The following is a 44,623-nucleotide window of genomic DNA, read 5'->3' on the forward strand; positions in this document are numbered from 1 at the left end:
CCCTCTAAAATACCGGGAGGAGCCTTGGAATTTGATGTAAGTGGCCTAGGAGAAGTGGAATCGGTAAAATTGAATTTGGATACGGCAATTTGTGAGATTAAATGGACGAGTGGAGCCCTTCTAAAAACTTTTGTTCATGCTACAGAACCGATAGGCTGGTATTCCTTTGAAAATATAACGGGAGATCTAGACCCCTCCATAATTCCACCTGCCTACGTTTCCGTAAAGCAGGCCGGCGCAGATAATCCGGTTACCGGGCAGGACCTTCGAAGACTGAATTATGACGGCGGTAAGGTTACCCAAAAAGACCATTTTATTACCTATGATCAGCAAGGTTGGTCCAACTTTAAATTTCAGGCACATACCCAGTGGAAACCTACCCCTTCAGGTTTGCAAGGTAGTTGGAGCATCAGCTCCCAAACCTCAGAAAAGGAAACTAAAGAAACCGCTGAACAACTTGTAACAAAATCGCTTCAACAGGGAATTGCATCCTCCCTGGAAAGCCATATTGGTTGGTGGAATTCCTTCTGGAATAAGTCAACCATTAAGGTTCCGGATCCTGTTTTGCAAAACCAATGGTATATGGAAATGTACAAATTGGGATCGGCGGCCAGACAAGGAGCACCACCAATATCACTACAAAGTGTATGGACCGCGGATAATGGAAAATTACCGCCTTGGAAAGGCGATTTCCACCATGATCTAAACACACAATTGAGCTATTGGCCTACCTATTCTGGTAATCATTTGGATTTGGAACAAGGATTCATCGATTGGCTTATCCAATACAAACCCACTTTTAAAAAGTATACCAAAGATTTCTATGGCACTAACGGACTTAATGTCCCTGGGGTTACCACTTTGACCGGAGACCCTATGGGCGGTTGGATCCAATATTCCTTTGGGCCTACGGTCGGAGCTTGGCTTGGACAGCATTTTTACCTGCATTGGCGCTATTCCATGGATCGCGATTTTCTAAAAAATGAGGCCTATCCTTGGATCAAAGACGTAGCTATTCATTTTGACGAATTGTCGGTTTTGGGTGAAGATGGAAAAAGAAAACTACCCCTTAGTTCCAGTCCCGAAATCCATAATAATTCACGTGAAGCCTGGTTTGGTGATATGACCAATTTTGACCTTGCATTGATTAAATGGACTTATTCCCATGCTGCAGAATTAGCTCTGGAGCTAGGGCTAAAAGAGGAATCTGAAAAATGGAAAGCCAGCCTTAAAGAATGGCCGGATTATGCTGTGGATGAAACAGGCCTTATGTTTTCTCCAAGTTTATCTTTTAATGAATCGCATCGTCACTTCTCCCATTTAATGGCCATACATCCACTTGGATTAATAGATGCGGCAAACGGCTCCAAGGACAAAGAAATTATAGAAAAGACCATTGCCAATTTAGACGCAACCGGTACTAGCGAATGGGTTGGCTATTCCTTTAGTTGGATGGGCAACCTAAAGGCAAGGGCCTATGATGGAGAAGGTGCTGCAAGAGCCTTAAAAGACTTTGCTACTTCCTTTGTGCTGCCCAATAGCTTTCACGTAAATGGCGATCAATCGGGTACCGGAAAATCCAATTTCACATACAGACCATTTACTTTGGAAGGCAACTTTGCCTATGCGGCAGGACTTCAAGAAATGTTGATACAAAGTCACACAGGAACGGTTCGCCTATTCCCTGCCATTCCCCAAGATTGGAAAAATCTAAGCTTTAGCAAATTACGAACAGAAGGTGCCTTTTTGGTTTCCGCACAAATGGAATCCGGGGCCGTGAAATGGGTAAAAATCGTTTCCGAAAAAGGAGGGGAACTTCGTCTAATAAACCCCTTTCAGAAAAAAGAAATTTCCATTGATGATGAAGTAACCCATACTTGGGATGGCGAGACCCTAATCATTCAAACCGATCCAGGGCAAGAAATATGGTTAAAACCATAGGGATAAGGTGCTAGTATAGAATTATTAAAGGTAATCTGAGGATTATCAATAATTAGTAAAAATGGTGACAAAAACGGCTATAAAGATGAATAGAGAAGTGAATATTAAAATACTTTTTTTCATTATCCTTATTTTCATGACCAAGCTTTCCTGGGCACAGGAAATTAAAGAAATCTTTGTTTCACCAACTGGCTCTGATTCCAGCTCAGGGACTTATGATAAACCGATCAAAACACTTCATAAGGCCACCGCACTATTGGAGACGTATGAATCCTATAATCCACAGAAAATTGTTGTTTGGCTTAATGATGGGCTCTATCGCATAAATAATCCGATTGTTATTGATTCTGCGGTTAAGAAAAGTGAAATTCCCATAGAATTTAAGGCGGCTGAAGGCTCAAGACCTATAATCTCAGGGGCATTGGCACTAGACGATTGGACATCTTCTGGAGATGGAATATGGGTATCGAAAATTTCCAAAAATCATGGTAGTTTTCGCGAATTGTTCGTTCAAGGAAAACGTGCTATGCGCGCCAAACATCCAAACAAAGAATACCTAAGGATGAAGGAAGTAGGGGCCGATAGACGAACCAATTTTACTTATCATACGGGCGACTTTCCACAACCAAAGAAACCTGGGGAAGTAGAACTGGTTGTATTACACGATTGGTCCATTACCAGGATTCCCATTAAAAACATTGATAAGAACCTTAATTCAATCATTGCGGCCGATTCTATCGGTGCCAAAGGCTTGGACTTTTTTAATCTAGATAATTGGGAGCCACACCCTCGGTATTTCCTAGAAAATGCTATTGAATTTTTGGATATGGAATACGAATGGTTTTTGGACAGTTCGGCCTCCAAAATTTACCTAAAATTACCAATAAACATGGATCCCTCCCAACTATCCATAGAGGTCCCAGTTGCAGAATCCCTATTGCTTTTGGAAGGTAGTGAACAGCTCCCCATGTCCAATGTTAGTTTTGAAGGGATTAGCTTCCAACATTGTAAATGGAATATCCCTAACCAGACCTATGCGGGAATTCAAGCCTGTCATTTTGATACCCAAAAAGGCTATAAAGAATGGGCGGTGGTGCCAGCAGCTGTCCGGACAACATGGGCCACCAATATTCGATTTATAAATTGTGAATTCGCTTCCTTGGGAGGAAGTGGCATCTGGTTGGGAACTGGAAGTAGCAATTGTACTATAAAAAACTGCATAATTCGCGATATTTCTGGAAATGGGGTTATGATTGGCGAAGGACAAGATAGACTGATTTCTGGTGAACCATGGTGGAAGGTATCCCCTCAACAGGCTGCCTTAGGCAATACCGTGGAGGACTGCGATATATCCGATTGCGGTGTACAATTCTATGGTGCGGTAGGAATATGGGGTGGACTAACGGCTGAGACAATGCTAAAGAACAACAACATATATGACCTACCCTATACCGGTATATCCGTTGGTTGGATGTGGAGCCCGGAAGCAACACCCTGTAGGGATAACACTATAGAACATAACCATATTCACCATGTAATGAAAAAACTTAGTGACGGGGGTGGAATTTACATGTTGGGTTTACAACCGGGAAGTAAATTGATTGACAATCACATTCATGATATTTCTGTCAACGCGGGGAGAGCCGAAAGTAATGGGATGTTTTTGGATGAAGGAACCAAAGATGTATTGGTTAAAAACAATCTAATTTATAATATTGCCAAATCTCCACTCCGCTTTCATAGGGCTTCGACCAACATTGTTAAAGACAACTATTTGTTTTCAAATGAAAAAACTCCAGGTATTTCCTATAACAATACCCCAACCGAAAATATTCACAAAGAGGGAAACCATGAAATTAGTACGGATAAGCCAAATTATAAAGTTTTGTTAAATGAAGCCATGTCCAAATACATTAGTTTGTCCCCAATCTTAAAAAATTCCCATTGAAACATTAATCATTCTAGGCCTTAACAAAATATTAACAATTAGATTTTCCTTTTTTATACTACTGGGATATCGAATAATTATATCTTAATTTGGAATTAAATGAACATTATAATAACGCACCCTATTATCCATTAAAAATTACTTCATGAAGCATTTGAAATCCCTGTTGATTATCGTTTTTGTCCTTTTATTTGGGATTAGCTCTTACGCACAACAATCTGAGAACCCCTATAACCCTGAGCCAAAAATGGATCAATTACGGGCTAGAAAAGGTAAAAAACCTACACAAATGCACTTCTTGGTGTTCGGGGATTCCAAGGGGTCGGAACATTTCCCGGGTGTCTTAAAAAGGGCGGATATGTTGCAACCTGATTTCTGTATTACTACTGCCGATCTAGTGAACCGAGGCGCTGGTGACCAAGGCAAGATAGATTATAAAACTTTGGACGAGGATGGGGGATGGTTTATGCGAAAATATCCTATGTGGCCAACCGTAGGTAACCATGAAGAATCTGGTGGGGAAGATGGCGTAGAAAATTTCAGCAATTTCTTTGGAATGAAAAAGGCCATGTATAGTTTTACTTATGGCAATGCCAAATTTATTGCCTTGCCCTGGCCCAAAGTAAAAGATGATCCCAAAAAATTAAAATGGCTTAAGAGAGAATTAAGGAAAGCTAAAGGAAAACACATTTTTGTATACAAACACCGTCCTCATTATACAATGGGCAGCAAATCCTATGAAGATGTGGAAGGAGCAGAAACGGAAACCACCAAACTATTTGACAAATACAATGTCACTGCAGTTTTTAGCGGACACGATCATATTTATTACCGCACTAAAAGAAATGGCACCAATTACATTATTTCTGCCGGTGCCGGTGCCAGTATATACTCGTTGAAAAGGGAAAAGGATGCTATTGAAGGAGATGCCTATTACGGTAAAAAGGTTGATAAAGAGCAAGGAGAGGGCATTGCCCCTTATAAATTCCACGCTGCCGATGGTACCGAAACCGATATCCCTGAATCTATGTTTTACGTATTGTCCGTTAAGATTGAAGGAGAAAAAGTATCTATTCAAATGATAGATGCAAAAACCGGTAAGGTTTGGGACGAGGCCGATATTAAGTGATAATTTACCTAAAAGGGACCTTACTATAGGACAGAAACACTGTGCCTATTGGAGACTTTCCATAATCCCTGAAGTATAGGACGTAATTGGCAACTGAATTTTAAGCTCACGAAATAGAAATAATAGTAGGTTATGAAAGCAATAAAAAATGGTGTCACCACCAATCCCGATCGAAGAAAATTTTTAGGCACAGCATTAATGGGCAGCAGCGCCCTGGCCTTAGTCCCTCATTTTGCTTTTGCAAACATACCCGCCGTAAATAAAAAGGTTAGAATTGGTATTGTCGGAGGAAGGTTTGGTGCCGGCTTTTATTTTCATGAACACCCCAATTGTATTGTAGAAGCAGTAAGTGATTTACGTGCAGATCGCCGCACCCGTCTTATGGAAGTATATTCCTGTAAAAAAAGTTATGAATCCTTGGCAAAATTGCTGCAGGATCCTAAAATCGAAGCCGTATTTATTGCTACCCCTGCTCCAGACCATGCAAAGCATGTTTTGGCCACCCTAAACGCGGGAAAGCATGTTTTGTGTGCAGTACCAGCCGCTTGGACCTTGGAAGAATGTTATGAATTAAAGGAAGCAGTGAAACGTACTGGACTTACCTATATGATGGCCGAAACCAGCGTTTATAGACAAGCTACCATATCGGCTAAAAAGTTTTATAAGGAAGGAACTTTCGGGAAGGTTTTCAGTGCCGCAGCCGAATATAATCATCCAGGACTGGAGGAACTATATTTTGAGGATGGTAAGGCCACTTGGAGACATGGGGTACCACCTATGTTATATCCTACACATTGTACTTCGTTCTTAATTTCTGTAACAGGGGAACGGCTAACCCAGGTTAGCGCTATGGGTTGGGGAGATGATAGTCCATTATTACAAAACAATCCATACAACAACCCTTTTTGGAACGAAACAGCCTTTTTCAAGACTAACAGAGGAACACCTTTTCGTGTAGAAGTGAACTGGAAGGGAGCATTACGCGAAGTTGAAAGAGGAGAGTGGCGGGGCGATAAAATGAGCTTTTACATGTCTGAGCATGGAGGAGGAGATTCCACCATGGTATGGGCATCAGATGTTATTGGAAAGGATGACGCAGGTTTTAAAAACAAAAAAAGTAGGGTAGAAAAATATGATCAACCTCTGTGGTGGGAGACGGATATGTTACCTGCAGAACTTAGACATGGTAGTGGGCATGATGGTTCCCATTCGTTTATAACCCATGAGTTTATTGATGCTATTGTAAACAACCGTGACCCAGAAATCAATATTCATGAAGCCCTAGCGTATACGGCACCAGGGATTGTTGCGCATTCATCAGCACTAAAGGGAGGTGAATCTATGAATATACCTAGTTTTGACTAGTATACACAAACATTAACCTCACCCCTGTTAAATAATTATTTTTATCCTCCTTTAAGGAATGGATTGAAAAACTTCAAGTCCTGGATACTAGATTGAGGACTTGAAGGTTCAATCCTGCGCCACATGAAAAATAGCATCGCCCTGATTTACTATTGGAGATTGGTTGATGCATATGATATGTCCATCGTTCAACGCATTTACTCTCCGTTCAAAGTTGCCAAACGGATCGGATATATTCCCTAGAAGATCTCCTTTTGATACTTTACTCCCTAAAGAAATAGAGGGGTGAAACATGCCAGAATATTTTGCCCTAATCCACTGGGATGACCCAATGGTCACTGGGTGTGGAGACCTTGCCTCCATTAGCTTTAACTCTCCGGTAAAATTCCTCATTCCCAAATGATCCATTACCCTAAGCGCACCTGCAATCCCCATCTTTGTAATCTGGTTATTTATATCCAAGGATTTTCCCCCTTCAAAAAGCAATACTTTTTTACCCATTTTGGCCAATGCTTCCCGAAACGACTTCTCCCTAGTTTTTGCCAATACAACAAATGGTGCGCCAAATACTTTTGCCAATTCCATACATTGTTCATCGTCATTATTTATCCTGGTCTGTGGTGCATTAAATCGGCTTTCAGCTCCTGTATGATAATCAATACAATAATCTACCTTTGGCGCAATTTCTTTCATAAGATGATAGGCAAACCTACTGGCCAAGGAGCCACGGGGACTCCCTGGAAACACTCTATTTAGATCTCGCCCATCAGGGAACTGCCTGGTTTGGTTCAAAAAACCGAATATATTGACCACTGGGATACATATGACCGTTCCACAATCCGGTCTGTTATATTTTTTGGAAATCAATTTGCGAATAATCTCTACTCCGTTAATTTCATTCCCATGAATGCCTCCCGTTATTAATAAAACAGGACCTGGATTTTTTCCTCGTTGAACAATGATAGGAACTTCAATTTTTGTCCCTGTATGCAATTTGGCTATATCCAGATTTAGCAACATCCCCTTTCCTGGCAAAATGGTTTGGCCCAATAATACATTTTTCTTATTCGGCATGTCTTTCCACATATTTTATCATAAGACCAGCAATATCTTTACCGGTCGCGGCCTCAATACCTTCCAAACCGGGAGACGAATTTACTTCTAAAATCAGTGGTCCCCTAGCAGATTGAAGCATATCTACCCCTGCCACTCCAAGTCCCATTACTCTAGCCGCTTTTATGGCTGCATTTTCCTCCTCATCTGTCAATTCAATAATATTGGCCGAACCGCCGCGGTGCAGGTTGGATCTGAACTCCCCTTCCTTTCCCTGCCTTTTCATGGCTCCTACCACTACCCCATCTATAACAAAGGCACGAATATCGGCTCCTTTAGCTTCTTTGATGAATTCCTGTACAATTACCCTTGCTTTTAACCCATTAAAGGCTTCCAATATGGATTCTGCGGAATTCCTGTTGTCCGCCAGTACCACCCCAAGACCTTGAGTACCCTCCAATAATTTAATGACCACTGGCGCACCACCTGCATTATCTATAATGGTACCTACGTCCCTGGAATAATTACTGAATACCGTCTTAGGAAGTCCTAAACCAGCACGGGATAAAATTTGTAGGCTTCGCAGTTTGTCCCTTGAACGGACCAAGGCCTGTGACTCAACGGCCGTAAAGACTTTCATCATTTCAAACTGTCTTACCACCGCGGTACCATAGAAGGTTATGGACGCCCCTATCCTAGGTATTACCCCTGAAACGTCGATGATTTCCTTCCCTTGATAAATAAGCCCGGGCTTTTTCTTTTCTATGACCAGATCGCACTTTCCATGATCTACTACCAACATTTCATGCCCTTTTTTTTCCCCTGCCTCAACAAGTCGCTTAGTAGAATACAAGTTGGGATTTTGGGATAGGATTACAAATTTCATATTTTGATTTAGTTATTGTTATTAAAGTAATTTTGCTGGGAACGAAATGAAGAACTGAAGTCCTATTGTCTTCCTTAATTTAAAAGATACATAAAATCCTTTTATCAAACTGCTTACGGAATATTATTTTAAACATATCCCATTAATATTTTATTGAAACAGTCTTTTCCCCTACCTAATCCAGTAATCTTAAAAGGCCAAGCCCTAATTTTTAGATTTTTAGAACTGCTAAACCTGTGATTTAGCGCATGACATTTCTATTTTATTGGTATTCGTGAACCTTCAGTTTCTCCGAAGTGGTGAGTATAACGAAATATGTAATGACAGAGCGTGTTGTGTGATTTAGCTCATGACATTTCTATTTTAGGGGTATTCATGAACCTCCGCTTAAGCTTCGGTTTCTCCTCCCTACCAGTCGTTCGAAATGAACTTGCAGTCACTTCGACAGAGTCCCTTTTTGGTACTCCCGATAGCTAACGGGAGAGAAGTCGCATATACTTGGTTGCTGTAGTCCGTTTAAACTAGTTAAGCCGAATCTTTGATTTGAGCTAGATGTGCGATTTAGCGCATGACATTTTTATTTTAGGGGTATTCGTGAACTTTCAGTTTATCCGAAGTGATGAGTATAACGAAATATGTAATGACAGAGCGTGTTGTGTGATTTAGCTCATGACATTTCTATTTTAGGGGTATTCGTGAACCTCCGCTTAAGCTTCGGTTTCTCATCCATACCAGTCGTTCGAAATGACTAAGGAAGTCACTTCGACAGAGTCCCTTTTCGGTACTCCCGATAGCTAACGGGAGAGAAGTCGCATATACTTGGTTGCTGTAGTCCGTTTAAACTAGTTAAGCCTAATCTTTGATTTGAGCAAGAAGTGTGATTTAGCGCATGACATTTCTATTTTACGGGTATTCGTGAACCTTCGGTTTCTCTCTATCGTTCGAAATGACCGCGGAGGGCACTTAGACAGACGATTATTTCTGAACTACAAAAAGTCTAAAAAGAGGCCTCATCGACGATTTTTCCTAGCATTTATATGCAAAAAAGAGAGAAAATGAATTAAAAATTAATTATCAATAACCAAAAGGCATCATTAATATAGGCTTTAACCAAGAAAAACTACACAAATAGTTCTATAACTTCTTTTATAGTTGCATAACTAAAAATATAGTTTTATGTTTGGCTTGCGTTAAGGATTGGAGTGAAAAGCCCACAGTTCTGGACACCAGAACGAGGACTTGCAACGTAAAGCCTGACGGCTTTTGCCGAAACGCCCAACAGATGATTAATAAAGCAGTGATGAAGAAATTGACCAACAAGGAGGAAGAGGTAATGAAAATTTTATGGGAATTGGAGAAGGCTTTTGTTAAGGACGTTCTTGCCAAATTCCCCGAAGACAAACCCCATTACAACACGCTATCCACCATTATTCGAAATTTAGAAGAGAAGGGATATGTATCCCATGAGGCCTACGGAAATACCCACCAATATTATCCTGTGGTTGCCAAAGAGGAATACAGAAAACAATTTATTAACGGGGCCATTGAAGACTATTTTAATAATTCCTATAAGAATCTGGTTTCACATTTTGCTTCCGAGGATAAGATCAGTGTGGAAGAATTGAAAGAAATTATAAAGCATATAGAAAAAAACAACTAATGGAAGATTTCTTTATTTACCTAGTAAAAAGCAGTGGTATTCTCGGTCTTTTTTGGTGCTGTTTTAAACTCTTTCTAGAAAAGGAGACCCTCTTCACCTTACATAGAGTTTTTCTAATTTCAGGGATTGTTATGGCCCTGTTATTTCCCTTATGGACACTTACCGAGATTGTCATGGTGGACCCCCTACCCATTACTTTGACCGAATCCCCGATTATGGAATCCGTTACTGTAAGAAATCCAACATTTGATTGGTGGAACCTCGTTGCCATCCTTTACGTCTGTGGAGTCCTCTTTTTCGTAGGTCGACTTGGGATGCAATTACTATCCTTAAAGCGATTGATAAAACAAGGAACTATTGTTAATAGCAAAGGCTTTAAATTTATAGAGTCCAAAGCCGATACTTCTCCCTTTTCCTTTTTCAATCTCATAGTATACAATCCGGCCCTTCACCAGCCAGATGAATTGGAAAAAATCATTGCCCATGAAAAAATACACTCACTTCAATGGCATTCCTTGGATATCTTATTGATCCATTTATTTTCTGCGTTTCAATGGGTAAATCCCCTCGTTTGGCTTTACAAAAAAACGCTATCACAGAATTTGGAATACATTGCAGACCAGTGTGTTACAAAAAACATGGAAAGCTCCAAGGAATATCAATACCTATTGCTAAAAAATGCCTCAGCAGACCAACAATATTCATCCATCATCAATCCATTTTTTACTTCATCAATCAAAAAACGAATCGTCATGTTAAACAAAAACAGATCAAACAATCTCAAAGCCTGGAAATTTTGTATTGTAATTCCCTTCCTTGCCTACTTTTTAGTGGCCTTTAATACCAAAACAGTAACACGGGTAAATACCTCCACTAACCTACAAGAATCATCATTGGAAAACAGTAGTACAGACACCACCAAAGTTGAATTTATCATTAACAAAACCAGTACACCAGAAGACTTGGAGAAAATCTCCAACACTCTAAAAAATGATTATAACGCTACCCAGTCGTTTACAAATATTGAACGAAATCCAATGGGCGAGATTATAAATATATCCTCTTCTATTACAATTTCCGAGACAGACAAGACAACGGTTACCGGTAAGAACGTATTTAAGGATTTGAAAGGGATCAATACCTTTTCTATTTATGTCGAAACCGATAAGAATAATAAAATTATATCAATGGGTCATGGGTCGGAGGAATCGGAAAAATATGACAACATGGAAGGCCTAAAGACCTACCAACAAAATCGAAAAACTAATCATGGTCCTGATACAATCCGTATTAAGGCATCATCCACGTCTAATGTTTATGGCCCTATAAACCCGATTTATGTTGTAGATGGAAAAGCCGTTGCAGTAGCCTCCGAAGCGACTGGTATGGATCCGTCCAAAATACATAGTGTTAATGTTTTAAAGGGAGCTGCTGCTACCAATAAATATGGTGAAAAAGCAAAAACTGGGGCGATAGAGATCACCACCAAAAGTTATCATAACGCGATAGCAGCCGACAAAACCCCCGCCAATACGCAAAACAATCCATACACCTACATTAAATCCGATAAGGAACCATTGTTCATTATTGATGGGGTGGAAAAAGAATCAGATTTTGACTTGGGTAGTATCCTACCAAGTTCTATTGAAAGCATAAACGTTTATAAAGATGAAGCAGCCTTGAATAAATACGGCAAAAAAGGAGAGAAAAATGGAGTAGTAGAAATCACTACTAAAAAAAGTGAATGGAAGGTCCAGTCTAGTAGCAACATCAATGCCTCACAACCCAACTCCAATTGGAATAGCCTTCCAGCGGGCTCCATTGAAAGTATTGAAGTCAAAAAGGGTGAAAATGGCACTACTCCAAATAGTAAATGGAAAGTGGGTTACGGCATCAATATGAACGACCCGAATGATATTTTAAATATAAGTTCATATAGAAAACAGGGAATGGAAAAAGCAGTGATCTTTGTAAACGGTGTAAACAAGGGAAAAAACTATGTGCCCACCATGAAATATTCGGAAGTTGAAGGCGTAGGCAGTTATGCACCGGGTGAGTCCACCTCCAATAAGTATGGAAAATTAGGAAAACACGGGGTTATAGAGATTATTACTAAGAAAGAATAGAATAAGTTAAGGCTTAAAGAACCGGCTCAGTCACATCCACGAGGTCCCTTTCCAGGTGGCGACTGGAAATCGCACGTACTAGGCTAAAGCCACTTGTGTGATTTCTCTCTAACGATCGAAATGACTGCAGGGGTTACTTCGACAGAGTCCCAGTTTTGGGACTCCCGATAATAATCGGGAGAGAAGTCGCACATAATTTACTCTCCTACAGGATTTAGCAAGGCCGTAGATTTGAGCGGAGCTACTTGTGTGATTTAGCCTCTTGAAACATTCATTTTAGGTATATTCGTGAATCTTTGATTCCTCCTCCCTGCCAGGCGTTACCAATGACGATAACAAAAAAGCTCCTCCCTTTAGCCAAAGGGAGGTGTCTTCGCCTTAGCGAAGACGGAGGGTTCTGAAAACCCAATAGTTGCGGATATATACAGAAGACAGGGAATAGGTGAAAGTTAGGACTTCAAACTCCCCTCCAGATAGTTACCTAAGCTTTGAGAGGAGCTACTTGTGTGATTTCTCTCTATCGATCGAAATGACTGCAGGGGTTACTTCGACAGAGTCCCTATTTTGGGACTCCCGATAATCATCGGGAGAGAAGTCGCACATATTGGGGGCACAGTGCTTGTGAGATTTAGCTCATGACATTTCCATTTTACGGGTATCGTGAACCTTTAGTTTCTCAAATTCTTGACCGATGACCAAAAAAAAGGCTCCTTCCCTTGGGTAAGCCTGTCCCGCGTTTTCCGCGGGAGGACAAGGTGGATCCTCCGCTAGCTGCGGAGGAGACGGAAGGGTTTGGAAGCACCGGTCTTTGCGAGCAGACAATAGATTGAGTATGAGTCTACGTCTCAGGATTTCAAACTCCCCTCCAGATAGTTACCTTAGCTTTGAGAGGAGCCACTTGTGTGATTTCTCTCTATCGATCGAAATGACTGCAGGGGTCACTTCGACAGAGTCCCTTTTTTGGGACTACCGTTAGTTTTTAAATCGTTTTCAACACCTTATTAAAACATAAAATCTCCTAGTTTAACCATATTTTCTATCTTTAGCCTTATCAACCTATTTTAAAGATATAATGAAATTATTCATTTTCCTTTTTAGCTGTTTAATTACTATGACCACTTTCGCTCAAAACACTATACTCCCGATTTGGCCCAACGATATTCCCAACTCTATAAAAACTGACGAAAAAGAGGAAGTCGTTAGTGCGGACATCATAAGAATAGCTAAGGTGCAGGTACCACAAATAGAAGTATATCTACCAGCTAAAAAAATAGCGACCGGACAGGCAGTTTTAATTTTTCCAGGAGGCGGCTATAGTAAACTGGCCTATGATTGGGAGGGTACCGATTTTGCAAAATTGCTGAACGCCAAGGGCATTGCCGGCATTGTAGTAAAATATCGTTTACCAAGTTCAAAATCACAAACAGAAATACACAAAGTACCCCTACAAGATGCGCAACGCGCTTTAAGGACGGTTCGTTCCAAAGCAGCAGAATGGAATATTGATCCAGATAAAATTGGTATTTTAGGTTTTTCCGCAGGAGGTCATTTAGCCTCTACTTTAGGCACCCACTATAATGAAGAAGTGTATCCCAAAAAAGATGCTATTGATAACCTAAGTGCGCGACCCGACTTTATGACTCTTGCCTATCCCGTAATTACTATGGGGGAACCAAATACACATGGTGGTTCCAGAAAGAAATTATTAGGGGAAAACCCATCCCAAAAAATGGTTGATCATTTTTCCAATGAATTACAAGTTACCGCAGATACCCCACCAACTTTTCTATTGCATGCCACTGACGACCCGGGAGTTCCCGTAGAAAACAGTCTTTTGTTCTATGCGGCACTAAGGAAAAATAAGGTTCCGACAGAAATGCATATCTATCCAACAGGGGGCCACGGTTTTGCCTTGGGCTTACAGGACCCACATTTGGCCACCTGGACAGATCAATGGGTCGGCTGGTTGAACAGTTTAAATAATTAATTCCATATACTTTTAAAATAAACTATTCCTAATTAAGTAGCGTCAGTATTTACGGCAAGAAACAGTCCAAAAGTTTGTAAGGAAATAACTTATACCCGACAATATCTAAGTACAGATATTATATCTTGACATGCCCATAAAACTATACCTTTATAACTAAAACATTCTGGAATGAAGAAGTGGACTTTAATTATGGCTCTTTTATTTTCTGGTCTTAGTACTGCCCAAAAATGGGAAAGCGATTGGTCGACAGCAGTTGCTATGGCTAAAGAAAATCACCAGAATGTGCTTTTGGTCTTTTCTGGTTCCGATTGGTGTGCCCCCTGTATTAAGCTAGATAAAAGTATTTGGCAGTCCGTAGAGTTTCAGGAATATGCCAAAGACCACTGGACAATGCTAAGGGCAGATTTCCCAAGAAAGAAAGCTAATCAACTCCCTGATGCGCAAAAGGATAAAAATGCCCAACTCGCAGAAAAATATAATAAAAATGGATATTTCCCATTGGTTTTGGTATTGGACTCAAATGGAAATATATTAGGTCAAACCGGATTCAAAAATATTTCTGTTAAGGAATATATTGCACTTTTAAAATCGTTCGAAGGTTGAAAAACCCTATAATATTAGCGATTGCCTTTTTGGTTCATTGCACCTTTTTTTCTCAAGAATTGGTACAAAGACGAACCACAAAATTAATGGGAAGTAGGTTCGATATTACATTGGTTGCGAAGGATGAATCTACCGCTAACATTTATATAGATAATGCCATTGAAGAAATTAGTAGGATTGAAAAGTTGATTTCCTCATGGAACCCTACCTCACAAACCTCTGAAATTAATAAAAATGCTGGCATATCCCCAGTAAAAGTAGATCAAGAATTAATTGATCTTATTGAACGGTGTATCACCATCTCCAAAATTACCGATGGTGCTTTCGATATAAGTTATGCCTCTATTGATAAGGTTTGGAAATACGATGGCAGCATGACCGAAATGCCTTCTAAAGAAGCCATAGAAAATTCTGTTGCCAAGATAGGGTACCAAAACATTGTCCTGGATAAGAAAACACAAACCGTATTTCTAAAATTGGAAGGCATGAAAATAGGTTTCGGGGCCATTGGAAAAGGATATGCAGCCGATAAGGTTAGGACCATGTTAAAAGCGGAAGGCGTAAAGGCCGGAATCATAAATGCCTCAGGGGATCTAACCACATGGGGGAAACAGCCCGATGGCACGGATTGGATGGTGGGCATTACCAACCCTCTTAACAAAGACAACATATTCTCCTGGTTCCCGGTATATAATGCGGCCGTTGCAACATCAGGCAATTATGAGAAGTTCGTCACTTTTAACGACATAAAATACAGCCATATTATCGACCCAAGAACAGGATACCCTTCCACTGGTATTCTAAGTGTTACTATATTTGCTCCTAGTGCGGAATTATGTGATGCCTTGGCAACTTCTGTTTTTATAACTGGAGTGGAAACGGGCCTAAATATCATAAATCAAATAAAAGGGGTGGAATGCATTATTATAGATGATGAAAGCAACATACACACTTCCAAAAATATTGAACTCAACAAAACACAATAGCATTATGCGACAATTATTCATTCTACTTATTTGCATTTTATCGCTATCCTCCTGCGTTGCCGTCAGGGAATATGACAAAGTATACCTCAATGACGAAGAAATGATTTTGGCCACCAAAAGCCTGGAACGCTTTGAAACAAATTTTCAAGTTTATCGAGAAGCTGCCGCGGGTGCCAATGGTGGCAAAACAGGTGGTGGATGTGGATGTAATTAAAAAGAAAATGAAGAAATTAGGATTTATATTGTTTTTTGGATTGATTTCTTGGAATGGATTTTCCCAAGGAAACAATCTGGAATATGTTAAGAAGGTCTTGGAAACCCCTGAAGTGGAGCTGCTGTATAGTTATTATAGTCAAGATGGGGACAACGCTGCAGTAACAGGCGGGGAGGGAACAGAAAAATTAACGGATATGACCCCGACTATTATTGTAAGTATCCCAATAGGAGAAAATAATGTTTTAACCTTGGATGCCGGAATATCTGCCTATACCTCAGCCTCAACTAGCAATGTAAATCCGTTTGATGGAAATAAAACAGCCAGTCCTTGGGTAGCCTCTTCGGGCGCATCCAAAAGTGATGCCCTAACCTATTTTCACCCAACCTTTACCCATAGTTCCAAGGACCGAAATAATATCTTTAGTGGTAACATTGCGGTGTCGGCCGAATACGATTACTTTTCTTTGGGTTTCGGTGGCGGCTATACCCATCTTATGAATGAAAAAAATACGGAATTGGGAATTAGTGGACAGGTATATTTGGATACCTATAAACCCCAATACCCTATTGAACTTCGCGAAGGTTTTTTTGATAATAGAATAACAGGTACGGGAACCTATTCGCCCCTATTTAATGATTTTAATGACTTAAATAGAAACTCCTATTCCCTTTCCCTAAATTTTTCCCAGATTATCACTAAACGCTTCCAAGCGTCTCTTTCACTGGATTTTGTGCTTCAGGATGGATTACTTTCCACTCCACACCAAAGGGTTTATTTACAGGATAGGAATGATTTTTTTATAGAGGATTTTCAATTGGCGGACAATGTTGAATTATTGCCTACTTCCAGATTTAAATTGCCAGTTGGCGGAAGGCTTTCATACTACATTAACGATCTTATGAGTCTTCGCGCTTATTTTAGATATTATTATGACGACTGGGGAATTACCGCTTATACCGGAAGTTTGGAAATTCCCATAAAAATATCGGAAAAGTTTACGGTATATCCTATGTACCGCTATTACACCCAGACGGCCTCTGATTATTTTTATGCCAAGGAAACGGCTTTGTCAACATATCAATACTACACCTCGGATTATGACCTTTCGGCTTTTAACAGCAACCAATACGGCTTTGGCGTTACCTACAAGGATATTTTTACACAGTCCAAAGTGTGGAAGTTTGGCTTAAAAAGCATTAGTTTTAGGTTTAACCAATACGAAAGAACCACAGGGTTAAGTGCCAGCATATTTGAATTGGGTGCCAAGTTTATAATGGATTAGGATTTGGTGAAACCAACTCAGCATTTTTTGAAGTCCGTCCTATAGAATAAATTTCCACAAACACTCTTTAGGAGTTCCCTCCCCTTGGGGGAGAGCCCGCCCGACTTTAGGCGGGGTTAGGGTGGGGACCTATATGAAGCGAATAAACATTCCAAACCAAAAATTTGATTATATTTTCATAAAATCCTCGGCCAAAATTTTTCTTAGGTAAAAAATAAGTTCTTCGGCATTTTCTTGAGAAAAGACCATAGGAGGCTTAATCTTTAATACGTTGTGGTCTGGGCCATCCGTACTCATAAGGATACCATGATCTTTCATACGGTTGGCCAAATAATCGGTCTGGGCCGCCAAAGGGTCCATTTGGCCATTTACCAACTCTATTCCCAAGAAAAGTCCTTGCCCCCTGACATTCCCAATAATGGGGAACTCTTTCGCCAGAGTTCCTAGTTCCTGTTTCAAGTACGTTCCAACTACCAAGGCATGTGCTTGCAGCTTCTCCCGTTTCACCACCCTCAAAACCTCGGCACCAATGGCACAGGAAACTGGATTGCCCCCAAAGGTGTTGAAATATTCCATGCCATTGGCAAATTTTTCGGCTACTACATGGGTACACGCCACCGCAGCCAAGGGATGTCCGTTGCCTAGTGGTTTCCCTATGGTCACAATATCGGGTACCACCCCGTGCAATTGAAAGCCCCAAAAGGTGGTTCCCATACGGCCACAACCCACTTGCACCTCATCTGAAATACAGAGTCCGCCCGCTTCCCTAATATATTGATAGGCTTTTGCCAAGAATCCCTCCGGTAATTCTATCTGTCCCCCACAGCTAATGATAGGCTCTATGATAAAGGCCCCTACTCTTCTTCCCTTGGCCTGTATATTCTCTATTTGCTTTTTAACCTCCATGGCGTATTGCTCCCCCGTATTTTCTCCCCGGTACTTCCCTCTATAGGCATCGGGAAGTGGAAAAATATGGGTGTGGTCAGGTGCTCCATGTCCTCCTTTACCATCAAACTTATACGAACTGATATCGATACACATATTGGTATTGCCATGATAGCCCACCTCAGAGGCAATTATGTCGCGCTGTCCGGTAACGGCCTTTACCATTCGGATCGCCAACTCGTTGGCCTCACTACCGGAATTCACAAAATGGAGCACGCTTAATTCTGGTGGCAGGGTCTCCAATAGTTCTTTGGCCAGCTCATTTATATTTTCGTGCAAATACCGACTATTGGTATTGATCAAAGCCATTTGTTCCTGTCCCGCCCTTACTACCGCTGGATGTTCATGTCCCACATGGGCCACATTGTTTACGGTATCCAAGTACTTCCTTCCATATTGGTCCATTAGGTACTGCCCTGCACCCCGAACCATTTTAATGGGCACCTTGTACTGTAGGCTTAAACTTTTTCCCAAATGCTGTTTTCTATAGGCAATGATATCCGTATTGGAAACCGACCCTTCCCGGGCCAAGGCCATTGTCTTGAACAACATATTAGGGTCCGGACAAAGGCTTCTCCATAGGTCGATCTGACTGTAATAGCCTACTCCAGGGAAATCAATTTTAAAATCGAGCATGGAAAGCATGATCTGAAAATGCAGGTGTGGGGCCCAATTGCCATTCTCAGAACAACTGCCCAGAACACCTATTTCTTCTCCTGCCTTTAGCCACGTGCCAACCTTATGCCGGGTAGCACTGTCCACCGATAAATGTCCGTAAAGGGTATATAACTCCAATCCTTCCTCCTTATGCCTTAAAATTACCAGTCCGCCGTATTCCTTATCCCCGGCATCGTTGGTTGCTGTAACCACTTCCCCATCAAAATGGGCATGTACCGGTGTAGCCGCTGGCAACCAAAAATCGACCCCCAAGTGGATGCTTCTACTTTCCCTTCCCTTGTTCCCTATCTTATCATAGGACGAAGCAGTATAGATAGGCCGGGGCTCAAAATAGCCTCCAGCCACTATTTTGGAAGGATGTTCTCCCTGTAGTTTATCAAGTTTATACTGAAAATAGTCCAGGTCGTTAAAATCTTTTTCATGCCCTATCCATTTACTGGACACACTTAAATCTAAGGGATGTATTGTATTGGAACCTATAGTGGGAAAAAGTCTTTCCAGGGAAAAGGCATGCCTCTTCGTCCACTCCGAGAATTCTTCTTCCTTGGGATGGGCGGTATATCCACATGCTTCCCTAAAACTAAAATGGGCCAAATCCCCATTTATGTCCCTCCATTTTCCAAGCAGCTCCCAGGCCGGTTCTTCGCTGATCAACAGATATTTATTGTCCGGCTCCTTCTTTTTATTGATGGCCGATTTGGTTACGGAAATCACCAATCGCATGGCGATGGCCATATACAAATGTTCCAGTTCCGTTTCTTCCAAAGGAAAGGCTTGATGATAGCCCCGTACAATGGGCAATGCGGCCTCCAATGGATCATTATGCCCCATAATGGCATAGGCACAGGCTATGGCCAGGTCGTTAATTATCTGCGTATACACCGAATCCCCGAAATCTATGGCCGAGACCACTTTGGGATCGATCAGGTCTTGTGAAACAATAACATTATTGTCATTGGCGTCATTGTGTACCACTGCCTTCCGCAACTGGGAATAACTGGACTGTGACTGCTTAAACTGGTCCTGAAAATAGGAGACAATCTCTTTATGCTCACCGTCAAAGAGGTGGAGATAGGCAATGGCCCAACTTCCCTGGGCCACATCCCAGACAAATTCCCGATGGGCCTCGGGATGATCAAAACCTTGCAAAGCCTGGGTAAGTCTTCCACATTGCTCACCCAAACTGTAACGTAGCTCATCCAACTGGGGGTTCACCCCACTCCAGACCCGGCCTGATACCCAGGACAGAAGGCGCACCTTCCTGATTTGCCCAAAATCATCCTTAATTTCAGAAATTAAATTCCCCTGCCTATCCGGAATGACCTCGGGGGAGGTTAAATCCTTGCCGTGTTCGCTGGCGTAAAGCAACAATTTCTGCTGAAAGTCCAAATAATCCCCGTTCTCGTTGGGGCGGGAGACTTTTAAAATATACTGCTGCCCATCCACTGCATCGATCTTAAAATTAAAATCGATTTCCCCGGGCAGCGTTTTTGCACTACCCTGAATATTAAAGTTTTCAGAGGCAATTTTTATGGCCTGATCTGCAGTTATTCTAATCTTGCTATATTCCATTTATTTTATCCTACAATATTGAACTCTCCCATGAATCAATAAACTAACTACCAAAATAAGGATATTATAGTCATGTGTCCTTGGACTTAAAAATAAAAATACTACATCAATTACGAGACTGTTTTAAATTTTTCACTTAAAAATAATATTGATATGCTATCTTTAGATCATAATCAAACTTTACCAAAACGTATCCATGAAAAAATTTATTTCCCGCCCTTTATTACCTTTATTATTGATGATTGTTATAATGGGCTTAACCACTCAGTGCAAGCAGAATTCAAAAAATAAAAAAGTTGCTGTAATAAATGAAACTAACATTGCAATTCCTGAAGGATTTTCCATAGAGGTTGTTGCCGAGGATCTAGGTAATCTAAGACATATGACCGTTTCAAAAAATGGCGATATTTATGTTAATAGATCTAAACTAAAGGATGAAAAGGCTATTGTGCTTTTAAAGGATAACGACCAAGACGGAAAAATTGATGAACAAAAACAATTTGGCAATCTCCCGGGAACAGGGATGTTGATTAAGAATGGATACTTATATTCCTCATCCAATTCTGGTGTCTACCGCTATAAATTAAATGGAAAGGAAGAAATAATAGATATTGAAAATCCTGAGAATATTGTAGACGGATTAGCGGACATGGGTCGTGACAATGCAAAATCGTTTGTAATGGACGACAATTCCAACCTGTATGTCACCATTGGCTCCTGGAACGATTCCTGTCGTGAAGAAGGTACTGGAAACGGTATTATGCCATGTGCCATCCTAGATTCTGCAGGAGGAATATGGCAATTCAAGGCCGATAAATTGAATCAGTCCCTAACCGATGGCAAACGCTATGCCACTGGGGTTAAAAATGCAGTAGCTACTGCGTGGAACAATAAGACCAATACTTTATTTGCGGCAGTACACGGTCGCGGTGCTTTTCATGATTTCTATCCAGATTACTACACCGCTAAACACAGTGCAGAGCTTCCGGCCGAAACATTATATGAATTACATGACGGTGATGATGCCGGTTGGCCCTATATCTATTATGATCAATTTAAGAAAAAGAAAATGCTTTCTCCTGAATATGGGGGTGATGGGGAAAAAACCGCTGGGGAAAATGCCATAGATCCCGTATTGGCCTTTCCTGCCCATTTAGCACCAAATGATCTTCTTTTTTATACCGGAAATATGTTCCCTGAAAAATATAAAAATGGGGCATTTATTGCGTTTCATGGACAGTCACCAGAGCTAAAGGAAGGTTATTTCGTAGCCTTTGCCCCTTTTAAGAATGGTAAACCAGATGGGACTTGGGAAATTTTTGCAGATAACTTTTCTGGTATCGACCTGGCAAATCCCACTGGTCCAATACAGCATAGACCCTGTGGCTTGGCACAAGGTCCCAATGGAGAACTTTATGTAAGTGAGGATTTAAAAGGTACGATATTCAAAATAACCTATTAATCGTTACATGACCAAGATAGATATCGCCTAGCATCTCCAAGTTTTATAACACAAAGGGGGACATATGTAATTGTGCGAAAATTAAAGTAAAATCCACAAAATTGTACATCTACTAATCCTTCAAGTAACTTAATACAATAGTTTCAAAGATTGGAAAATAATTAAATCCCTTCAGATGTTGATCTTTAGGGATTTTTTATGCCTGAATTTTGAATCTTATTACTTCCTTTTACATCCCCGGTACCGTATTTTTAAGAAAATCTTAAGATGGAGTTATCTAAATAATTTGTTATTTTTCCCCTGAAAAAATGCATTATCAATTAATTATTTCAAAAAAATCAACAATAACTATGAAAACAACTATTGCACTTCTTTCTATTTTTTGTTCATTAAATTTGGCTCAGGCCACAAATACACCAAAATTTGATGATATAGTAATCGGCTCGGAATTAATGATCGGAGTTCCGTCAGCTAATTTATATGAGCATATAAAATTACCTAGAATGAATTTTATAATAAAGAAGGGTGGTATTCCCAATTATAAAACGCTATTAGAAAGCAAAGTGGTCGTTTCCGATATGAAGGAGATGCCCGATGGCAGAAAGGTGGTATACTTAAAAAGGAAAAATGGAAAACGATTTTTTAATAGCCACAGCTATATAAAAGCTGAACTCCAAGAGGCCATAACATCGGAAGAACTTGTTAGGCTTTAGAAGATCTCAATTTGCTTTTAGGCAGCCCTAATCCAAGGTGTTGTCAAGCGACAACATAATAACTACCAATATTAAAAACCCTTATTCATAAGGGTTTTTTTATTATCGCAATTGTTTGATGAATACGTTTTGAAATTCAATAAACCCTTGCCTTAATACCTATAATTTCTATTCCCCAACCTCCTTAAATATAAAGGCTATTTTGTATCTTACTATAATTCATATCGTATCATATTGTTTGGCCAAGGAAATGGAAGTAATACTTAGAAACAAATAAGGGGGCATTCAAACTGCTACATTGGTTCTAATTAAGGACGGAAAGCGTAGCATAAATATTCAAATCCTGTTCAAAATTATTCTATTAACTATAAAGATTGATTTCCAAAGCCAAATAAGAATCACAAGATACCAAGGTGCTTTTTCTACACTATTATGGGGACAGTAAGGGACTAAGAATTGATTGATAACTTAAAAAGATAGAAATGTTTAAGGACAGAATGGATGCAGGACTACAACTAGCTAAAAAGTTAAGCTTATATAAAGACAAAGAAAACATAGTGATTTTGGCAATTCCTCGTGGTGGACTACCTCTAGGAGCCATTGTAGCCAAATCTTTGAATGCTCAACTGGATGTTGCCCTTTCAAAAAAAATCGGCCATCCTTTTAATAAGGAATTCGCCATTGGGGCAGTTAGTCTAGACAACATTATACTGGATGATAACACTAAAATCTCAATTGGTTATATTGAAAAAGAATCGAAACGACTTCGGGAAAAACTAAAAAAAAGGCAGAACCAATATTTCAAAAATAGGTCTCCCCAAAGCCTAAAGGACAAAATCGCAATCATAATAGATGATGGCATAGCCACCGGAAACACCATTCGTGTTACAGCACAATTAGTTTATGAACAAAAGCCGGAAAAAATAGTGGTAGCAATACCCGTGGCTCCCAAATCGACCGTACAAAAATTAAGGGCTACTTCATATATTGACGAAGTGGTTTGTCTGGAAATACCTTTTAATTTTCAGGCGGTAGGTCAGTTTTATATGAATTTCGATCAAGTATCGGACGAAGAGGCCATTAAAATTTTGGATGATTTCCACGCCTAATTGGAGTGACATCTAACCTGGGTCATTTTTTTGTTAGATTTGCAATCTATTATGGCAACAAATTAAATACCTCTTTAAATTGCGAGAGCATTCCTCCAATTTTCGTTTACATGAATTTTCCCTTTCGAAAAACTACTCCTAAGACAGTATCTCCAACCTTGCCGTCCTCCTTTAACTTTTATGGCTGTTAAATCTAAATAGCTATATTTATAAGGAATATTTATTATAGGACCAATACCATGAAAAATCCACCTCGGATGGCCTCTTTCTTTGCGACAATAATAGTGCCTATATTCTCCATATTCCTATTCAGCAGTTGCGAACCTCAAAAAAAGGAACCCGAATTTTTAATGCGAGCCGCACTTTTGGTCAATGAAGACCATGCATGGCACAAGGCCTTCGCTTATTTCTCAAAAATTGTGGGGGAACGCTCTAAAGGTCGCATCAAGATAGAAATCTATCCATCGGAACAGTTAGCCAAGGAAATCGAAGCCATTCGACTTATACAGGCCGAGGTAATAGATATGACCACCACCGGATCTACTTTGACCAATTGGTTTGAAGTGGCTACATTCTGCGAGCTGCCCTTTTTAATGAAGGATTCCACTGATATGAATCGTTATATTAATGGTCCCGTCGGGAAATTAATGGAAGAGGAAATGATCAAAAAGGCAGGTTTACGCTCCCTCGGCCATTTTGAACGGGGTCCACGGCACTTAACATCAAATAGACCAATACGACATCCCGATGACCTAAAGGGGCTGATCGTTAGGGTTCCCAATGTCCCCGCATTTGTTACAACATGGAGTGCACTTGGAGCAAAACCCACCCCAATGGCCTTTTCCGAAGTATTTACGTCCCTGCAGCAAGGCACGATCGAAGCCCAGGAAAATCCGTTCGCCATGATCCATAACGCCGGTTTCTCCGAAGTACAGAAATACCTCAACTTAACTGGCCATGTCATAAGTTGGGTGTACCCCGTTGTGGGTGAAAAGCAATTTCAAAAGCTTCCCCCGGACCTACAGGAAATCTTGCTGCAGGCCGGCAAAGAAATGCAGGCCTATGAACATCATCTCTATTTAGAAAACGAAAAAAACGTACAAGAAGAATTAAAGGCTGAGGGCATGCAATTTATAGAAGTGGACAAAGAAGCCTTTGCTAAAAAAAGTGAAAGGGCCATTTATGAAAGCCTCTCTCCTGATATGCAGAAAATATATCGCGAACTCAAAGAAATAAAAGATGATGCTAAATAAAACGGTCGGTCGCATCCTAAAAATAGGCACTTTATTAAGTACATGGGGCCTTATATTAACTGTCCTGCTTCAAATAGTTTGTCGTTTTACACCCTTCAACACTCCCCCTTGGACCGAGGAGGCTTCACGTATTTTCTTTATCTATGCCATGTCGTTCGCTGCAGGTCTGGCCATGAAAAATGAATTCTATGTGCATTTGGATATGTTCTATAATCGTTTCCCTGAAAGAATCAAAAAAGTATTAAACTTGGCGATACCCATAATTACTTTGGCGCTATTTGTAGTCATGGCTATATATTCCATTAAATTCATTCCGTTGGGAATACCAGAAAAATCGCCCAGTATGGGCTTTAATATGGGCATAGCTTTCTTTAGCATTTTTATAATGTCGGCCTCCATAAGCTACTACCTCTGGAAAAAAATTCAGAAAATCTTTAAAATCTCTAGACCATGATTTGGATACTCGTCATTGTTTTTATTATTGGTCTAGTGCTTCGCTTTCCTATTGCTTTCGCGCTTGGGCTAGCCTGTTTAAGTTATTTAATCGTCAAAGGGGTGCCTTTGATTATTGTCCCCATGAAAATGTACTCGGGCATAGATGTCTTTGTACTACTTAGTGTCCCAGGATTCATCCTAGCAGGTAACTTGATGAACCGAGGTGGACTTACGGAAAAAATTATAAAATTCTGCAACCATCTTTTAGGGCACATTCGTGGAGGACTTTCGTTGGTGAACATTGGGGCTTCCATGCTCTTTGCCGGAATTTCCGGTACCGCCATTTCGGATACGGCCAGTATGGGATCTATAATGATACCCGCTATGAAAAAAGAAGGATACGACACTGATTTTTCCTGCGCGGTTACCGCAGCCTCCTCCACCATAGGTCCCATAATTCCTCCGAGTGTTCCAATGATTATTGCAGCAACCTTGAGCGGACTGTCCGTGGGCAAATTGTTTTTGGCAGGAGCACTACCTGGCTTGTTACTGGGAGTTGGACTCTTGTTTACCGCTTATTTTATATCCAAACGAAAAAATTATCCAAAACATAAGCGCAGCAGTCTTAGGGATGTGGCGCGCAGTTTTGTGGATACCTTTTGGTCGCTTTTGATGACCTTTATCATCCTTTATGGCATCGTAGGAGGTATCTTCACACCAACGGAAGCCTCGATAATTGCAGTGGTTTACGCCATGATTATAGGTAAATTCGTTTATAAAAAATTAAATTTAAAAAATACTCAGGTCATTATCCTGGATAGCATGAAAACCTCAGCTTCTCTCATGGTCTTGGTGGGTTTCGCCAACCTATTTGGCTATATTTTGATTACGGAGCAAATTCCTCAGAACATATCCAATGAAATCTTGGGCTTTTCAGACAATAAATACGTGGTTTTGTTACTGATCAATCTATTATTGATCATCGTTGGCACCTTTATGGAAACCATAGCGGCCCTACTTATACTTTTTCCAATCTTGTTGAAAGTAGCTGTTGCAGTAGATGTGGACCCTATTCACTTCGCAGTAATTGCCGTCTTGAATTTAATTATAGGCCTGACCACTCCTCCTGTAGGGGTTTGTCTTTTTGTAGCATCAAGTATTGGAAAAATTTCGATTGGGGAAGTCAGTAAAGCTGGACTACCTTTTCTTTTGGTCAGCTTTTTGGTGCTGATTTTGGTCACGTTATTTCCATGGTTCTCCCTAGCCTTGCCAAACTTGTTTATCGATTGATATGTGAACAGTCAGTTAATGTTTAAACCCTGTTTTGAAATTGCAAAAAAATTGATATTTCACGCTCCTAAATGAAACATAAAAGATTTACAAAGGATAATTTCTTAGTCGGTTGTTATCTAAAACCTATAAATTAGTATACTTAAAATTTAAGCCTATGAAACATATTAATACAGCCCTATGCTCTTTTGGAATGAGTGGATACGTTTTTCACGCCCCCTTTATTGATGTACATCCAGAATTTAATTTATACGGGGTTTGGGAAAGAACAAAAAATAACGCCCAAGTCAAATATCCCAATATAAAAACCTTCCGCCGTTTGGAAGAAATGTTGGCAGATGAAAATATAGAATTGGTAGTGGTCAATACCCCAAGCATTACACATTATGATTTTACGAAACAGGCGATAAATTCAGGAAAAAACGTAATCGTTGAAAAACCATTTACTGCGACCCTGGCACAGGCCGAAGAATTGATACAATTGGCCAAGGAAAAAAATGTAACACTTTCTGTTTATCACAATAGAAGGTATGACAGCGATTTTAAAACGGTGAAAAAAATATTGGATGAGGGTTGGATAGGAGAAATTGTAGAGGCTGAGATCCACTATGACCGCTTTGACCCAGGTCTAAGTTACAAGGTACACAAAGAGACCCCAACAGCTGGGGTCGGAAGTTTATATGATCTTGGCTCACATTTAATTGATCAGGCATTGGTATTGTTTGGCATGCCCAAGGCCATATATGCCGATTTGGACACCTTCCGCCCTAATTCCAAAGTGGAAGATTATTTTGATGTGAAGTTGATTTATAGTTCTCATAGGGTAACACTAAAATCCAGTTACTATGTTCGCGAGATTATGCCCGGCAATATTCTGCACGGAACCAAGGGCTCATTTATAAAATCCAAAGCCGATGTACAGGAGGCTGCCCTTCAAGCTGGAAAAATACCAGGCACCCAAAATTGGGGAGCAGAATTGGATAAAGAGAAAGGTCTATTACATACAGAGAAGGATGGTAAAATTATCAGGGAACAAGTCCCTACCTTAGAAGGAGACTATATGGCGTATTACGAAGGTATCTACCAAGCTTTAAGAAATAATAAGTCGGTCCCAGTATCGGCAACAGACGGATTGAACGTGATAAAGGTAATTGAGGCTGCAATTCAAAGCAACAAGGAAAAGAGGGTCGTGGAGTTATAGATAGGAACTAATTTATCAATTTTGATTCAATGCATTAATTACCTCTGTAAATACACTGGTGTTGAAAGGACCCAACAGCTATTTTCAAGTCATGTAGACAGTTGATTTAAGGGAGGGACCTCAAGCTGAATACCTTTTATTTGCTTGGCCCATATTACCATTAATCAAAATAAAACTATCAGAACCAAGGTGGAAAAAATTGGATGTAAAATAATTTATGCTACATTTGTGCAATCGATTACATTATTCACGTGAATTGACCATAAAAGCTTTTAGGCGCATCCCTAAGGTAAATCGGTTCAGGTAATAATAACATTATAAAAAAAAGAAATATGCAACCATTAAACAGAAAAAACGCCAATTTAGAGTTGACCCCACCAATTAAGATTGTGCAATTTGGAGAGGGAAACTTTTTAAGGGCATTTGTAGATTATGCTTTCCAAAAATTAAACCAGAAAGCTAATTTTAATGCGGGCATAGCGGTGGTCCAACCTATTGAAAGAGGTTTGGTGAAAATGCTTAATGACCAGGATGGACTTTATACCTTGTTTTTGAAAGGAGTTCAGAAAGGCAAGGAAACTCAGCATAAAGAGCTAATTACCAACATTGTAAAAGGAATTGACCCTTACAGCAATTTTAAGGACTACTTAAGTTTAGCCAAGGAGGAGGAACTTCAGTTTATTATTTCCAACACCACCGAAGCCGGTATAGCATATGTTGCCACGGACACCTTGGATATGCAACCCCCAAGTTCATTCCCTGCTAAATTAACGGTGCTATTGTATGAACGTTTTAAACATTTTAAAGGTGATTCCAATAAAGGTCTAACCATAATTCCTTGTGAGCTGATCAATAATAATTCCGACACACTTAAGGAAATAATACTAAAATACTCTGATGACTGGAAACTGGGCGAAGATTTCACCACTTGGTTAACCACACATTCCACATTCCACAACACCCTGGTAGATCGTATAGTACCAGGATATCCAAAGGATGAAATTGAGGAGTACAATGCCCAACTATCCTATAAAGACAATTTAATTGTGGCTGCCGAAACGTTTCTACTTTGGGTCATAGAAGGTGATGATAAACTTAAAGAAAAATTACCTTTTCATAAAACCGATCTGGACGTAAAGATTGTAGCTGATATGCAGCCTTATAGAACAAGAAAGGTTCGAATATTAAACGGTGCACATACCGCAATGGTACCTTTTTCCCTTTTATATGGAAACACCACGGTAAAGCAAACCGTAGACAACGCCTTTACAGGCACATTTGTGAATAATGCCATCTTTAATGAAATAAACCATACCCTTCCAATGGCCAAGGAAGAGCTCGACAGTTTTGCGGATGAAGTTTTGGACCGATTTAGGAATCCGTTTATTATTCACAACCTATCAAGTATTGCATTAAATTCAATCTCCAAATTCAAGGTAAGGGTATTACCAAGTTTATTGGAATATGCGGCCATTCACAATAAAATACCTACCAACCTAACCTTCTCCTTCGCTGCCCTAATACGTTTTTATAAAGGAACTTGGAAGGGAGAAAGTTTACCTTTAAATGACAGCGATGAAATAGTGGAGGCCTTTGCCAAAATATGGACATCGAATGATTATTTGGAAGTAGCTAAAAAAACCTTGAGTAATGCAGCCTATTGGGGAGAAGATCTAACTCAGGTTGACCATCTCACGGAAGCAGTGGCCCTAGCCTTGGAGGAAATTGAAACAAATGGAATTGAAGTAGGATTTGCAAATTACAGCAGAAGGTTTTAAACCATTAGAGATAACTATTTTGAAGTCGATAACATGAAAAGTAAAATTATAAGAGTAAATACCTCTGATAACGTTGCCGTTGCATTGGTTAATTTAAAAGCAGGTGAAGTAATTTCATTTGAGGGAAAGGAAATTACTGTGCTATCGGATATCAAATCAAAGCATAAAATTGCCCTACAAAAATTTGAATCCGGAGATCGTATTGTTATGTATAGTGTTCTGGTGGGCAGTGCCAATGGCGTCATAGAAAAAGGGGGTGCTTTAACCACTGAAAATGTAAAACACCAAAGTGAAAAAGTATTTGGAAAAACGGAAACCATAGGTTGGACCGCTCCCAATGTGGAAAAATGGAAAGACAAAACATTTCTTGGTTATCATAGGGAAGACGGACAGGTAGGTACAGAGAACGTATGGCTGTTTTTTCCATTGGTTTTTTGTGAAAACAGGAACATAGAGATCTTAAAGGAAGTCTTTGAAAAAGAGCTTTTAAAACAAAAAGTTAATCCGCATCAAATGTTACTTCGGTCTTTGGTGAACAATAATACTGAAGCAATTGCGGTTGATCCTAATTCAAGCGATGTGTTCAATAATATTGACGTAAAATTCATTACACACCCAGGAGGTTGTGGCGGTATAAGACAAGATTCTGAAAGTTTGGCCAAATTATTGGCAGGTTATGTAAACAATCCTAATGTTGCTGGGGCTACTGTATTGAGTCTGGGTTGCCAAAACCTTCAAATAAGCGTTTTTAAAGAAGCATTAAAGAGCATTAATCCCAACCTGAACAAACCAGTTCTTATTTTTGAACAACAACAAATGGGAACAGTGGATGAAATGTTATCGGCCATTGTCAAGGAGTCCTTTGAAGCCATTAAAAAAGCTAATAATGCAGAACGCAAACCCGCGCCATTATCTAAACTACGGGTTGGTTTGGAATGTGGCGGATCCGATGGTTTTTCAGGGATATCAGCTAATCCCACTTTAGGGGCCGTTTCAGATTTGTTGGCAGCCTTGAACGGTACGGCCATCCTATCAGAATTTCCGGAACTATGTGGAGTAGAACAGGAATTGGTAAACAGATGCGTTGAAGACGATAAGGGCCAAAAGTTTCTAAAGTTAATGCAAGCCTACGAAAAATCTGTAGTAGATGCAGGTTCAGGTTTTGACATGAACCCTTCCCCAGGAAACATTAAAGACGGCTTAATAACCGATGCCATGAAATCTGCCGGAGCTGCAAAAAAAGGAGGCACCTCTCCCATACAAGACGTTCTGGATTATGGCGAATACATTACCAAACCCGGCCTTAACCTCTTGTGTACTCCCGGAAATGATGTGGAAAGTACTACGGCCATGGTAGGTGCAGGAGCCAATGTGGTCTTGTTTACAACAGGGTTGGGAACACCAACAGGAAATCCTATTGCTCCAATTATAAAAGTATCCTCCAATACGGAACTAATGGAAAGAATGCCGGATATAATCGATATCGAAACTGGAGCGGTAATACGAGGTGAAAAAACGATTGAAGAAATGGCAGATGAAATGTTGGAATTTATAATCGACGTAGCCAGTGGAAAAATTCAGACAAAAGCCAAATTATTAAATCAAAATGATTTTATTCCTTGGCGCAGAGGAGTGTCTTTATAATAAGTCAGTCGATTTCCCTGAATATTAAATAATTAAAGGTTGAAGAAATGGAATATTTCTTCAACCTTCTTTATTTTTCAAGGAAGATTTTCTAATAATCAGTTGGGGTGTCAACACCACGTTTTTGGTTATTTTAGTGTCCTCAGTATTGCTTACTTCTTCCAAAAAAACCTGGGCAGCGGTCCTTCCCATCTCCAAAGGAAATTGGTCCACAGTAGAAATGGTCGTAAGTTCCATAAATCGTGTAAAGGGCTCATTGGAAAAACCTACAACGCAAATATCTTCTGGAATCTTAAGTCCACTCTCCTTTATTTTCTGAATAGCTCCTAAGGCAGCAAAATCACTGGAAGAGAATATGGCGTCTGGTGGAGTTTCCATATCCAAAAGAAGCTGCCCTGCCCTTCTCCCATCAGTAACGTTACTCTGAGTCTCAATGACCAAGCTCTCATCAAATTCAATTCCATTATCGGACAAAGCCTGCTTATAACCCAAGTATCTATTCCGAAATATTTCGAAATTACGATCATTGGACAAGTGTGCGATACGCTTACAACCCTGATCCAACAAATGTTTGGTAGCATCATATCCACCTTTAAAATCATCTATAGTTACAGAACTGATCCCTTTAATATCTTTCTTCCTATCAAAAAAGACCAATGGTGTTCCTTTATTTTTTAGAAGTTTATTAAACCCTTTATTTTCCTCCAGATTGGCATTGGAAATAGACATTAATATGCCGTCCACTTGGACATTTACAAGCGAATTTATTTTTTCGTTTTCAATATTTTCCTGGTTATGGGTCTGACAGATTATTACATGGTAACCCTTGGGGTATAATTCTTCCTCTATACCGCGTATAACCGATGAAAAGAAATTACTATCTATTCTAGGAACTATAACGCCAACATTATAACTCTTACCACTTTTTAACGCCAAAGCCAACTTGTTCTGCTCATAATTCATTTCTAGGGCAGTCTCCAAAACTAGCTTGCGTGTATTTAAACTTATTTTGGTATTGTTGTTTAGGGCCCTAGAGACGGTTGCAGCAGTTAGACCAAGTTTTGCCGCTATGTCATATATAGTAGTTTTCTTTTTCATGAATTACTTAACTTGGTTCTTATAACAATACCTCTATTGTTCGCTGAAAATTGATAAATACGTGTGGCCATAAAAAATAGTACGTAAACCACTCATAAGGCAAAATAGGTAACATGTACTATTTTCCGCTACAGGTACCACCTTTAGCCTCTGTTTAAAAGGCATTTTTAGATATAATATTGGCAAGATATAATATTTTAGCAACTCAATTGTAATCGATTGCATCTAAAATATAAAAGAATAAATTGGTGACACTTTGTTTGTTGGTCTTAGATGAAATTGCCCTTCATTAGCCCGATAATACGATTCCCCTTTATTTTAAGTACTTTTCAACAAACTCTTCCCTATAGGCACGCCCAATAGGTATATATTTTTCTTGGTCAAAGAATATACGGTTGCCCGAGACCTTCTCAATTTGTAATGTATTTACAATGTACGATTTATGTACTTGTGCAAATTGATCTGTTGGCAGGGTCTGCAACCAATACCTTAAGGAGTGGGAAGTCAAATGTTTTTTTTCGGAAGTGAAAATTTCGGTGTAGTCCGATTCGGATTGGATATATAAAATATCTGCAGGAGCAATTTTAAGATGCTCGTAGCCCGACTTTATAAAGATTACCTCTGGTGCTGCGGTCTTCCTTTCCAAATCCTGATCCATGGCCGACTTATGTAAAGGCATTGGAATTTTAGAAACGGCCATTACAAATCGTTCAAATGAAAATGGCTTCAACAAATAATCAAGTACATGGTATTCGTAACTTTCCAATGCATATTCTGAAAAGGCCGTTGTCAGAATCACATGTGGTTTCTTGCTCAAAGCCTTTAGGAAATCTATCCCTGAAATCTTGGGTAAATGGATATCCAAAAAAATCAAGTCTATCTCTTCCGTTTTAAGATATTCCATGGCCTTGAGAGCATCGGCGAAGGTGGCCTTAAGCTCCAAACTCTTCAATTCGCCTAAATACTTTTGAAGAACACGCTGTGCTGGCGGTTGGTCCTCGATAATGATACAACGAATCATGAGCTGCCTTTTTTAAGATCAATGCTCAACTTAACGGAATAGGTGGTATCTGTTTCTTCTATTAATAAATTATGGGCTCCAGGATAAATTAGCCCAAGTCGCTTTTTTACGTTTTGTAAACCAATGCCATGGGAAAGATCATCTGTATTGCTTTCACGGCGAAAGGAATTGGCACATTCAAATTGCAACACGCCATTTTCCGCTACATTGATATCTACACTAATAAAAATATCCTCCGACTGGCTTGCTGTACTATGTTTAAAGGCATTTTCCACAAATACTGTCAAGATTAAAGGTGCAATTCGGTATCCTGACCCTATAATATTAGTTTTAAAGTCGACAGTCCCCCGATTTTCAATTTGAAGTTCACTTAATTGGGTATAGTTTTTCAAGTGCTCTAATTCCTTTGACAAGGGCACGTACTTTTCCTTACAGTCATACAACATATACCTCAATACCGAAGATAGTTCCAAAATAATCGTAGGTGTTTTAGGGGAGTTGTCAATGGCGTAAGAATAAAGGTTGTTCAAGTTATTAAACAAAAAATGGGGATTGATCTGTGACTTTAAAAATTGCAGCTCATTTTCCTGTGCCGAAGTCCTTAATTTTTCCACTTCATTTTGAGAACTTATGGCATCCCAGGCAAACTTAAATCCAGACAAAATTGCAATTACCGGTAAAACATCGAAGATTGCATAATAAATCCCAGGAACAATTCTTGCTCTTTTGGTACCAGGATAAAAAACCAGTTCCAAAAGTTCTTCTGCCCATATCACTCCAAACAACACTAATACAACCAGCCCTAAAAACTGCCAATATTTTTGTCGGTATAAAAACCTGGGCATCAGAAAGTAAGTGATAAAAGCAGCAAAAATAATATACAGCAGAAAGAAAACCAATTGGGCAAAGGTAATTCCTGGATTATTCTTATCGAAGGAATAGAAAAGCAGCACCAGGATATGGAGCACGACTTGAAAGAATAGTTCCTTTCTGGAAATCATGGCTTTTTTCATACATCAAATCTAAACTATTGCGCGCATTTCATAAAATAGAGGTGTCCCAACGGCAGAAATAAGCCCCTAAACGGCGTAGGCCTAACATAAAAACCTTGACTGTCGTTCATTGGAATACTTTTGTCGTTCACAGAAAATACCCCAACTTCTAAATAAAAAAGTGAATATTTGTAAATCTTACAATTCCAATAGAACATAATGAAGGAAGTCATGAAAAAAAATTTGGCACAAATGTTAATTGTAGTTATGCTAATTCTCTTTAGCACCACGGCCAAGGCACAGAATACTACCCTAACCATAAAGGGAACGGTAGTGGAAGAGTCCAGTGGGCAGCCAATTTCCTTTGCTACTGTAATGGTCGCCGACAACGAAACCAAGAAGCCCATAGTAGGTACCACGACATTGGATGACGGAAGTTTTTCTTTTGAGACCACTGCTTCAGATTTTTATATTGAGGTTAGTTTTCTGGGATTTAAGACCAAAACTTTTGGAGCACCACCAACACCAGGTAAAACTATAAATTTAGGTAACGTATCGCTCTCCGAGGATGCGGAGCAATTACAGGAAGTAGTGGTACAAGGCGAAGTTTCGCGTACAGAATTTAAGTTGGACAAACGGGTTTTTAACGTGGGGAAAGATCTTAGTACAACAGGAGCAAGTGCCTTGGAAGTTTTAAATAACGTTCCCTCTGTTAACGTTAACATAGAAGGGCGGATAAGTCTACGGGGGAGTCAGGGCGTTCAGATACTCATCAATGGTAAACCATCCATAATTGCTAGTGATGAGGGTAATGCACTAGGTACCATAACTGCCGATATGATCGAAAAAATAGAAGTTATGACCAATCCCTCTGCCAAATACGATGCAGAAGGGACATCAGGTATTATCAATATTGTTCTTAAAAAAGAGGAGCGTAAGGGACTCAATGGTTCTATTTCGGTGAATACTGGAGCTCCTGATAGCCATAGTGTTGGGGTAAGCTTAAATAGAAGAACTGAGAATTTTAACCTTTTTACCCAATTGGGAATAGGTCTTCGCGATATGCCGAACGATCTTGAAACCCGAAACGTAGATTTGGAAAACAACACCACCATTCTTAGTAATGGTACAGAGTACCGAAATGAAACCTATTATAATATAGTCCTTGGAACAGACTATCATATAAATGACTACAACGTTTTAACGCTTTCAGGGAACTTTGCTCTAGAAATAGAAGACCAGCCATCGAATACCAATTTTATGGCGCTCGACGCTAATAATTCCACTACGTCTGAATGGCAACGTAACGAAGTTACGGAGGCCACAAATCCAAAACTTCAGTACGAATTGCAATATAAAAAGGAGTTCGAAAATAATGAGGACCATACACTTCTTTTTAGTGGCTTGGGAAATTTCTTTGGAAAGGATCAATCTTCCGAATTTTTTAACACCACTATTTCTGGGGATGATAATGATAGCAGACAGAAAACTAGAACAGATTTCAAAGAAGCCATATTTACGTTTAAATTGGATTACACCAACCCAATAACAGAAGAATGGACTCTTGAGACCGGAGCCCAATATGTTTTTAACGATGTAAGCAATGATTACGAAGTAAATAACTTTAGCGGCGGATCCTTTGTTAATGACCCAGGACTAACCAACGTTTTTGAGTTTGACCAAAAGGTTCTTGGCCTATACGGTACGGGCTCTTACGAAGGAAAGAAATGGGGGATTAAAGGAGGATTACGTTTAGAAGAGACAGACCAAAATACCTTGCTTGTTACAACAAACTCAACCAATGGTCAAAGCTATAGCAACTTTTTTCCAAGTTTACATTCTTCCTATAAATTTAGTGATAGGGTGTCATTGCAGGCTGGATACTCCAAGCGTATATACCGCCCTAGAATGTGGGATTTAAACCCCTTTTTCAACATTCGGAACAACTACAGTGTACGCCAAGGAAATCCTGAATTACAGCCAGAGTTTACGGATTCCTATGAAATAACAAGTATTTACATTCTAGGCTCAGCAAGCATAAATTTTGGAGTATATCATAGGTATACCACGGATGTAATTGAAAGGATAACCACCTTTGAGAACAACGTAAGTACTTTTAAACCTGAGAACATTGGAGTCAATAAGGCAACAGGAGTGGAGTTCAACGCAAAATATAGTCCAGCAAAATGGCTCACTCTAAACGGCGATTTTAATTATAATCAATTTAAAAGAGATGGTATTTTCGAAACCACTGTTTTTGATTTCAATAATGACCAATGGACTTCTAAGCTAATGACCAAAATTAAATTTCCAGCGGATATCGATTTAGAGATGACCGGCAATTACGAATCCAGTTACCAAACCGTACAAAGTAATGTTAGTGACAACCTGTATATGGATCTTGGAATTAGAAAGAGTATGCTTAAAGGTAAGGCCGTTATTAATTTAAGCATAAGAGATGTTTTTGCCTCTAGGGTTGATGAGAGCCAAATTGCCCAAGCAGACTACGAAGTGTATAATCGCCGTCAGCGAGGGAGGTTTTTAGCATTAGGGTTTAGTTATGGTTTTGGTAAGGGAGAGGCCATGCAATACTCTGGACAGCGCAGGAGATAGGATTAGTTATTTTAGCCTTCAAAACATACTAAACACAAAACAGTATTTCCATGTATGCCCTGTAGTATGAAAACCGCTTTATGCTTAGACAAAAAAAACCATGGAGTTAAAGTATTAAATCGCCTCATTTCTACAACGTATAACCATTTCTAACCCACATTATCTTCTCCTCTTAAAGGGTTATATCGAATATTTACCGTAAAACTTTTTCCCTAATCTCCACCTATAAAAGAAGAGAAAACCTAGGTCCTTATAGGGAGGGTCGTTAAAAATTTCCAAATTATTTCATTGAAGTTAAGGCAAAGTCTATTAGGGTCAATCTTCCACCAACGGGTTTAGTATATTGAAATCATAATATGTCAACCGGTAGGCATATCGTATATAGTTACCGTTAAAATATAAATTATGAATAAGGATATTGAAAAAATAGAGGGCAAGATAAAGGATGTCATCACAAAAAATGAAGATGCCGTAAAAGGTTTTGAAAATGCGGCAGAAAATGCCAAGGAAGTAGGTATACAAAATTACTTTGAAAATAAAGCTACGGAAAGAAGGATGTTTATATCAACTTTAAAGAATTCCTCTCCCGAACTTAAATTGGGAGATAACGAGATTGATGGAAGTGCAGCAGGTACCGCACATCGTGCTTGGATGGATATTAAGGCATTTTTTTCTGGTGATAACGACGAGTCCATGTTGGAAGAGGCAGTGAGGGGAGACAAATCAGCTATTGAAGAATATAATGAGGTTTTGGCCGAGGTTCTAGTCCCACATAGGGTAAAAGAAATTCTACGGGAACAACGCGATGCCATTCAGAACGATTTGGAAACATCTAAAATCCTTGAAGATTTCAGGTAGTTATTCACTTTACTAAAAACAAAGAACCCTTATCTAAAAGGGTTTTTTTGTGCCGAGTTTAGTTTTAATTACCAACTATTCAAAACAGGTTTCTAAGCCCCGCTAACACCTTCAACGACAATAAGTTTAATAGTCCTGCTTCTTTTCTTTTCGCTTACGCAATTGTCGCTCTAGGTCGTTCACAGACTCCGCGATGGAACTTTCAAAATTATCATGACTCGCTTCGGCAAACAATCGTGGTCCCGGGAGACTCAATCTAATATTGCAGATTTTTCCAGTTTCATCAGAAGATGTATTTTCCTCCTTGAAGAAGACATCGGCTCGTATGACCATTGCATACTTTTCCCCTAATTTTTCAAGTTTCTCTTTTGCCAATTTCTCCAAACTGGCACTACCAGCCACATCGTGATATTCATATATAATGTCCATAATATTTATTTAGCTAATCAATTCTAGTTGGATTTTGCAATGCTCGTTTTATTTGTCAATAAGCATTAATCCCATTGGTTATTTATTATCCCGAAATGTACGGACCAATAATGGCATGGGGTGCTTTAATCGGTTATAGGATGACCCCAATGCATTTCAATGAGTCTGAAAACAAAATATTATATTTTATTGAGTACAGTTTTATAAGGGACCTGGACCTATCAGGAAATCATACTATAATTAGTGTGTAGCAGTCATAAATCTTTTTAATGCTGATAAATCCTGCTTCTTCTGCTAATCCTTAACAATGGCGAGCTTCGTAAATTTTATTCTATAACCTTATGATTGTTCTTTCTTAGTTAAAGACCATTCCATAATTTCCTTGCGTATCTCTTCTGGGCTACGTTGTCTTCTTTTTGCTATGCTATCGATTATCTTATTAAAACTTCCTTTTTCATATTCGGTATCTACTTCCTTTACAGCAGGGTAATGGGAAAGATATTCATCCCGCACTGCCAACCATTGCGCTTCCAAACGCGTATCAAGTTTCATATCTACCCCTCCATTATTAACGGGTTTTCCCAAATCCTCATCTGAATTTCCAATGGATTCTGTCTCATGGTAATCCTGACTTAGACCATGGTTTTGTGGAACATCGTTTTCCAAACCTTGGAAAGACTTTTCATTATCTTGATTCTTTCTTTCTGTAGTCATGCGAAAATATATTTGATTAATATTCCTTGAAAAGATAAAACTACAAAATGACCACTATTAAGCTTGCTCATATGGACTTATAACTAACCTCAAAACCGTATTACGGCATAATATCAAAGCGGCGCAGATATACAATATGCTTTAAATAAAAAAATCCAACCTATTTTCATAAGTTGAATTTTTTTGTTTGCCACCCTCTTGGGCTCGAACCAAGGACCCTCTGATTAACAGCCTCAAAAGTAGTGGTTTCATCTAACGTCATTTGTCTTCTTATAGTCTGATTATCAATATTTTATGAAAATTTATTTTGTATTTGGTAATATAATTTTTACATTTAATAGCCCATTTGTTGTACCTATGTTGTACCCAAATCAAGTCAAATGATAACTATTAAGATTGTTCAACGGAAGAAAAAATTAACTGATGGATTGTATCCCATCTTTTTGCGAATTACTAAAGATAGACAATCCAAATTTTATAAAACTCCGTTTAGCTCAACTATTTCAGAATGGACAACCTCCACCGGCACATTTAATAAAAAGAAAAATAATCATTTTCAAAATAACCGATTGCTGGTAAAAATTAAAGATCGCGCTTATAAGATTGCCACTGACCTTGAAGTAGAAAATCCTGACTATACTTTACAGGATTTCGATAAGCGATATAGAATTACTTTCAACCCTGTAAGTAATGATGTATTTGCCTTTTTTGATGAAATCATTGAGGAGATGACGTTTGCAGGACGTATCGGAAATGCGAAGTCCTATAAAGATGCAAAAACTTCCATTCAAATTTTTCATAAAATCAAGAAACTAAATTTTAGAGAGGTAAATTCTGCTTTTTTAAGTAAGTATGATGCCTTTCTTCGCTCCCGCGGTGGCACGGATGGTGGCGTCGGTGTAAAAATGCGTGCCATAAGGGCGTTGTATAATAAAGCTATAGCGCGTGGTGTAATAAAGGAAAATCTATATCCATTTAAAACCTATAAAATATCAAGGCTAAGAGGCAAAGGTTTTAAACGTGCATTGGATTATGAAGAGATCATCCGTATTATCAATTTAAATTTGTCTGACCACCCACATTTAATCAATACCAGAAATTACTTTGTTTTTAGCTTCTATACCAGGGGAATGAACTTTGCGGATATGATGTGCTTGGAATGGAAAGATGTAGAAGCTAATGTCATCTATTACACCAGAGCGAAGACCAAAGGAAACTTCTCCATAGCCATTATGCCCCCTGTTCAGAAAATATTGGACTATTATCGAGAACATGGTTATGGTAACAAATATGTACTTCCCCTGCTTTTTCGCGAAGACTATACCCCCACCCAACTCGCTGATCGGAAACATAAAATGTTGGGTATTTATAATATAGAACTCAAGGAAGTGGCCAAATTATGTAATATTACAAAAAACGTTAGCAGTTACGTGGCCCGGCATAGTTTTGCCAATTGCCTCAAGCAAAAAGGTGTGGCTACGGATGTCATTAGCGAATCCTTAGGGCATCAGAATTTAGCTGTTACTCAAGCCTACCTTAAAGAGTTGGATACTGATATTGTGGACAAAGCGCTTGAAGTGCTGTTACAACCCGAATAAAAATAGTAGATTAAATAAGAGGATATGGCGGACATAGTAACTACATATATAAAATCATTATTACGACAAATTGTATTATATGTTGATTATTTTAAAGTGTTCAGTGACAATGAACATTCAAAATCATTGAACGGTAAGTTTTTCCTAAATACAGGACTATCCCATAATGTGTAAATGGCTTTACCCTTCCAAAACGGTTATTAATTTGCTCTTCTAAATCTCTTTTAATCATTTTTAGGGATTACACTCCCTGAATATTAGTTCAATTTAGGTCAGGTTCAGACTGGAATCTTACCAAAAACTTAGCGCCTATATCCTATTCTATTTTTGTAGTGTTCGGGAAGATAATCGTTAGACAAAAACCGCAGAGGGCACACATGCTTAGATAAATTTGGGACGATATTCCTCTTTTGTTCAAGTTAACCTTGCTTTGGCAAGTAAAAAGGATGGAAACTGGCGGTAAGCTAGTAAATGTTTTCAATTTTTGTTCGGTAAAAATATTTGAAGTTTCATGTTTATTATATCACTTTTACAAAGAATTATAAATTTTAAATCTAAAACCATTCTTTAATGACCACCACTAAACTTGAAAAAACTATTTACTCCTTATTCGAAGCACTGGAAAAAGAAATTCCCAGGTTTCAAAACAGTCCTGAAGATTGGGAAATTTGTAATGGGAATGTAGCTATCTGTATCATCTCGGAAGATGGCAAAGTTTATGGAAAGTTATTTGGAACAGATAAAATAGAACAAAGGGAAATCTTTAGGATTGCCTGGCAAAAAGCGAGTCAGGTGTGGATTACTGGTCATAATACAGGAGATTATGAAAAGATTGTTTTTGGGGGCACTATGGACCCTGAAGATGCCCCTATAGAACTTCCCGACCTTATTGGCTGGGTTGGTGGACAATTAATCCAATTAGACGATGAGAGTCGCATTTCTGTAGGATTTAGTGGTTTTCAAGGTTTTAATGATATCGGTATCGTTCAGACAGCATTGAAAAAGGTTTTGGCCGAATAGTGAAAAACTTGAATAAGTTTATTGCCCTTTTGCCACCAATTTCATATACCTGGCAATAATCTCCTGAAAGGACAAGGAAGATAAAAAAACGTAATACAACGGATATTATCAGTTTTCATCTAATAAGAAAATACAAATGTAATATTCTCTATTTTAGAATTTTCATAACAAACTCTTCGTTATACTATCCCTTCTAATTGCACGAATAAAATTATTATATAATAAGAAGATTAATAGCACGTTAAATTTCAATAATATTCTCATTAACCGCTTTTTATCAGTATTGTTATAATGGATATTTAATTATAAGTTATAATATCTTACGGTGTAAAACATTTAAATCCAACCTATGAAACAGTTATTTAGCAAAATTGGCACTGGAATTTTTATAGTATTCTGGCTTTTTTTAGGCCTAAAAGGATGCGTTAATAAAGTTTACAGTTTAAAAGATATTGCTGTTTATGAAGACGTAAATGAAAATGGAGAATCAAATAAAGTATATTTTATTCCAAGCAATAAGATAATAGTTAAAAAACAATATCAAGAACAATTTGAATATGCTGTATTTCAAGTTCGAGGAACTGATGCAACTCATTATTTTGGACCTTTTTATAATAAAGGAGAAAACCTATTGGGTATAAGAACTTTCTTTGACGCAAATGAAGTCTGGAAACTAGAAATGGAGATAACGGACAAAAAAGGCAACCTATTAGAAACTACTTTTGATGATATTGGCGATAGCCATAGAAATACTTTAGTCATAAAAGATAATTCGATTGAATTCGGCGATTACGAGTATAAAAAACTATGGCCATCGGAAGAAGATTTAGAACTTATTACTAAAGTTAAGACAGAATCGAAATGATTAAGTATTTTAAATTAATCATTTTATCTTTTTCACTCTTCCTTTTAAATTCTTGTATTGGGCAAGACTGTAGTAGAATAGATAAAACTTTTGGCACCTACCAAAATGCTTTAAAAATTATAAAATCATCGGATTTCAACCTTATTGATGATTGCAACACAAGCAGAAGCTCTTGGATATACAATGCTGAATATTTTTCGTGTGATGGCAAGACTGGATTTTTAATAATCGAAACTAAATCGCGAACATATATACACGAAAAAGTGCCAATTGAAATATGGAACGAATTCAAAAAAGCTGAATCTTTTGGTAAGTATTATAATCTAAATTTAAAAAGTCGATTCGGATTAATATTGTGAGAAATACCGTTTTATCATCGATGCTATAACAAGTAGGGTAGAAAGTGCTAAAATCATTTGCTCAGACGTGTTTGCGAAGACCGAAACCTTTTGAATTTGACTTTTAGAAAACAAAATACATAAGCTTTGGGCAAGGGCCTAAGCGAAAAGGTAATTGCCCATCACCTGTTCTAATTGTCATAGCCAAAACCTTTATTATCGTGCAAAACAACATATAATAAAAATGAAAATAATTAAATGGATATTATTTCTGCCCTTGGCAATTATTACATCTATAATTTGTGATTCACTCCTTCACAAACTGCACGCATTGATATCAAATTTCTGGGATTCCGTAGGGTCATATTCAAGTTACGGAAATGGAGGCACTTCAAAAGATCAACTTGTACTCATTCTGGGATATTACTTGATTCCTGCTATATCATTTTATATTGCAGGGACAGTAGCGGTCTGGGTTGTGCCGAATAGAATAAAGCTTGCTGCCATTATCTTCTTTTCATTCACTATAATAGCATCATTAGTGAGCGTAGCTTACGGGCAAACCTCGATTATGGCATGTATAGCGGCAATTGTGGGTGCAGGAATCCTTCTATTTCAACTGAATAAAAATGATAACTTACCCTCCGGAAACTCATCCAAACAATTGTAATTCTTGAGTAGAAGAGTAGTATACGCCCTAAGCAGTGGCTCCCATGAAAATCTCTAGCCCAGTTCCTTAAATTTTATTTTTTATTAAGTCCTTAACTATTGATTTTAGGGAGTTGGAATGTGCCAATTACGGAACAGCTAATTTCTTATTTGCTGAGATAAATTTTGGTCTGAATTAATTAAACTTAAGTCTCCAAGTGGAACCCTTAGGAAAAATTGATATTTTCAACATTAAATTTCCAATCATAGAAACAACCACCAAAGTTACCGAAGTAAATTCCTTTCCAGAGGAGACATTAACGGAAATGAACTTTAATAACTAGAAATCGTAACCTATAAACAAGGAAAAAAATCCATTACAATAGAAAACCCGTCGAAAGCATAAATTAATAAACCCAAATTGAAACGAGCCCTCTTGGGTCAAGATGCCTTGGAATATTTGATGGCCAAGGTATTCAATAAAAACAAGTAGTATATGCATCAGCTACTACCATTATGTGGCAGTAGTTAGCCTATGGTTAAGGTGTGGCTATGCTGTGGCTAAAATAAGTCGTTACTCAATTGCCAACATAATACATACACCTATAAAATACTAATTTTAAAGTAGTTAAAACTAATTTAACTATTAGGGTATTCATAATGGTCCTGTGGTTAGTATGGTAATAAAAATCATTGATTTTCGAACCCCAGTGAAAGTGAATTATAGACATCCAAAAAAACGCATTACAACGAATATTACTTGAATACGGGTGGCAAACATTTTCAAAACCTAATATTAGGTATCCTAGAGGGGTCATAGCAAACACTTGGTTGTAGCATTCCAATATGTACACCAACAAAAATTACTGAGAATTATAGGATTTACAATACACTAAAATGCAATAAAGTTACGTTTAGTTGACTTTTGGTCTAGTTAAAGTATATTAACAAATTATTATATTTCTCATAACAACAATTTGAACAAATAATGACGAGAACATTAATTAAAGTACTACTATTATTCACCTTCGTTTTTAGTGGATATTCTATAGATACTGACCCCCCATTCTAGTGATGTTGACCCCTCTTGCTATTTTGGTTTACAAAAGATAAGACATGACAATATTACAGTTTTTTTCTAAGACTATTTCCTTTGAGTTCAA

General features: G+C 38.8%; 36 protein-coding genes (1 of these 36 only partly in view). 28 read left to right on the forward strand and 8 right to left on the reverse strand.

Annotated features, from left to right (window positions below; genetic code table 11):
• The 4 genes from CWD90_RS08750 to CWD90_RS08765 all read left to right on the forward strand — a co-directional run.
• Positions 1–1,941 carry the 3' portion of a glycosyl hydrolase family 95 catalytic domain-containing protein gene (locus tag CWD90_RS08750; protein ID WP_205161222.1) on the forward strand. The gene continues 357 nt to the left of window position 1, outside the view, so only the last 1,941 of its 2,298 coding nucleotides appear in the window; the start codon falls outside the window, past its left edge; the stop codon is at positions 1,939–1,941.
• 85 nt (positions 1,942–2,026) lie between these two features.
• Positions 2,027–3,889 carry a right-handed parallel beta-helix repeat-containing protein gene (locus CWD90_RS08755; RefSeq protein ID WP_192878003.1) on the forward strand — a complete coding sequence of 621 codons (1,863 nt, stop codon included), beginning with the start codon at positions 2,027–2,029 and terminating at the stop codon, positions 3,887–3,889.
• Between the two features lie 145 nt (positions 3,890–4,034).
• Positions 4,035–5,018 (forward strand): metallophosphoesterase family protein, encoded by a 984-nt coding sequence (locus CWD90_RS08760; protein WP_103475565.1) that lies wholly within the window; start codon positions 4,035–4,037, stop codon positions 5,016–5,018.
• Between the two features lie 132 nt (positions 5,019–5,150).
• Complete coding sequence (locus CWD90_RS08765) at positions 5,151–6,383, forward strand: Gfo/Idh/MocA family protein (RefSeq protein WP_103475566.1); 1,233 nt, start codon at positions 5,151–5,153, stop codon at positions 6,381–6,383.
• 108 nt (positions 6,384–6,491) lie between these two features.
• Here the strand turns inward: CWD90_RS08765 and CWD90_RS08770 are convergent, their stop codons facing one another.
• A complete protein-coding gene (locus CWD90_RS08770) occupies positions 6,492–7,457 on the reverse strand; it encodes a succinylglutamate desuccinylase/aspartoacylase family protein (RefSeq protein ID WP_103475567.1) in 966 nt (321 codons plus the stop codon).
• On the reverse strand, positions 7,447–8,322 hold the full coding sequence (gene rimK / locus CWD90_RS08775; RefSeq protein WP_103475568.1) for a 30S ribosomal protein S6--L-glutamate ligase: 876 nt from the start codon (positions 8,320–8,322) through the stop codon (positions 7,447–7,449). Before rimK ends, CWD90_RS08770 begins: the two co-directional genes overlap by 11 nt.
• Before the next feature lie 1,300 nt (positions 8,323–9,622).
• On the opposite strand from rimK, the gene CWD90_RS08780 reads away from it, so the two are divergent.
• The 7 genes from CWD90_RS08780 to CWD90_RS08815 all read left to right on the forward strand — a co-directional run bounded on the left by CWD90_RS08780 (position 9,623) and on the right by CWD90_RS08815 (position 17,186).
• Complete coding sequence (locus CWD90_RS08780; protein WP_103475603.1) at positions 9,623–9,982, forward strand: BlaI/MecI/CopY family transcriptional regulator; 360 nt, start codon at positions 9,623–9,625, stop codon at positions 9,980–9,982.
• Positions 9,982–12,108: a M56 family metallopeptidase gene (locus CWD90_RS08785; RefSeq protein ID WP_103475569.1), complete on the forward strand. Its 2,127-nt coding sequence runs from the start codon at positions 9,982–9,984 to the stop codon at positions 12,106–12,108. The genes CWD90_RS08780 and CWD90_RS08785 overlap by 1 nt, the downstream gene beginning before the upstream one ends.
• Before the next feature lie 1,072 nt (positions 12,109–13,180).
• Positions 13,181–14,095, forward strand: a complete 915-nt coding sequence (locus CWD90_RS08795; protein ID WP_103475571.1) for an alpha/beta hydrolase — start codon at positions 13,181–13,183, stop codon at positions 14,093–14,095.
• A 171-nt stretch (positions 14,096–14,266) separates the two neighbouring features.
• Complete coding sequence (locus CWD90_RS08800) at positions 14,267–14,701, forward strand: thioredoxin family protein (RefSeq protein ID WP_103475572.1); 435 nt, start codon at positions 14,267–14,269, stop codon at positions 14,699–14,701.
• Positions 14,698–15,687 carry an FAD:protein FMN transferase gene (locus tag CWD90_RS08805; protein WP_239986492.1) on the forward strand — a complete coding sequence of 330 codons (990 nt, stop codon included), beginning with the start codon at positions 14,698–14,700 and terminating at the stop codon, positions 15,685–15,687. The genes CWD90_RS08800 and CWD90_RS08805 overlap by 4 nt, the downstream gene beginning before the upstream one ends.
• A gap of 4 nt (positions 15,688–15,691) precedes the next feature.
• On the forward strand, positions 15,692–15,901 hold the full coding sequence (locus CWD90_RS08810; protein ID WP_103475573.1) for a DUF4266 domain-containing protein: 210 nt from the start codon (positions 15,692–15,694) through the stop codon (positions 15,899–15,901).
• Positions 15,902–15,908: 7 nt separating this feature from the next.
• Positions 15,909–17,186: a DUF3570 domain-containing protein gene (locus tag CWD90_RS08815; protein ID WP_103475605.1), complete on the forward strand. Its 1,278-nt coding sequence runs from the start codon at positions 15,909–15,911 to the stop codon at positions 17,184–17,186.
• Between the two features lie 168 nt (positions 17,187–17,354).
• Here the strand turns inward: CWD90_RS08815 and CWD90_RS08820 are convergent, their stop codons facing one another.
• Positions 17,355–20,381: an aminotransferase class III-fold pyridoxal phosphate-dependent enzyme gene (locus CWD90_RS08820; protein WP_103475574.1), complete on the reverse strand. Its 3,027-nt coding sequence runs from the start codon at positions 20,379–20,381 to the stop codon at positions 17,355–17,357.
• A 196-nt stretch (positions 20,382–20,577) separates the two neighbouring features.
• On the opposite strand from CWD90_RS08820, the gene CWD90_RS08825 reads away from it, so the two are divergent.
• The 9 genes from CWD90_RS08825 (at position 20,578) to CWD90_RS08865 (ending at position 31,266) form a co-directional block, all read left to right on the forward strand.
• Positions 20,578–21,843, forward strand: coding sequence for a PQQ-dependent sugar dehydrogenase (locus tag CWD90_RS08825; RefSeq protein WP_103475575.1), 1,266 nt, complete (start codon positions 20,578–20,580; stop codon positions 21,841–21,843).
• A 350-nt stretch (positions 21,844–22,193) separates the two neighbouring features.
• Complete coding sequence (locus tag CWD90_RS08830) at positions 22,194–22,556, forward strand: hypothetical protein (protein ID WP_157941182.1); 363 nt, start codon at positions 22,194–22,196, stop codon at positions 22,554–22,556.
• A 482-nt stretch (positions 22,557–23,038) separates the two neighbouring features.
• Positions 23,039–23,665: a phosphoribosyltransferase gene (locus CWD90_RS08835; protein WP_103475577.1), complete on the forward strand. Its 627-nt coding sequence runs from the start codon at positions 23,039–23,041 to the stop codon at positions 23,663–23,665.
• 239 nt (positions 23,666–23,904) lie between these two features.
• Positions 23,905–24,918, forward strand: coding sequence for a TRAP transporter substrate-binding protein (locus CWD90_RS08840; protein WP_205161223.1), 1,014 nt, complete (start codon positions 23,905–23,907; stop codon positions 24,916–24,918).
• Positions 24,905–25,372 (forward strand): TRAP transporter small permease, encoded by a 468-nt coding sequence (locus CWD90_RS08845; protein ID WP_103475578.1) that lies wholly within the window; start codon positions 24,905–24,907, stop codon positions 25,370–25,372. The genes CWD90_RS08840 and CWD90_RS08845 overlap by 14 nt, the downstream gene beginning before the upstream one ends.
• The gene (locus CWD90_RS08850; protein WP_103475579.1) at positions 25,369–26,643 is read left to right on the forward strand and encodes a TRAP transporter large permease; all 1,275 of its coding nucleotides are present in this window, start codon (positions 25,369–25,371) and stop codon (positions 26,641–26,643) included. The genes CWD90_RS08845 and CWD90_RS08850 overlap by 4 nt, the downstream gene beginning before the upstream one ends.
• A gap of 157 nt (positions 26,644–26,800) precedes the next feature.
• Positions 26,801–27,844 (forward strand): Gfo/Idh/MocA family oxidoreductase, encoded by a 1,044-nt coding sequence (locus CWD90_RS08855; protein ID WP_103475580.1) that lies wholly within the window; start codon positions 26,801–26,803, stop codon positions 27,842–27,844.
• A gap of 332 nt (positions 27,845–28,176) precedes the next feature.
• Positions 28,177–29,622: a tagaturonate reductase gene (locus CWD90_RS08860; RefSeq protein ID WP_103475581.1), complete on the forward strand. Its 1,446-nt coding sequence runs from the start codon at positions 28,177–28,179 to the stop codon at positions 29,620–29,622.
• A gap of 33 nt (positions 29,623–29,655) precedes the next feature.
• Positions 29,656–31,266: a UxaA family hydrolase gene (locus tag CWD90_RS08865; RefSeq protein ID WP_103475582.1), complete on the forward strand. Its 1,611-nt coding sequence runs from the start codon at positions 29,656–29,658 to the stop codon at positions 31,264–31,266.
• Between the two features lie 60 nt (positions 31,267–31,326).
• Here the strand turns inward: CWD90_RS08865 and CWD90_RS08870 are convergent, their stop codons facing one another.
• The 3 genes from CWD90_RS08870 to CWD90_RS08880 form a co-directional block, all read right to left on the reverse strand.
• Positions 31,327–32,364, reverse strand: a complete 1,038-nt coding sequence (locus CWD90_RS08870; protein ID WP_103475583.1) for a LacI family DNA-binding transcriptional regulator — start codon at positions 32,362–32,364, stop codon at positions 31,327–31,329.
• 313 nt (positions 32,365–32,677) lie between these two features.
• Positions 32,678–33,385 carry a LytR/AlgR family response regulator transcription factor gene (locus CWD90_RS08875; protein ID WP_103475584.1) on the reverse strand — a complete coding sequence of 236 codons (708 nt, stop codon included), beginning with the start codon at positions 33,383–33,385 and terminating at the stop codon, positions 32,678–32,680.
• On the reverse strand, positions 33,382–34,398 hold the full coding sequence (locus tag CWD90_RS08880; RefSeq protein WP_239986493.1) for a sensor histidine kinase: 1,017 nt from the start codon (positions 34,396–34,398) through the stop codon (positions 33,382–33,384). Before CWD90_RS08880 ends, CWD90_RS08875 begins: the two co-directional genes overlap by 4 nt.
• A gap of 210 nt (positions 34,399–34,608) precedes the next feature.
• Here CWD90_RS08880 and CWD90_RS08885 point away from each other — a divergent pair, with 210 nt between their 5' ends.
• Positions 34,609–36,990: an outer membrane beta-barrel family protein gene (locus tag CWD90_RS08885; RefSeq protein ID WP_103475608.1), complete on the forward strand. Its 2,382-nt coding sequence runs from the start codon at positions 34,609–34,611 to the stop codon at positions 36,988–36,990.
• A gap of 405 nt (positions 36,991–37,395) precedes the next feature.
• A complete protein-coding gene (locus CWD90_RS08890; protein ID WP_103475585.1) occupies positions 37,396–37,848 on the forward strand; it encodes a ferritin-like domain-containing protein in 453 nt (150 codons plus the stop codon).
• Between the two features lie 126 nt (positions 37,849–37,974).
• Here CWD90_RS08890 and hpf read toward each other — a convergent pair whose 3' ends face one another.
• Both hpf and CWD90_RS08900 read right to left on the reverse strand, forming a co-directional pair.
• The gene (gene hpf / locus CWD90_RS08895) at positions 37,975–38,277 is read right to left on the reverse strand and encodes a ribosome hibernation-promoting factor, HPF/YfiA family (RefSeq protein ID WP_103475586.1); all 303 of its coding nucleotides are present in this window, start codon (positions 38,275–38,277) and stop codon (positions 37,975–37,977) included.
• Between the two features lie 339 nt (positions 38,278–38,616).
• The gene (locus CWD90_RS08900; RefSeq protein ID WP_103475587.1) at positions 38,617–38,991 is read right to left on the reverse strand and encodes a hypothetical protein; all 375 of its coding nucleotides are present in this window, start codon (positions 38,989–38,991) and stop codon (positions 38,617–38,619) included.
• A 380-nt stretch (positions 38,992–39,371) separates the two neighbouring features.
• On the opposite strand from CWD90_RS08900, the gene CWD90_RS08905 reads away from it, so the two are divergent.
• The 6 genes from CWD90_RS08905 (at position 39,372) to CWD90_RS08925 (ending at position 43,482) form a co-directional block, all read left to right on the forward strand.
• Positions 39,372–40,589 carry a site-specific integrase gene (locus CWD90_RS08905; RefSeq protein WP_103475588.1) on the forward strand — a complete coding sequence of 406 codons (1,218 nt, stop codon included), beginning with the start codon at positions 39,372–39,374 and terminating at the stop codon, positions 40,587–40,589.
• Positions 40,590–40,613: 24 nt separating this feature from the next.
• Positions 40,614–40,763 (forward strand): hypothetical protein, encoded by a 150-nt coding sequence (locus CWD90_RS23000; protein ID WP_157941183.1) that lies wholly within the window; start codon positions 40,614–40,616, stop codon positions 40,761–40,763.
• A 396-nt stretch (positions 40,764–41,159) separates the two neighbouring features.
• Positions 41,160–41,609: a hypothetical protein gene (locus CWD90_RS08910; RefSeq protein ID WP_103475589.1), complete on the forward strand. Its 450-nt coding sequence runs from the start codon at positions 41,160–41,162 to the stop codon at positions 41,607–41,609.
• A gap of 349 nt (positions 41,610–41,958) precedes the next feature.
• Entirely contained in the window at positions 41,959–42,474 is a 516-nt protein-coding gene (locus CWD90_RS08915) for a hypothetical protein (protein ID WP_103475590.1), read from the forward strand.
• Entirely contained in the window at positions 42,471–42,833 is a 363-nt protein-coding gene (locus tag CWD90_RS23700; protein WP_103475591.1) for a KTSC domain-containing protein, read from the forward strand. Before CWD90_RS08915 ends, CWD90_RS23700 begins: the two co-directional genes overlap by 4 nt.
• Positions 42,834–43,056: 223 nt before the next feature.
• Complete coding sequence (locus CWD90_RS08925) at positions 43,057–43,482, forward strand: hypothetical protein (protein WP_103475592.1); 426 nt, start codon at positions 43,057–43,059, stop codon at positions 43,480–43,482.
• Positions 43,483–44,623 lie beyond the last annotated feature (1,141 nt).

The organism is Arenibacter catalasegens, from assembly GCF_002909235.1.
GTDB lineage: Bacteria > Bacteroidota > Bacteroidia > Flavobacteriales > Flavobacteriaceae > Arenibacter > Arenibacter catalasegens.

What these genes read in the sequence shown, in the direction of transcription:
- CWD90_RS08765 (WP_103475566.1), top strand. Translation starts at nt 5,151, where the DNA reads ATGAAAGCAATAAAAAATGGTGTCACCACCAATCCCGATCGAAGAAAA.
- CWD90_RS08885 (WP_103475608.1), top strand. Translation starts at nt 34,609, where the DNA reads ATGAAAAAAAATTTGGCACAAATGTTAATTGTAGTTATGCTAATTCTC.
- CWD90_RS08875 (WP_103475584.1), bottom strand. Translation starts at nt 33,385, where the DNA reads ATGATTCGTTGTATCATTATCGAGGACCAACCGCCAGCACAGCGTGTT.
- CWD90_RS08845 (WP_103475578.1), top strand. Translation starts at nt 24,905, where the DNA reads ATGATGCTAAATAAAACGGTCGGTCGCATCCTAAAAATAGGCACTTTA.
- CWD90_RS08780 (WP_103475603.1), top strand. Translation starts at nt 9,623, where the DNA reads ATGAAGAAATTGACCAACAAGGAGGAAGAGGTAATGAAAATTTTATGG.
- CWD90_RS08815 (WP_103475605.1), top strand. Translation starts at nt 15,909, where the DNA reads ATGAAGAAATTAGGATTTATATTGTTTTTTGGATTGATTTCTTGGAAT.
- CWD90_RS23000 (WP_157941183.1), top strand. Translation starts at nt 40,614, where the DNA reads ATGGCGGACATAGTAACTACATATATAAAATCATTATTACGACAAATT.
- CWD90_RS08905 (WP_103475588.1), top strand. Translation starts at nt 39,372, where the DNA reads ATGATAACTATTAAGATTGTTCAACGGAAGAAAAAATTAACTGATGGA.
- CWD90_RS08760 (WP_103475565.1), top strand. Translation starts at nt 4,035, where the DNA reads ATGAAGCATTTGAAATCCCTGTTGATTATCGTTTTTGTCCTTTTATTT.
- CWD90_RS08860 (WP_103475581.1), top strand. Translation starts at nt 28,177, where the DNA reads ATGCAACCATTAAACAGAAAAAACGCCAATTTAGAGTTGACCCCACCA.
- CWD90_RS08865 (WP_103475582.1), top strand. Translation starts at nt 29,656, where the DNA reads ATGAAAAGTAAAATTATAAGAGTAAATACCTCTGATAACGTTGCCGTT.
- CWD90_RS08915 (WP_103475590.1), top strand. Translation starts at nt 41,959, where the DNA reads ATGAAACAGTTATTTAGCAAAATTGGCACTGGAATTTTTATAGTATTC.
- CWD90_RS08800 (WP_103475572.1), top strand. Translation starts at nt 14,267, where the DNA reads ATGAAGAAGTGGACTTTAATTATGGCTCTTTTATTTTCTGGTCTTAGT.
- CWD90_RS08820 (WP_103475574.1), bottom strand. Translation starts at nt 20,381, where the DNA reads ATGGAATATAGCAAGATTAGAATAACTGCAGATCAGGCCATAAAAATT.
- CWD90_RS08830 (WP_157941182.1), top strand. Translation starts at nt 22,194, where the DNA reads ATGAAAACAACTATTGCACTTCTTTCTATTTTTTGTTCATTAAATTTG.
- CWD90_RS08785 (WP_103475569.1), top strand. Translation starts at nt 9,982, where the DNA reads ATGGAAGATTTCTTTATTTACCTAGTAAAAAGCAGTGGTATTCTCGGT.
- CWD90_RS08910 (WP_103475589.1), top strand. Translation starts at nt 41,160, where the DNA reads ATGACCACCACTAAACTTGAAAAAACTATTTACTCCTTATTCGAAGCA.
- CWD90_RS08925 (WP_103475592.1), top strand. Translation starts at nt 43,057, where the DNA reads ATGAAAATAATTAAATGGATATTATTTCTGCCCTTGGCAATTATTACA.
- CWD90_RS08810 (WP_103475573.1), top strand. Translation starts at nt 15,692, where the DNA reads ATGCGACAATTATTCATTCTACTTATTTGCATTTTATCGCTATCCTCC.
- hpf (WP_103475586.1), bottom strand. Translation starts at nt 38,277, where the DNA reads ATGGACATTATATATGAATATCACGATGTGGCTGGTAGTGCCAGTTTG.
- CWD90_RS08850 (WP_103475579.1), top strand. Translation starts at nt 25,369, where the DNA reads ATGATTTGGATACTCGTCATTGTTTTTATTATTGGTCTAGTGCTTCGC.
- CWD90_RS08870 (WP_103475583.1), bottom strand. Translation starts at nt 32,364, where the DNA reads ATGAAAAAGAAAACTACTATATATGACATAGCGGCAAAACTTGGTCTA.
- CWD90_RS08835 (WP_103475577.1), top strand. Translation starts at nt 23,039, where the DNA reads ATGTTTAAGGACAGAATGGATGCAGGACTACAACTAGCTAAAAAGTTA.
- CWD90_RS23700 (WP_103475591.1), top strand. Translation starts at nt 42,471, where the DNA reads ATGATTAAGTATTTTAAATTAATCATTTTATCTTTTTCACTCTTCCTT.
- CWD90_RS08890 (WP_103475585.1), top strand. Translation starts at nt 37,396, where the DNA reads ATGAATAAGGATATTGAAAAAATAGAGGGCAAGATAAAGGATGTCATC.
- CWD90_RS08840 (WP_205161223.1), top strand. Translation starts at nt 23,905, where the DNA reads ATGAAAAATCCACCTCGGATGGCCTCTTTCTTTGCGACAATAATAGTG.
- CWD90_RS08825 (WP_103475575.1), top strand. Translation starts at nt 20,578, where the DNA reads ATGAAAAAATTTATTTCCCGCCCTTTATTACCTTTATTATTGATGATT.
- CWD90_RS08855 (WP_103475580.1), top strand. Translation starts at nt 26,801, where the DNA reads ATGAAACATATTAATACAGCCCTATGCTCTTTTGGAATGAGTGGATAC.
- CWD90_RS08900 (WP_103475587.1), bottom strand. Translation starts at nt 38,991, where the DNA reads ATGACTACAGAAAGAAAGAATCAAGATAATGAAAAGTCTTTCCAAGGT.
- CWD90_RS08795 (WP_103475571.1), top strand. Translation starts at nt 13,181, where the DNA reads ATGAAATTATTCATTTTCCTTTTTAGCTGTTTAATTACTATGACCACT.
- CWD90_RS08755 (WP_192878003.1), top strand. Translation starts at nt 2,027, where the DNA reads ATGAATAGAGAAGTGAATATTAAAATACTTTTTTTCATTATCCTTATT.
- CWD90_RS08770 (WP_103475567.1), bottom strand. Translation starts at nt 7,457, where the DNA reads ATGCCGAATAAGAAAAATGTATTATTGGGCCAAACCATTTTGCCAGGA.
- rimK (WP_103475568.1), bottom strand. Translation starts at nt 8,322, where the DNA reads ATGAAATTTGTAATCCTATCCCAAAATCCCAACTTGTATTCTACTAAG.
- CWD90_RS08880 (WP_239986493.1), bottom strand. Translation starts at nt 34,398, where the DNA reads ATGAAAAAAGCCATGATTTCCAGAAAGGAACTATTCTTTCAAGTCGTG.